The sequence below is a fragment of the Mitsuaria sp. 7 genome, assembly GCF_001653795.1.
In the GTDB taxonomy this organism is placed as follows: domain Bacteria; phylum Pseudomonadota; class Gammaproteobacteria; order Burkholderiales; family Burkholderiaceae_C; genus Roseateles.
In genome coordinates, this window is the sequence record NZ_CP011514.1 from 3,863,470 (window position 1) to 3,920,558 (window position 57,089).

Annotated in this window: 47 protein-coding genes (2 of these 47 only partly in view); 29 read left to right on the forward strand and 18 right to left on the reverse strand. The window is 68.6% G+C overall.

The genetic code is table 11. From position 1 onward, the window contains the following. A protein-coding gene (gene cyoB, locus ABE85_RS16935; protein ID WP_067277120.1) for a cytochrome o ubiquinol oxidase subunit I crosses the window boundary here: on the reverse strand, window positions 1-1,372 show its 5' portion. It extends 623 nt beyond the left edge of the window; the window shows 1,372 of its 1,995 coding nt (coding positions 1-1,372); its start codon is at window positions 1,370-1,372; its stop codon lies beyond the left edge, outside the window. A gap of 76 nt (window positions 1,373-1,448) precedes the next feature. Then, a complete protein-coding gene (gene cyoA, locus ABE85_RS16940) occupies window positions 1,449-2,534 on the reverse strand; it encodes a ubiquinol oxidase subunit II (protein WP_067277121.1) in 1,086 nt (361 codons plus the stop codon). A 219-nt stretch (window positions 2,535-2,753) separates the two neighbouring features. Between cyoA and ABE85_RS16945 the strand changes: the two genes are divergently transcribed. The 6 genes from ABE85_RS16945 to ABE85_RS16970 all read left to right on the forward strand — a co-directional run bounded on the left by ABE85_RS16945 (window position 2,754) and on the right by ABE85_RS16970 (window position 9,781). After that, window positions 2,754-4,112 carry an MFS transporter gene (locus tag ABE85_RS16945; protein WP_082938692.1) on the forward strand — a complete coding sequence of 453 codons (1,359 nt, stop codon included), beginning with the start codon at window positions 2,754-2,756 and terminating at the stop codon, window positions 4,110-4,112. Between the two features lie 151 nt (window positions 4,113-4,263). Then, window positions 4,264-4,770, forward strand: coding sequence for a MarR family winged helix-turn-helix transcriptional regulator (locus tag ABE85_RS16950; protein WP_067277122.1), 507 nt, complete (start codon window positions 4,264-4,266; stop codon window positions 4,768-4,770). A gap of 27 nt (window positions 4,771-4,797) precedes the next feature. After that, window positions 4,798-7,110, forward strand: coding sequence for an FUSC family protein (locus ABE85_RS16955; RefSeq protein WP_067277124.1), 2,313 nt, complete (start codon window positions 4,798-4,800; stop codon window positions 7,108-7,110). Then, window positions 7,107-7,325 (forward strand): DUF1656 domain-containing protein, encoded by a 219-nt coding sequence (locus tag ABE85_RS16960; protein WP_067277126.1) that lies wholly within the window; start codon window positions 7,107-7,109, stop codon window positions 7,323-7,325. The genes ABE85_RS16955 and ABE85_RS16960 overlap by 4 nt, the downstream gene beginning before the upstream one ends. A 69-nt stretch (window positions 7,326-7,394) precedes the next feature. Further along, on the forward strand, window positions 7,395-8,279 hold the full coding sequence (locus ABE85_RS16965; protein ID WP_067277139.1) for an HlyD family secretion protein: 885 nt from the start codon (window positions 7,395-7,397) through the stop codon (window positions 8,277-8,279). Further along, on the forward strand, window positions 8,276-9,781 hold the full coding sequence (locus ABE85_RS16970) for an efflux transporter outer membrane subunit (RefSeq protein WP_067277141.1): 1,506 nt from the start codon (window positions 8,276-8,278) through the stop codon (window positions 9,779-9,781). Before ABE85_RS16965 ends, ABE85_RS16970 begins: the two co-directional genes overlap by 4 nt. Window positions 9,782-9,933: 152 nt before the next feature. Here the strand turns inward: ABE85_RS16970 and ABE85_RS28030 are convergent, their stop codons facing one another. Then, window positions 9,934-12,402 carry a CehA/McbA family metallohydrolase gene (locus tag ABE85_RS28030; RefSeq protein WP_067277145.1) on the reverse strand — a complete coding sequence of 823 codons (2,469 nt, stop codon included), beginning with the start codon at window positions 12,400-12,402 and terminating at the stop codon, window positions 9,934-9,936. Between the two features lie 23 nt (window positions 12,403-12,425). Then, the gene (locus ABE85_RS28035; RefSeq protein ID WP_067277146.1) at window positions 12,426-13,151 is read right to left on the reverse strand and encodes a PEP-CTERM sorting domain-containing protein; all 726 of its coding nucleotides are present in this window, start codon (window positions 13,149-13,151) and stop codon (window positions 12,426-12,428) included. A 390-nt stretch (window positions 13,152-13,541) separates the two neighbouring features. Here ABE85_RS28035 and ABE85_RS16985 point away from each other — a divergent pair, with 390 nt between their 5' ends. Then, the gene (locus ABE85_RS16985) at window positions 13,542-14,606 is read left to right on the forward strand and encodes a flavodoxin family protein (RefSeq protein ID WP_067277149.1); all 1,065 of its coding nucleotides are present in this window, start codon (window positions 13,542-13,544) and stop codon (window positions 14,604-14,606) included. A gap of 58 nt (window positions 14,607-14,664) precedes the next feature. Further along, on the forward strand, window positions 14,665-14,919 hold the full coding sequence (locus ABE85_RS16990; protein WP_067277151.1) for a hypothetical protein: 255 nt from the start codon (window positions 14,665-14,667) through the stop codon (window positions 14,917-14,919). Window positions 14,920-15,008: 89 nt separating this feature from the next. On the opposite strand, the gene ubiE is transcribed toward ABE85_RS16990, so the two are convergent. From ubiE to ABE85_RS17005, 3 genes are all read right to left on the reverse strand, one after another. Then, window positions 15,009-15,740, reverse strand: a complete 732-nt coding sequence (gene ubiE / locus ABE85_RS16995) for a bifunctional demethylmenaquinone methyltransferase/2-methoxy-6-polyprenyl-1,4-benzoquinol methylase UbiE (protein ID WP_067277154.1) — start codon at window positions 15,738-15,740, stop codon at window positions 15,009-15,011. 55 nt (window positions 15,741-15,795) lie between these two features. Beyond that, window positions 15,796-16,230, reverse strand: coding sequence for a gamma-butyrobetaine hydroxylase-like domain-containing protein (locus ABE85_RS17000; RefSeq protein WP_067277157.1), 435 nt, complete (start codon window positions 16,228-16,230; stop codon window positions 15,796-15,798). Window positions 16,231-16,430: 200 nt separating this feature from the next. After that, on the reverse strand, window positions 16,431-18,236 hold the full coding sequence (locus tag ABE85_RS17005) for a S8 family peptidase (protein ID WP_067277160.1): 1,806 nt from the start codon (window positions 18,234-18,236) through the stop codon (window positions 16,431-16,433). 414 nt (window positions 18,237-18,650) lie between these two features. On the opposite strand from ABE85_RS17005, the gene ABE85_RS17010 reads away from it, so the two are divergent. From ABE85_RS17010 to ABE85_RS28785, 4 genes are all read left to right on the forward strand, one after another. Then, window positions 18,651-20,687 carry a M13 family metallopeptidase gene (locus ABE85_RS17010; RefSeq protein WP_067277163.1) on the forward strand — a complete coding sequence of 679 codons (2,037 nt, stop codon included), beginning with the start codon at window positions 18,651-18,653 and terminating at the stop codon, window positions 20,685-20,687. Window positions 20,688-21,108: 421 nt separating this feature from the next. Continuing rightward, entirely contained in the window at window positions 21,109-21,642 is a 534-nt protein-coding gene (locus tag ABE85_RS17015) for a hypothetical protein (RefSeq protein WP_067277167.1), read from the forward strand. A gap of 74 nt (window positions 21,643-21,716) precedes the next feature. Further along, window positions 21,717-22,721 (forward strand): tripartite tricarboxylate transporter substrate binding protein, encoded by a 1,005-nt coding sequence (locus tag ABE85_RS17020; RefSeq protein WP_067277170.1) that lies wholly within the window; start codon window positions 21,717-21,719, stop codon window positions 22,719-22,721. Between the two features lie 292 nt (window positions 22,722-23,013). After that, window positions 23,014-24,948 (forward strand): methyl-accepting chemotaxis protein, encoded by a 1,935-nt coding sequence (locus ABE85_RS28785; protein ID WP_067277173.1) that lies wholly within the window; start codon window positions 23,014-23,016, stop codon window positions 24,946-24,948. 122 nt (window positions 24,949-25,070) lie between these two features. Here ABE85_RS28785 and ABE85_RS17030 read toward each other — a convergent pair whose 3' ends face one another. Both ABE85_RS17030 and ABE85_RS17035 read right to left on the reverse strand, forming a co-directional pair. Beyond that, window positions 25,071-26,183, reverse strand: a complete 1,113-nt coding sequence (locus tag ABE85_RS17030; protein WP_067270535.1) for an IS481 family transposase — start codon at window positions 26,181-26,183, stop codon at window positions 25,071-25,073. A gap of 215 nt (window positions 26,184-26,398) precedes the next feature. Continuing rightward, window positions 26,399-30,322, reverse strand: coding sequence for an FAD/FMN-binding oxidoreductase (locus tag ABE85_RS17035; protein WP_157522550.1), 3,924 nt, complete (start codon window positions 30,320-30,322; stop codon window positions 26,399-26,401). Between the two features lie 369 nt (window positions 30,323-30,691). Here ABE85_RS17035 and ugpB point away from each other — a divergent pair, with 369 nt between their 5' ends. The 5 genes from ugpB (at window position 30,692) to ugpQ (ending at window position 35,812) form a co-directional block, all read left to right on the forward strand. Beyond that, window positions 30,692-32,017, forward strand: coding sequence for a sn-glycerol-3-phosphate ABC transporter substrate-binding protein UgpB (ugpB, locus tag ABE85_RS17040; protein ID WP_067277176.1), 1,326 nt, complete (start codon window positions 30,692-30,694; stop codon window positions 32,015-32,017). Window positions 32,018-32,120: 103 nt separating this feature from the next. Beyond that, entirely contained in the window at window positions 32,121-33,008 is an 888-nt protein-coding gene (gene ugpA / locus ABE85_RS17045) for a sn-glycerol-3-phosphate ABC transporter permease UgpA (RefSeq protein ID WP_067277179.1), read from the forward strand. Next, window positions 33,009-33,857 (forward strand): sn-glycerol-3-phosphate ABC transporter permease UgpE, encoded by an 849-nt coding sequence (gene ugpE / locus ABE85_RS17050; RefSeq protein WP_067277182.1) that lies wholly within the window; start codon window positions 33,009-33,011, stop codon window positions 33,855-33,857. It abuts the gene before it with no gap. 31 nt (window positions 33,858-33,888) lie between these two features. After that, window positions 33,889-34,974 carry a sn-glycerol-3-phosphate import ATP-binding protein UgpC gene (locus ABE85_RS17055; protein WP_067277186.1) on the forward strand — a complete coding sequence of 362 codons (1,086 nt, stop codon included), beginning with the start codon at window positions 33,889-33,891 and terminating at the stop codon, window positions 34,972-34,974. Between the two features lie 58 nt (window positions 34,975-35,032). Next, window positions 35,033-35,812 (forward strand): glycerophosphodiester phosphodiesterase, encoded by a 780-nt coding sequence (gene ugpQ / locus ABE85_RS17060; RefSeq protein ID WP_067277188.1) that lies wholly within the window; start codon window positions 35,033-35,035, stop codon window positions 35,810-35,812. An 83-nt stretch (window positions 35,813-35,895) separates the two neighbouring features. Here the strand turns inward: ugpQ and ABE85_RS17065 are convergent, their stop codons facing one another. The 3 genes from ABE85_RS17065 to ABE85_RS17075 all read right to left on the reverse strand — a co-directional run bounded on the left by ABE85_RS17065 (window position 35,896) and on the right by ABE85_RS17075 (window position 39,900). Beyond that, window positions 35,896-36,501, reverse strand: a complete 606-nt coding sequence (locus tag ABE85_RS17065) for a GNAT family N-acetyltransferase (RefSeq protein ID WP_067282943.1) — start codon at window positions 36,499-36,501, stop codon at window positions 35,896-35,898. A 26-nt stretch (window positions 36,502-36,527) separates the two neighbouring features. Further along, a complete protein-coding gene (locus tag ABE85_RS17070) occupies window positions 36,528-37,922 on the reverse strand; it encodes an MFS transporter (RefSeq protein WP_082938694.1) in 1,395 nt (464 codons plus the stop codon). A 346-nt stretch (window positions 37,923-38,268) separates the two neighbouring features. Beyond that, window positions 38,269-39,900, reverse strand: a complete 1,632-nt coding sequence (locus tag ABE85_RS17075; RefSeq protein ID WP_067277190.1) for a gamma-glutamyltransferase family protein — start codon at window positions 39,898-39,900, stop codon at window positions 38,269-38,271. Window positions 39,901-40,086: 186 nt separating this feature from the next. On the opposite strand from ABE85_RS17075, the gene ABE85_RS17080 reads away from it, so the two are divergent. Continuing rightward, window positions 40,087-40,359, forward strand: a complete 273-nt coding sequence (locus ABE85_RS17080) for a hypothetical protein (RefSeq protein ID WP_067277192.1) — start codon at window positions 40,087-40,089, stop codon at window positions 40,357-40,359. Window positions 40,360-40,492: 133 nt separating this feature from the next. On the opposite strand, the gene ABE85_RS17085 is transcribed toward ABE85_RS17080, so the two are convergent. Both ABE85_RS17085 and bfr read right to left on the reverse strand, forming a co-directional pair. Further along, window positions 40,493-40,729, reverse strand: coding sequence for a bacterioferritin-associated ferredoxin (locus ABE85_RS17085; RefSeq protein WP_067277194.1), 237 nt, complete (start codon window positions 40,727-40,729; stop codon window positions 40,493-40,495). Window positions 40,730-40,970: 241 nt separating this feature from the next. Then, entirely contained in the window at window positions 40,971-41,447 is a 477-nt protein-coding gene (gene bfr, locus ABE85_RS17090; RefSeq protein WP_067277196.1) for a bacterioferritin, read from the reverse strand. A gap of 234 nt (window positions 41,448-41,681) precedes the next feature. Between bfr and hemP the strand changes: the two genes are divergently transcribed. The 8 genes from hemP (at window position 41,682) to ABE85_RS17130 (ending at window position 50,537) form a co-directional block, all read left to right on the forward strand. Further along, window positions 41,682-41,906, forward strand: a complete 225-nt coding sequence (gene hemP, locus ABE85_RS17095) for a hemin uptake protein HemP (RefSeq protein ID WP_067277199.1) — start codon at window positions 41,682-41,684, stop codon at window positions 41,904-41,906. Window positions 41,907-42,126: 220 nt separating this feature from the next. Further along, window positions 42,127-44,334 carry a TonB-dependent hemoglobin/transferrin/lactoferrin family receptor gene (locus ABE85_RS17100; RefSeq protein WP_067282948.1) on the forward strand — a complete coding sequence of 736 codons (2,208 nt, stop codon included), beginning with the start codon at window positions 42,127-42,129 and terminating at the stop codon, window positions 44,332-44,334. Window positions 44,335-44,350: 16 nt separating this feature from the next. Next, window positions 44,351-45,448, forward strand: coding sequence for a hemin-degrading factor (locus ABE85_RS17105; protein ID WP_067277202.1), 1,098 nt, complete (start codon window positions 44,351-44,353; stop codon window positions 45,446-45,448). Then, window positions 45,442-46,323 (forward strand): hemin ABC transporter substrate-binding protein, encoded by an 882-nt coding sequence (locus tag ABE85_RS17110; protein WP_067277205.1) that lies wholly within the window; start codon window positions 45,442-45,444, stop codon window positions 46,321-46,323. The genes ABE85_RS17105 and ABE85_RS17110 overlap by 7 nt, the downstream gene beginning before the upstream one ends. A gap of 70 nt (window positions 46,324-46,393) precedes the next feature. Then, complete coding sequence (locus tag ABE85_RS17115; protein WP_082938695.1) at window positions 46,394-47,467, forward strand: iron ABC transporter permease; 1,074 nt, start codon at window positions 46,394-46,396, stop codon at window positions 47,465-47,467. Continuing rightward, window positions 47,467-48,255 (forward strand): ATP-binding cassette domain-containing protein, encoded by a 789-nt coding sequence (locus tag ABE85_RS17120; RefSeq protein WP_067277209.1) that lies wholly within the window; start codon window positions 47,467-47,469, stop codon window positions 48,253-48,255. The genes ABE85_RS17115 and ABE85_RS17120 overlap by 1 nt, the downstream gene beginning before the upstream one ends. Next, window positions 48,252-49,040: an energy transducer TonB gene (locus tag ABE85_RS17125; RefSeq protein ID WP_067277213.1), complete on the forward strand. Its 789-nt coding sequence runs from the start codon at window positions 48,252-48,254 to the stop codon at window positions 49,038-49,040. Before ABE85_RS17120 ends, ABE85_RS17125 begins: the two co-directional genes overlap by 4 nt. Window positions 49,041-49,052: 12 nt before the next feature. Continuing rightward, a complete protein-coding gene (locus ABE85_RS17130) occupies window positions 49,053-50,537 on the forward strand; it encodes a DUF2325 domain-containing protein (RefSeq protein ID WP_231993111.1) in 1,485 nt (494 codons plus the stop codon). A gap of 39 nt (window positions 50,538-50,576) precedes the next feature. Here the strand turns inward: ABE85_RS17130 and ABE85_RS17135 are convergent, their stop codons facing one another. Further along, on the reverse strand, window positions 50,577-52,238 hold the full coding sequence (locus ABE85_RS17135; RefSeq protein WP_082938696.1) for a PQQ-binding-like beta-propeller repeat protein: 1,662 nt from the start codon (window positions 52,236-52,238) through the stop codon (window positions 50,577-50,579). Between the two features lie 162 nt (window positions 52,239-52,400). After that, entirely contained in the window at window positions 52,401-53,513 is a 1,113-nt protein-coding gene (locus tag ABE85_RS17140) for a serine hydrolase (protein WP_231993320.1), read from the reverse strand. Between the two features lie 244 nt (window positions 53,514-53,757). Between ABE85_RS17140 and ABE85_RS28040 the strand changes: the two genes are divergently transcribed. Further along, window positions 53,758-54,150: a DUF1090 domain-containing protein gene (locus ABE85_RS28040; protein WP_067277217.1), complete on the forward strand. Its 393-nt coding sequence runs from the start codon at window positions 53,758-53,760 to the stop codon at window positions 54,148-54,150. A 175-nt stretch (window positions 54,151-54,325) separates the two neighbouring features. After that, the gene (locus ABE85_RS17150) at window positions 54,326-55,444 is read left to right on the forward strand and encodes an ABC transporter substrate-binding protein (protein ID WP_067277220.1); all 1,119 of its coding nucleotides are present in this window, start codon (window positions 54,326-54,328) and stop codon (window positions 55,442-55,444) included. Window positions 55,445-55,498: 54 nt separating this feature from the next. Here ABE85_RS17150 and ABE85_RS17155 read toward each other — a convergent pair whose 3' ends face one another. Next, on the reverse strand, window positions 55,499-55,894 hold the full coding sequence (locus tag ABE85_RS17155; protein WP_067277223.1) for a GFA family protein: 396 nt from the start codon (window positions 55,892-55,894) through the stop codon (window positions 55,499-55,501). Window positions 55,895-55,958: 64 nt separating this feature from the next. After that, the gene (locus ABE85_RS17160) at window positions 55,959-56,915 is read right to left on the reverse strand and encodes an alpha/beta fold hydrolase (RefSeq protein WP_067277226.1); all 957 of its coding nucleotides are present in this window, start codon (window positions 56,913-56,915) and stop codon (window positions 55,959-55,961) included. An 81-nt stretch (window positions 56,916-56,996) separates the two neighbouring features. On the opposite strand from ABE85_RS17160, the gene ABE85_RS17165 reads away from it, so the two are divergent. Next, window positions 56,997-57,089, forward strand: the start of a protein-coding gene (locus ABE85_RS17165) for a MerR family DNA-binding transcriptional regulator (protein ID WP_067277234.1). 393 nt of this gene lie beyond the right edge of the window; 93 of the gene's 486 nt are visible here — the first part of the coding sequence; its start codon is at window positions 56,997-56,999; its stop codon lies beyond the right edge, outside the window.

Below are 57,089 nucleotides of genomic sequence, written 5' to 3' on the forward strand. Positions count from 1 at the left end.
ACGGATCCAGCTTGTAGCCGAAGGCCTTGGGGAACCAGAACGAGATGCCCGCCAGCAGGCCGAACAGCACGCCGCCGATGATCACGTTGTGGAAGTGGGCGATCAGGAACAGCGAGTTGTGCAGCACGAAGTCGGCCGGAGGCACCGCCAGCAGCACGCCCGTCATGCCGCCGATCACGAAGGTGACCATGAAGCCGACGGTCCAGTACATCGGGACCTCGAACTTGATGCGGCCACGGTACATCGTGAACAGCCAGTTGAAGATCTTCGCGCCCGTCGGGATCGAGATGATCATCGTCGTGATGCCGAAGAACGAGTTGACGCTGGCCCCCGATCCCATCGTGAAGAAGTGGTGCAGCCACACGAGGTAGGACAGGATGGTGATCACGACGGTCGCGTACACCATCGACGCGTAGCCGAACAGCTTCTTCTGGCTGAAGGTGGACACCACTTCAGAGAAGATGCCGAAGGCCGGCAGCACCAGGATGTAGACCTCGGGGTGGCCCCAGATCCAGATCAGGTTGATGTACATCATGGCGTTGCCGCCAAGATCGGTGGTGAAGAAGTTGGTGCCGGCGTAACGGTCCAGCGACAGCAGCGCCAGGGCCGCGGTCAGGATCGGGAACGAGGCCACGATCAGGATGTTGGAGCACAGCGAGGTCCAGGTGAAGACCGGCATCTTCATCATGGTCATGCCCGGCGCGCGCATCTTGATGATGGTCGCGATCAGGTTGATGCCCGAGAGCGTGGTGCCCACCCCCGCGACCTGCAGCGACCAGATGTAGTAGTCCACCCCCACCCCCGGACTGGCGAGCAGCCCCGACAGCGGCGGGTAGGCCAGCCAGCCGGTGCGGGCGAATTCGCCGACGAACAGCGAGGCCATGCACAGCACGGCGCCGCCGGTGGTCATCCAGAAGCTGAAGTTGTTCAGGAAGGGGAAGGCCACGTCGCGCGCGCCGATCTGCAGCGGCACGACGTAGTTCATGAAGCCCGTGATCAGCGGCATCGCCACGAAGAAGATCATGATCACGCCGTGGGCGGTGAAGACCTGGTCGTAGTGGTGCGGGGGCAGGAAGCCCAGCTGGTCGCCGAAGGCGATGGCCTGCTGCGCGCGCATCATGAGCGCGTCGGCGAAGCCGCGCAGCAGCATGACCAGGCCCAGCACGATGTACATGATGCCGATCTTCTTGTGGTCGATGCTGGTCACCCAGTCGCGCCAGAAGGGGCCCCACAGGCGGAACTTCGTCATCAGCGCGAGGACGACCAGGCCGCCCAGCGCCACCATGGCGAAGGTGCCGATCAGGATCGGCTCGTGCAACGGGAGTGCCTCTAGGCTGAGGCGCCCGAAGATGAGCTTTTGAAGGTCAATCATCTTGGATCTCGGTAGTGCTTGCGATCCCGGCGCCGCTGGTCACGGCAGTTCGCAGTCGATGCGCCGGGGACGCCGATCAGTTACGGGTGGCCGAGGCCTGCCATTGCGAGGCGTACTGCCCCGCGTTGTCAGGCGTGCACAGCGCGGCCACGAAGATCCGCTTCTGCTCGTTGCTCCAGGACTTGCTGGCCAGGCCGTCGATGGCGCCCTTGCCCCCGCCGCCGGCCTTGTCGATGGCCATCATCTGGCCCATGCACATCTTGGCGCCGTCGACGCAGCGGTTGACGACCGCGTCGAACAGGCCGGGGGCGACGCTGGAGAAGCGACGCACCGGCTGACGCTCGGTGGGTTTCTCGAGGTCGAGGTACAGGTCCTTGGTCAGCGCGACGCCGTCGGCCTTGTTGCGCTCGACCCAGGCGGCGAACTCGTCGTTCGAAAGGCCGTGGAACTTGAAGCGCATGTGCGAGAAGCCGTCGCCGCTGAAGTTCGACGAGAAGCCGTCATACACGCCGGGCTTGTTGATCACGGCGTGGAGCTGGCTCTGCATGCCGGGCATCGCGTAGATCATGCCGGCCATGGCGGGCACGTAGAACGCGTTCATCACGGTCGACGAGCTGATCTTGAAGTGGATCGGGCGATCCACCGGCGCGACCAGTTCGTTCACGGTCGCCACGCCCTGGTCCGGATAGATGAACAGCCACTTCCAGTCCAGCGCCACGACCTCGACGTTCAGCGGCTCGACACCGGCGGGGATCGCGCGCTGCGCGTCCAGCCGCTCGAGCGGGCGGAAGGGGTCCAGCTTGTGGGTGCTGATCCAGGTCATCGCGCCCAGCGCGATGATGATCAGCAGCGGCGCGCCCCAGATGATCAGTTCCAGACGCGTCGAGTGGTCCCACTCCGGCGAGTAGGTCGCCTGGGTGTTGGACGCGCGGTAGCGGAAGGCGAAGACCAGCGTGAGGATGATCACCGGGACGATGATCAGCAGCATCAGCAGCGTCGATGCGACGATGAGCTGCGCCTGCTGGTTCGCGATGTCGCCCGAAGGTTTCATCACGACCATGTTGCAGGCGGTGAGGGGCAGCGCCAGGGCCAGCAGCCCGAGACGGGCCAGTGACCGGATGGGGCCGGCGGGACTTGTTTTTGCAGATGCTTTGAGGTACATGGGACTCAGCAGACCATCAGGCGTAGTTCACGCGGAACCCCCTTCCTCGCGCTCCCTTGGGGGGGGAGGCTCCCGACGTCCAAAACCTGGTGGGGGTTTCTTCCGAAGGGAAAGCGATAAAGGGGAAAACGACACTTGTCGACCGTTGCACGCCGGGCGCAGATTTTGCCCGATTGACCAAAGCTAACTATTGGACATTTTGTCCCAGGTAGGAGACGTATGAACAGCAGCACCCTTCCAACAGCCGGGCAACACCTGGCGACCGTGGGCCAGCCGCTGCCGCGAGGCAACGGGGTGGCGACCAAGGAGGAGCAGGACGCGGTCGCCCCGGGCGACATCGCGGTGGGCGTGGTCATCGGGCGGGCGTCGGAGTACTTCGATTTCTTCGTCTACGGCATCGCCTCGGTCCTGGTATTCCCCTCGATCTTCTTCCCGCACATGGAGCGGCTGGAGGGGACGCTGTACGCTTTCGCGCTGCTGGCGCTGGCCTTCGTCGTCCGCCCGATCGGCACGCTGGTGGGGATGGAGATCCAGCGGCGCTTCGGCCGCAGCGTGAAGCTGACGGTGGCGCTGTTCCTGCTGGGCATCTCGACCTGCACGATCGCCGTGCTGCCCGGCTTCAACACCTGGGGCGGCGCGGCCATCGGGCTGCTGGCGCTGTGCCGGATCGGTCAAGGCCTGGCCCTGGGCGGATCCTGGGACGGCCTGCCCTCGCTGCTGGCGCTGAATGCCCCCCCGGGCCGCCGCGGCTGGTACGCGATGCTGGGGCAGCTCGGCGCGCCGATCGGCTTCCTGATCGCCGCGGCGCTCTACGCCTACCTGTGGAGCAGCCTGGCCACCATCGACTTCCTGAGCTGGGGCTGGCGCTTCCCGTTCTTCGCCGCGTTCGCGATCAACGTGGTGGCGCTGTTCGCACGACTGCGCCTGGTCGTGACGCACGAGTACGAGAAGAACCTCGAGGAGCATGAGCTGGACCCCTGCGACGTCGACGAGCTGTTCGAGAAGCAGGGCACCACCCTGTTCATCGGCGCGTTCGCGGCGCTGGCCAGCTATGCGCTGTTCCACATCGTCACGGTGTTCCCGCTGTCGTGGGTGATGCTGTACGGCGACCAGAACGTCACCCAGTTCCTGATCGTGCAGATCATCGGCGCCTTGCTGGCGGCGGGCGCGATGCCCATCTCCGGGCTGATTGCCGACCGCATCGGCCGGCGCAGCACGCTGGGCATGCTGGCCACGACGATCGGTATCTTCAGCCTGTTCGCCCCCATCCTGCTGGACAGCGGCGCCATGGGCCAGAACATCTTCATCCTGGTCGGCTTCGTGCTGCTGGGGCTGTCGTACGGCCAGTCCTCGGGTGCGGTGACATCCAACTTCCTGCCCCACTTCCGCTACACGGGCGCGGCGCTGACCTCCGACCTGGCCTGGATCATCGGCGCGGCCTTCGCCCCGCTGGTGGCCCTGGGGCTGTCGGCCAAGTTCGGGCTGTGGGCGGTCACCGCCTACCTGCTGTCGGGCGCCATCGTGACCCTGGTGGCGCTGCGGACCAACCGCATGCTGACCATGAAGGACAAGGACTGACACCCGAACTCGCTACACGGGCTTGACAGCCCGCGACGCGAAAAAGCAACGGCCGATCGAAAGATCGGCCGTTTTTCTTTGGGTGCGGCCACTAACGATTGGAAAGACCCTACCGCATTAGATAGCAAGCTAACTAATTAGAATTGCGGTCATGACGTCCTCCAACCCCAAGCCCCCTCGCACCTTGACGCGGACCGCGCGCGAGACCGCGCTGATGTCCATCGGCATGACGCTGCCCGTGCTGGAGCGGGCGTACCGCGCGAAGGCGAACCTCGCCATGGCCCACGTGGGCCTGTCGCAGGCGCTGGCCTGGCCGCTGGTGATGATCGGCCGCAGCGGTGACGGTCTTCGCCAGGGCGAGCTGGCGACGCTGCTGAGCATCGAAGGGCCGTCGCTCACGCGATCGGTGGAGCAGTTGATCAGCGGTGGTTTCATCGAGCGCCACGAGGATCCCGACGACCGTCGCGCCAAGACGCTGCACCTGACCGCGCTGGGCGCCGACGCCTGCGAGCAGATCGAGGACACGCTGCGCGACCTGCGCAACGCGCTCTATGAGGGCATCACGGACGCCGACGTCGAAGCCGCGCTGCGCGTCTTCGCCACGCTGTCCGAACGCGTCGGCGCGCCGAAGGCGATCGTGCCGCCGCGGCGTAAGTAAGGCGGCCCGTCCAGCAGTACCACGGCCATGAAGCGCCCCTCCCTCTCCTTCCCTTCGCTGCGCATCCCGGCGCTGCGTCTGCCACGGCTGCCGCAACTGCCGGCCATGCTGCGGCCCGGCTTCACCCTCGCCGAATGGCTGTTCTCGTTCAAGGCCTTCGCCGCCGCGATGCTGGCGGTGTTCCTCGCGAGCTGGGCCGGCCAGCCGCGGCCGTTCTGGGCGCTGATGACGGCCTATGTCGTGGCGAACCCGCTGGCGGGCGCGGTGCGCTCGAAGGGGCTGTTCCGATTCATCGGCACGCTCATCGGCGGCACCGCCGCGGTGCTGCTGGTGCCGCGCTTCGCCAACGCGCCGGAGTTGCTGAGCCTGGCGCTCGCGCTGTGGGTGGCGGGCTGCCTGTGCCTGTCGCTGCGGGACCGCACGCCGCGCGCGTATGCGTTCATGCTGGCCGGCTACACGGCCGCGCTGATCGGGTTCCCGTCGGTGGACACGCCGCTGGCGATCTTCGACACCGCCGTCGCGCGCCTCGAGGAGATCGGCCTGGGCGTGCTGGCCGCGACGCTGGTGCACAGCGTCGTGCTGCCCAAGAGCCTGTCGAGCTCGGTGCTGGGACTGCTGGATCGCACGCTCGGCGACACGCGCGCCTGGCTGGGCGACATCGCCGCGCGACGAGACGGCGGCGCGGACCGTCGCCGTGTCGCCGGCGACATCACGCAGCTGCGGCTGCTGTCGATCCACATCCCGTTCGACACCAGCCATCTGCGCTGGACCGCCGACGCCGTGCACGGGATGCAGGACGGCGTGGCCGCGCTGACGCCGTTGCTGGCGGGCGTGGAGGACCGGTTGCAGGCCTTGGAGGCGCATGCCGCCACCGCGATCGAGCGCGACGCTCGCGACGAGCGCGGAGATCGCGGAGATCGCGGCAATCCCGACGCCCTTCCCGAGGATGTGCGCGCGCTGCTCGGCGCCATCGGCCCGTGGCTCTCGCTGCCGGCCGCCGCGGCAGAAGCGCAACTGCCCGCCCTGCGCGCGCAACTCGCCGCGCTGACCGGCGACGCGTCGCGCAGCCGACTCGCCGACGACCCCTGGGCGCGCCTGCTGCGCGTCGCGCTGGCGGAGCGGCTGGGCGAACTGCTGGCCGGCTGGCTGCATTGCATGCACCTGCGCGCCGACATCGACCGCGGCCTCGCGGGCGAGGCCATGCCGGCGCGGCGCGGTCCGGCGCTGAGCGGACCCAAGCTCCACCGCGACATGGGCATGGCGCTGTGGTCCGGCGCGGCCGCGCTGATCGCGATCCTCGTCTGCTGCGCGTTCTGGATCCTCACCGGCTGGCCGATGGGCTCGGCCGCCGCGATGATGGCGGCGATCTTCTGCTGCTTCTTCGCGGCGATGGACGACCCGGTGCCGGCCATCAACGGCTTCCTCCACTGGACCGTGCTGTCCATGCCCTTCGGCGCGCTGTACGTGCTGGTGCTGCTGCCGCTGGTGCAGGACATGTGGACGCTGATGGCCGTGTGCGCGCCCATGTTCCTGATCGTCGGCGCGTATGTCGGCCGGCCCTCGACCTTCGGCGCCGCGCTGCCCTTCCTGTTCGGCGTCATCGGCACGCTGGCGATGCACGACACCGCGCAGGCCGACCTGACCAGCTTCCTCAATTCGATGTCGGGCCAGCTGGCCGGCGTCTTCGTCGCGGCGCGGGTCACGCGGCTGATGCGCTCGGTCGGCGCGGACTGGAGCGCCCGCCGCATCCAGCGCACGACTTGGCGCGAGCTCGACGACCTCGCCCGCCTGCCGCGTTCCGCGGGCCGCGCGCAGGCCTACCTGCTGCGCATGCTGGACCGCATCTCGCTGCTGGCGCCGCGCGTCGCGCAGTCGGGCGGATCGGTGCCGGGCGTGCCCACCGACGACGCGCTGCACGACCTGCGCGTGGGCGCCGACCTCGTCGCGCTCCAGGCCGCGCGTGGCCGCTTGCCCAGCGAGTCCACGCTGCCGCTGCAGCCCTTGCTCACGGCGATCGGCGACTGGCAACGCGCACGCATCGCCGGCGACGCCGACGCGATCGCGTCGCCACCCGCGCTGCTGCTGGAGCGGCTGGACACGGCGCTCGCGCGGCTCGTCGAGGTCTACCCCGCTTCGCAGCCGCTGCCCGCTGCGGCGATCCCCGCGGCCAGCGCGCTGATGGGCCTGCGCCGCAACCTGTTCCCGGAGGCCCCCGTGCCTCGCCTGCCCGTCGACCTCACCGATTCCGCCGAGGACGTCGATGGGTCCGAGGGGATGAACTCGACCGATACGACCGATACGACCGATACGACCGATCTGAACAAGGAGAACCCGGCATGACCGGCGCTGTGGACTTCTTCGGGCTCTATCTGCCCTGGCTGATGCCGCTCGCGGCGTTGGCGCTGCTGGCGCTCTCCGCGGTGCGGCGTCTGCTGGCTGCGGTCGGCGCCTACCGCTGGATCTGGCATCCGGCGCTGTTCGACCTCGCGGTCTACGTGTTGCTGCTGTGGGGCTTGAGCGTCGTGTCGTTGCACCTGCTGCACGGACCAGGATGACGACATCGCCTTCAAACGACCATCAAACGATCAACGAATGACTCTCTCCCGAAGTCCGGACCCGACGACATGAACACCTCCTCCTTCCCCCTGCGCCGCGTGATCTCCATCGCGGTCACCCTGGCCGTCGTCGGCGGCGCCCTGTGGGCCGCCGGCAAGCTCTGGGACCGCTACGAACTCCAGCCCTGGACCCGCGACGGCCGCGTGCGCGCCAACGTCGTGCAGATCGCGCCCGACGTCTCCGGCCTGGTCACCGCCGTGCCGGTGCAGGACAACCAGCAGGTCGCCGCGGGTGCGCTGCTGTTCGAGGTCGACCGCGCGCGCTACGAGCTTGCGCTGCGGCAGTCGCAGGCGCAGCTGTCGGCGCAGAAGGTCGCGCTGGCGCAAGCGCTGCGCGAGGCCGATCGCAACAAGGGACTCGGCACGCTGGTCTCGCAGGAAGCCAGCGAGCAGACCCGCAGCCGCGCCGAGCAGGCGCGCGCCGCCGTCGCGCAGGCCGAGGTGGCGGTCGACGGCGCCAGGCTCAACCTGGCGCGCGCCGAGATCCGCGCGCCGTCCGCCGGCACGATCACCAACTTCGACCTGCGCCAGGGCGCGTATGCGACCGCCGGGCATGCGGTGCTCGCGCTCGTCGACGCCGGCTCGCTCTACGTCGAGGGCTACTTCGAGGAAACGAAGCTGCCGCGCATCCACGTCGGCGATGTCGTCGAGGTCAAGCCGATGGGCGCGAGCCGCGCGCTGACGGGCCGCGTGGAAAGCCTGTCCGCCGGCATCGCCGACCGAGACCGCAGCACCAGCGCCAACCTGCTGCCCAGCGTGAACCCGACCTTCAACTGGGTGCGGCTGCCGCAGCGCGTGCCGGTGCGGGTGAAGCTCGATCCGCTGCCGGCGGGCGAGCGGCTCGTCGCGGGGCAGACGGTGACCGTGCAGGTCCTTGCCGGAGTGAAATCTTGAGCCGCGCGATCAGACCCGTCCTGGCGCTGCTCGCGGCGGCGGCGCTCGCGGCCTGCTCGACAGCGCCGAAGGGCCCCGACTATCAGATGCCGGCCGAGGCCACCGCGCTGAAGCCGCGCGCGTCCGCGCCGTTGCTTGAGCAGCAGCGCGCCGCGGAGACCGCGCAAGTCGACGGCACGACAGCGCCCTTCGACGCCGCGCCACTGCCAGCGCACTGGTGGCGGCTGTTCCAGGATCCCAGGCTGGATGCCTTGGTGGAGCGGGCGCTCGCGCGCAACACCGACCTGCGTCAGGCGGTCGCGAACCTCGAGCGCGTCCAGGCCCTCGAATCCGAAGTCGCGGGCGGCGGGAAGCCGACCGTCAGCGTCAATGGCGGCCCGAGCTACGGCCACCCGTCGGGCCTCTCGATGCTGAAGAAGGACTACGTGCCGCCCGACACCTACCGCTACAGCGCCGGTGTGGGTCTGTCGTACCAGCTCGACCTGTTCGGCCAGATCCGCCGCGCGATCGAGTCCTCGCATGCGAGCACGGAAGCGGCCGCGGCCGCGCTCGACCTCGTCAAGGTGAACGTCGCGGCGGGCACGGCACGCGCGTATGCGGAAGCCTGCGCGACGGGCCAGCGACTCACGTCCGCGCAGCATTCGGTCGACCTGCAGCGCGAGGCGATCGACGTCACCGAGCGGCTGCAACACGCCGGCCGCGTCGGCGAGATCGACGCGGCGCGCGCCCGCAGCCAGCTTCAGCAGCTGCGGGCGGCGTTGCCGCCGCTGCTGGCGCAGCGGCAATCGGCGCTGTATCGACTCGCGACCTTGACCGGCGAACTGCCGGAGGACTTCCCGCGCGAATTGGCCGACTGCCATGTCGCGCCGCAGGTGGCCGGCACGATCCCGGTCGGCGACGGTGCCGCGCTGCTGCGCCGTCGGCCCGACATCCGCCAGGCCGAGCGCGAACTGCACGCGGCGACGGCGCGCATCGGCGTCGCGATCGCGGACCGTTATCCGAAGATCAGCCTGGGGCTGTCGGCCGGCTCGGCGGGCACGCTCGCGGGCTTCGGCAAGAGCGACACGCTGAGCTGGAGCCTCGGTCCGCTGATCTCCTGGACGCTGCCCGACAACGGCATCGCCGACGCGCGGATCGCGCAGGCCGAGGCCGGCACGCGGCAGGCCGCGGCGCGTTTCGACGGCACGGTGCTGAACGCGCTGCGCGAGACCGAGACCGCCCTCAACCAGTACGCCCGCGAACTGGATCGCCGCGCGGCGCTGCAGGCCTCGCGCGATGAGGCCGCGATCGTGGCCGGGCAGGCGCGGAGGCTGTATCAGGGCGGCAAGGTCGGTTATCTCGATGCGCTCGATGCCGATCGCGCGCTCGCGGCGAGTGATGCAGCGTTGGCCGCTTCCGAAGCCACGCTGATCGACGAGCAGGTCCAGCTCTTCCTCGCGCTGGGCGGCGGTTGGGAATCGACTGCGGAACAGGCCGGAGCCGCGACGCACGCCGCGCGCTGATGAAAAAAGGCGGCCCCTCGCGGGACCGCCTTCCTCTGACTTCACCGGCTGCCGGCCCTCACCCCCACCCTCTCCCGCAAGCGGGAGAGGGAGCAAGAGCGGGAGCGCTCGCCCCTCCTCCTCGGCCGCCCCTCAGCGGCCGTGTTCCTTCATCAGGGATAGCTGATCGTCAGCTTGTAGGGCGAGGTCGTGCTCGATCCCGTGTACGACATCACCTTGATGTAGACCGTCTGCGCGGTCGCGCCGTTCTGGTACGTCAGCGACTCCGTGCTGCCGACCGCTTCCGAGCGCGCCAGGCCCGTGCCGGTGGACTTCACCACGTACAGGTCGTAGTCGATGCTCGACGAGGTCGGGCCGGTCATGTCCACGCGCAGGCGCTGGTTGGCGGCCAGCGTGACCTTGAAGAAGTCGATGTCGCTGGCGCTGCCGATGAAGCCGGTCAGCTGGTTGCGGCTGCCCAGCGCGTTCGCCGCGGCGATCGTGTTGTTGGGCTCGACTTCGTCCGCCGCATCGACGACGTTGTTGACGGTGAAGCTCACCGGCGCCGAGGTCGTCGTGTTGCCGGCCGCGTCATAGGCCTTGGCCACGAGGCTGTGCGTGCCGTTGGTCAGTTGCGTCGAGTTGACCGCGATCGAGTACGGCGAGGTGGTGTCGATCTCGCGCAGCGCGCCGTCCAGCCAGAACTCGACCTGCGTCACGCCGATGTTGTCGCTGGCGGTGGCGGAGAACGTGATCGTGCCGGTCGTGCCGTTCACCGCGGCCGTCACCGACGGCGGCGTCGTGTCGCCGCCGCTCGCCCCCTGGTTGACCCAGATCGGCGAGGACCACAGCACCTTGCCGTCGTCCTGCGTGACCTTGGCGTAGTAGAAGTGCTTGCCGTTGGCCGGCGTGATCGTCGCCGTCGGGCTGTTGCCCAGCAGCGTGACCGTGCCGTTGCGGCCGGGGACGCCTTCCCAGATCTCGGTCTGCACCACCGTGCGGCCGTTCGGGTTGTAGAACCCGACGTTCAGCGCCAGCGCGCCGGCGTTGTCGAAGCGCTCGCCCATGATCTTGCCGTTGGCGCTGAAGATCAGTTGCGAGTTCTTGTCCAGCGTCGCGAAGACGCGGCGCGCCTTCAGCGCGTCGACCAGCGAGGCCTTGCTCAGCGCCGTCCCCGTCGGGATCAGCACCGCGGTGCGGTTCGTGTAGGACTTGCCCCAGTTGGCGCAGTGGTTGTCCTGGTTGGTCGCCGGCGCGACGTGGAAGCCGCGCTCCAGCAGCTTCTTCCACGAGCCTTCATACGAACTGCGCGAGGTCTCGCTCTCGGTCGTGTTGGACGAGAACGCGGAGGTGTTCATCACCTCGGACATCACCATCACCTCGTCGCCGTCGGCGCTGTAGGCCATGTCGGTGCCGTTGATGATGAACTGGCCGCTGGAGTCCGGATGGTTGAACTGGCCGATCAGGCCTTGCGCGCGCATCACCGAGTACAGCGTCGCGTAGTCGTTCTTGGCGATGTAGCGGTCGCCGAAGAGCTCGTTCTGCGCGTTGTATTCCCAGGAGAACAGCTCGTTGCTGTTGAAGATGTTCAGGTGGCCGCCGTTGTTGATGACGCCCCACTCCATGCCGTACATCGCCAGGAATCCGGCGTTGGCCGCGGTGTAGTCGGTCGCAATCTGCAGGCCGCGCTGGTAGCGCGCCTTGGCCGCGGTGGCGCTGCCGCTGGTGTTGGTGCTCGACGAGCCGTCGAAGTAGTGGTTGTGGTCGGTGTTGGCGAAGATGTCCAGGCCCGCGTCCTTGGCGTACGGGAAGGCCGCGTCGGGACCGAAGGCCCCCGTCTGCGCCGGCTGCGAGGAGCTGCAGCTGCCGATGGCGCCGCCGCCGTCGGAGTCGTTGGTCTGGCCGTGGAAGCTGCCGTAGTAGATGGTGTAGGGCCAGGAGCCCGCACCGATCACCGCCGACTGCGCGCGCACGCGCTGGTCGGCCTCGCCCGAGGCGCCCGCGGCCAGCGGACGCAGCGTGCCCATCGCGATCTTGGCCGGCTTGCCGAGGGCGAAGGTCCAGCTCTGCTCGACCGCATGGCCGTCCGCACCGGCCTGCTGCGCGGCGAGGATCTCGGCGAATTGCGCGTCGCCGCCGGTGCTCTTGAGCTCGGCGTCGGCCTTGGCGCTCAGCGCCGTCAGCGTCGCGGTGTAGAGGCCGTCCGGCAGGCTCGCGTCGCCGCGGCCAGCCCAGTTCAGCGCGACGGTCTTGACGTCGCCGGCGTACTTCTCGACGCCGCTCCAGCGCTTGACCACCACGCCCTTGGGCGAGCGCAGCTCGACGCGGTAGGCCAGCAGCGTGCCGGCGGGCGCGCCGACGTAGTCGAGGTGGACGGCGAACTCGCGCGCGCCGGTGGCTTCGGCGCCGGTGAACGGCACGTCGAGCGCGGCATCGAACTCGTGGTGGTCGGGGTACTTGGCCGAGGGATCAGCGGTCAGCGCGGTCGCGCGGTCATCAGGCGTGGCCGCCTGCTGCTGCGTCTGCGACTTCTCGCCGTTGAGGCCGCCGCCGCAGGCGGTCAGCACGACGGCCATGGCGCTCAGCGTGGTGACGCGCAGCACGGCGCGTCCGGACAGGGGGAACAGGGTGCGGAAGTTCATGGGGGTGTGCTCCTCGACGTTGTTCAGGCTTGCTTGCGGCGGCGGATGCTCACGCCCATCGCGCCGAGCGCGACCAGGGTCAGCGCGATCGAGGCGGGCTCGGGCACTTCCGGCACGTCGACCTCGGGGATCAGCGCGCCGACGAACTGCACCATGTCGTAGCGGATGGTGCCGGCGGTGCCGTAGTTGCTCGTGGCGCCGGTGGCGCTGTAGGCCTGCGTGCCGGGCGCGAACATGCTGACCAGTTGCACCGCGAAGTTGGCGTTGTTGTCGACGCCGGCGATGTCGGAGAAGTCGAAGCCCAGGCCCTTCACGAAGACGCTGTCGCGCAGCATGCGGAAGGTGGTGGCCTCGATCCAGTTCTCACCGTCGAGGGTGTACTGCAGGGCGGTCCAGGACGAGGCCGTGGCGCTGTTGCGCTGGTCGAAGGTCAGGACGATGTCCTGGAAGCCGGTGGTGTCGATGGAGAAGCGCACGCCGGTCGTGCGGTCGCCGGTGCCTTGCGCGGCGTAGCCGGCGGTGTTCAGCGCCTGGGAGCCGGCGGTGGTGTCCGACGAGCCGGACTGGCTGACGAAGGTGGTGCTGACGCCCAGCGCGTCGAAGGACGCGTTGCCGTTGTCGGTGTAGGTGGGCTTCGTGGAGAACACGCCGTTGCGGTCGGCGGAGTAGCTCCAGAGCGCGACGGTGTCGGCCTGGGCGAGGCCGGTGAGCAGGAGACCTGCGGCGAGCAGGAAGGATTTGAGTTTCATGGCGACCCCTCGGACTGTCTATCGTTGAACCAAAAGTTTGCGCAAACGTTTACGGCAAAACTTTGGCGGCAAATGCGTGATGTTGTGCGCTTGACTTCACGCACGTAAAGGAACGGGCGGAGCGTAGGGTCGCTTCGTGACAAGCAGGTTGCGGGGAAGCCCGGAGGCGGGAATGCCGCACCCCGCGTTTGAGGGGGTGAGCCGCACGGTGGGGGTTCGGGATGGGGCGGAAACGGCGGTGTGGGTGCGCCCTGCACCACGCTGGATGTCCCTGCCGCGGTCTGGATAGTGAGGCGTAGGACCAGACCACCAACGAAACCCGTCTCCGTCTGACGGCCCTCCGCGACGGTCGCCCGAATACTGTGTCTACCGCCACCCGAGAGGCCGCCGATGACCGTGATCCGCAAGGGCCAGCAGCCCGCGGAGCTGACCCGCGAGCAATTCCACGAGCGCTACATGCGTCGCTTCCAGGACCCGGCCTACCGGGTCGAGCACGAGGCCATTGCGCGGCTGGAGACCATCGCCTTCGAGGCGATGAAGGAAGGCCGCAAGGCACCGGTCACGCGACCCGCCGGCAATGGCTTCAAGGATCCGTCGTATGAGGTCGCGGTCGAGTGGCTGGACACGCATCAGCGCCTCAAGATGGCCCAGCAGCGCTGGAGCGATCCCGCGACCCGCTCGCGCGTGCTGCTCGTCTGCGGCAGCGACCGCAACGACGGCACCTGCCCGGGCGAGATGTCCAAGACCTGGCGCATGACGCAGATCGCCAAGGAGCAGCTCAGCCGTCACGACGTGATCGTCGACGTGCTGGACCTGAGCCTCATCACCTCCGAGTACGGGCGCCAGATCCATCCCTGCAAGGGCTGCGTGTCGACCGCCATGCCGCTCTGCCACTGGCCCTGCAGCTGCTATCCGAATCACGCGCTCGACCAGTCCAGCGACTGGATGAACGAGATCTACGAGCGCTGGGTGTCCGCCCACGGCGTGATCCTGTTGACCCCGACCTACTGGTACCAGTCGCCCAGCGCCCTGAAGCTGATGATCGACCGCCTGGTCTGCGCCGACGGCGGCAATCCCGATCCGACCTCGACCCACGGCAAGAAGGTCGAGGAAGCCAAGGCGATCGAGGAGCAAGGCTGGGACTATCCCAAGCACCTCGAGGGCCGCACCTATGGCCTGGTGGTGCACGGCGACGTGGCCGGCGTGGAAGCGCAGCGGCGCAACCTCGGCGACTGGCTGGACTGGATGGGCCTGGTCGACGCCGGCAACCTCTCCCAACTCGACCGCTACATCGGCTACTTCGAGCCCTACTTCAACAGCCACGAGGCGCTGGACCGCGACGAGGCCCTCCAGAACGAGGTTCGCCTGGTGGCCGACCTCGTCGGCGACGCGGTCAAGCAGTTGCGGGAGGGAAAGCTGCCCCGTTCCAATCGCAAGGCCGTCCGCCCGAAGTGACGACGGCTTCGCCATTCCGTACGACCTCCCCTCGACTCATCCCTCAAGGAGCGCTCCGATGGCCCATTCCCCTTCCCACGCCAGTGCAACGCACCAACTCCGCCCGGAACTGCCGGCCGACACGCCGCCGTTCCCGACCTCCGATACCGACGTCGATTCCGACGATCTCGACAGCGTCTACGGCCAGCTCGTGAAGGGCGTGGGCCATGAGTTCGTCACCGACGGCAACGTCGACGAACTCGCCCGCCGCGCCGAGCAGGACGGTCATCCGATCCTCGCCACCGAACTCCGGGAGTGGAAGGCGCCCTGCTGACGCCGGTCCGCTGATGTCCGTTCCCCAATGAGCCAGGGCCCCTTTCGGGGCCCTGTTTCCTGGCGCGCGGGGTCAGGCCTTGCCGTCGCTCAGCACTTGATGCCCGCGTGCAGCGCCACGACGCCGCCGGTCAGGTTGTGCACGTCCACGTGGCCGAAGCCGGCCGTCTTCATCATGGCCTTGAGTTCGGCCTGCGGCGGATGCATGCGGATCGACTCGGCCAGGTAGCGGTAGCTCTCGGCGTCGCCCGCGATCAGCGAGCCGATGCGGGGCAGGATCTTGAAGGAGTACCAGTCGTAAGGCTTGCGCAGCGGCTCCGCGACCTGGGAAAACTCAAGCACCAGCAGGCGGCCGCCCGGGCGCAGCACGCGGTTCATCTCGGCCAGCGCCTGGTCCTTGTGCGTCATGTTGCGCAGGCCGAAGGCCACGCAAACGAGGTCGAACGAGCCGTCCTTGTAGGGCAGCGCCTCGGCGTCGCAGAGGTTGGTCGGCAGGACCAGGCCTTCGTCGATCAGGCGCTCGCGGCCGGTGCGCAGCATGGCCTCGTTGATGTCGGTGTGCACGACCATGCCGCGCTCGCCGACCTTCTTCGCGAACAGCCGCGCCATGTCGCCGGTCCCGCCGGCGATGTCCAGCACCCGGTCGCCCGGCTTGAGGTTGGCCACGGCCAGCGTGTACAGCTTCCAGGCGCGATGCATCCCCATCGACATCAGGTCGTTCATGACGTCGTAGCGCGAAGCGACCGAATCGAACACGCCGCGCACGCGCTTGGCCTTGGCGGTCTCGTCGACGGATTCGAAGCCGAAATGGGTGGAGCTCATGGTGGGGTCCTGCTGAAGAGGGGCGCGTCGGAAGGCGATCGCCGCGCGGGATCGATCAATGGCTGCTGCAGCTGCCGCCGCCGTGCGAATGGCCGCCCGAGCCCTTCGCCGCCATCGGGGCGTCGCGGTCCAGGCCGGCCGCCGCCAGCTGCGCTTCGTACTCGCGCATCAGGCGGTCCTGGTCGCGGCCGAGCTCGTACAGATACGCCCAGGTGAACAGACCGCTCTCGTGACCGTCGGAGAAGGTCGGCTTCAGCGCGTAATGGCCGACCTGCTCGATCGCGACGATGGTCACCTCGCGCTTGCCGGTCTGCAGCGTTTCCTGCCCCGGGCCGTGGCCCTGCACTTCCGCCGACGGGCTGCGCACGCGCATCAGCTCGAACGGGATGCGGAAACGCGCGCCGTCGGTGAAGGCGAGCTCCAGCACCCTGGACTGCTGGTGCGCGACGATGTCGGTGGGGAGCGGTGAATTGGGGGCGAGACCGGCCATGAAAACGCGCGCGACGCGCGTGGGAAAGTGAGGGAGGCAGTGTAGCGGCCTGCTCCACCGGTGGACGCCAGCGCGGCTTTGACCGGCACGGGCAAAAAAAATCCCGCCAGCTTTCACTGGCGGGATTCAACGGGAGCCCCGTTCGGGCCCGAGGCACCCGGCTTACCAAACGAGGAGAGTGGCAAGTCCTTGCGGGGTCATTACCAGCCCAGGGTCAGCGAGTACGTCCCGCTGGTGCCCGAGTAGTAATAAGCCCGGACGTACACGACGATCGAGGACGATCCGCTGTTCGTGTACGTGAAGCTGTCGACGGCGCCGGCGCCGTTCTCGCTGATCTTCAGCTGCCCGCCGCTGCTGTTCTGCAGTTGCAGGTCGAAGTCCTTGCCGCTGGCCGGTGCCAGGCTGGCGCTGAGCGTCTTGCCCGCGGGCAGCGTGATCTTGAAGTAGTCGTTGGTGTCGGACGTCGACAGGCTGCCCGTCACCTTGATCGGCGCGTTGATCACCTGCGCCGTGGCGCGGGTGTTGTTGGACTCGACCTCGGGGATCGTGCCGCCACCGCCGCCGCCCTTGATCGCGGTGATCGCCGCGTTCGCGTCCAGCAGGCCGGAACCGCACTGGCTGCAGGTGCCGGGGAAGGCACGGGCGCTGTTCTTCAGCGCGGCCGTGATCTCGTCCGGCGTGGCCGTGGGCTTGGCGCTGTACAGCAGCGCCGCGACGCCCGCCACGTGCGGCGTGGCCATCGAGGTGCCCTGGTAGTAGGCGTAGCTGTCGGCGCCCGGCGTGCTGGTGCCGTTGTTCAAGGTCGACAGGATGCCGTTGCTGGCGCTGGAGCGGACGTCGCCGCCCGGTGCGGCCAGCGTCACGATGGCGCCGTAGTTCGAGTAGTACGCGCGGGCGCCGTAGCGGTCCGTCGCCGCGACCACCACCACGCCCGAGCAGTTCGCCGGGCTGGAGTTGGAGGCGTTCTGGTTCTCGTTGCCGGCCGCGACGATGATGCTGGCGCCGCGCGAGCGGGCGCCGTTGATCGCCGTCTGCGTCGTGGTGTCGCAGGCGCCGCCGCCGCCCAGCGACAGGTTCAGGACCTTGGCCGGCGTCGCGTTGGCCGGCAGGCCGGAGACGCTGCCGCCCGAGGCCCAGGTCATGCCGTCGGCGATGTCGGAGGTGTAGCCGCCGCACTTGCCCAGCACGCGGATGGGCTGGACCTTGGCGTTGAAGGCGATGCCCGCCACGCCCAGGTTGTTGTTGGTCTTGGCCGCGATCGTGCCGGCCACGTGCGTGCCGTGCCAGCTCGAGGTGGCGGCCGGATCGCCGGCCTGGCATTCGTTGGCGGCGTTGAAGTCGCCGGGATCGCTCGGGTCGCTGTCACGGCCGTTGCCGTCCACCGAGACGGTGGTGTCCACGATCATGTCGTAGCCCGCGACGATCTGGCCGGACAGGTCCGCGTGCGGCCGGTAGCCGGTGTCGATGACCGCCACCACGACGCCGGTGCCGGTCGCCTGGTCCCAGGCGGCCGGCGCGCGGATGCCGCCGACGCTGTCGGACAGGTCCCATTGCGAGCCGTAGCTGCTGTCGTTCGGCACGAACAGCGCGTGCATCTTGCGGTCGGGCTCGACGTACTCGACGTTGGCGTCCTGCGACTTGATCCGGTCGCCCAGCTCGCGCAGTTCCTGCAGGTTCAGCCGGCGGTCCAGCTTGAACACGTGGGCGCCGGTGCCCATCTGGCGCACCAGCGACAGGCGGGTGCCCAGCGGGGCGGCCAGTTGCTGCAGGCGCTCGGTACGGGCGCCGATGGCGTCGCTCGCCACCGTTTGCGCCTGGATCGCGGCGCCCAGGCGCCCTTGCACGACGGTGCTGCCGTCCTTGTATTTCACGATCAGACGATCGGTCTGTTCGCTCAGTTGCCGCGGGGCCTTGTCGATGTCCACCGACGACACGCCAGCCTGGGCGGCGCCCATCGTGACGAGACCCACAGCCAGCGCGAGGCTGAGCTTGTTCAATCGCAACATGCTTGTCATCTCCAGAGTTTCTCGATAGCCGCCGGGTTCACCGGCGCCTGCAAAGCCCCGACACCCTGGCGCGTTGGCACCTCCGGTGGGGCACGCCATCCGACCCAACTCGATTGGCGTGCGATGCAGTGTAGGAAGACAGTCGGGCGACAACCGACCCACCTGAAAGGGTTAACAGGAAGGAATACCCCTATAACCTTTTTGTGTCAAAACGCAGACTTTGATCTGTCAATCGCCCATTTCTTACGCCTAACGCGCTGATTCGTAAGGTTTGCGCGCCGTTTGCGAGCCCGCGCGAACGGCGTGCCCGGGGTGCCGGAAGCCATGCGCGGGACGCCTCGGATGGCGGGGGCGCAGGGGCTGGATTAGCCTGTGCGCCTTGTCGTTTTCACCACACATTGGTGACAAATAACCATGTTCCCACTACGCCTGATTGCCGCCGCAGCGGCCTCCACCCTGGCCCTGGCCGCCATGCCGGCCCGCGCGCTGGACGTCGCGAGCTTCTCGCCCGACGTGCAGCCTTGTGCTGACTTCTATGACTATGTGAACGGCCCGTGGGTCGCTCGCACGGAGCTGCCGGCCGACCGCACCCGCATCGGCAGCTTCGACGCGCTGCGCGTGGCCAACGACCGGCTGCTGAGCGACGCGCTGGCGGAGTTGCTGGCCAAGCCGGCGCTGCAGAAGTCGCCGGGGCTGAAGCAGGTCGCCGCCTACTACGCCAGCGGCATGGACCGGGCCGCCGTCGAGGCCCAGGGTCTCAAGCCGGTCAAGCCGCTGCTGGACCGCGTCGCCTCGATGAAGTCGGCGGAGGATCTGCCCTTCGCGCTGGCACAGCTCGGCCGCGTGGGCATCGCCGCGCCGGTGGGCGCCTCCGTGCGCGCCGACGTCAAGAACACCCGCGTGAACGTGCTGACGCTGGGCCAGTCGGGCCTGGGCCTGCCGGACCGCGACGACTACTTCAAGGACACCGACATCGCCAAGAAGTTGCGCGCCGCCTACCGGCTGTATGCGCAGCGGCTGCTGTCGTCGGCCGGCTTCGACGCCACACCGGCAACGATCGACGCGCTGATCGCCTTCGAGTCGCAGCTCGCCGATGCGACGACGCCGCGCGCGCAGCTGCGCGATCCGCTCAAGGTCTACAACCCGATGACCACGCCCGAACTCAATGGCAAGGCGCCGGGGCTGGCCTGGGACGGTTACCTGAAGGCGCTGACGCGCAGCGACACGCGCGCCGGCGGCGTCGAACGGCTGATCGTCGCGCAACCCGAGTTCCTGGCGCGCGTCGGGCAGATGGCGGAGAAGGTCCCGCTCGCCACGTGGCAGACCTACCTGCGGGTGCGGGTGCTGGAGAACAGCGCCGCCCGCCTGCCGAAGGCCTTCGCCGAGGCCGACTTCGACTATCGCGGCGTGGCCATCACCGGCCTGGAGCAGCCGATGCCGCGCAACGAAGAGGTCATCCAGCTGATCGGCGGCCGCACCGGCGGCAGCCCGCTGGGACTGGCGCTGGGCGAGCTGTTCGTGTCCAAGGCCTTCTCGCCGGAAGCGCAGCGCCGCGCGACGCTGCTCATCGGCGACGTCAAGGCCGCGATGAAGACGCGCATCCAGAACCTGGCGTGGATGAGCCCCGAGACCAAGGTGAAGGCGCTGGAGAAGTTGGAGGCGATGCAGCCCAAGATCGGCGCACCCGAGACCTGGCCGAAGTACGAGGGCATGACGCTGGACCCGAAGGACTTCGCCGGCAACCAGCTGCGCGCCGCGGCCTGGTTCCACGGCGAGCAGATCAAGGACCTGGACCGCCCGAGCGACCGCACGCGCTGGACCATGTCGCCCTACATCGTGAACGCGCAGGCGGGCGGCCTCAACGAGATCACCTTCCCGGCCGGCATCCTGCAGCCGCCCTTCTTCGACGCGAAGGCCGACGACGCCGTCAACTACGGCGGCATCGGCATGGTGATCGGGCACGAGATCGTCCACCACTTCGACGACCGCGGCCGGCAGTTCGACAGCATCGGCAGCCTCAACGACTGGTGGACCGCCTCCGACGCCGAGAACTACAAGGCGCGCGCGGACCGCGTCGTGGCGCTCTACGAGAGCTACGAGCCGGTCAAGGGCACGCACATCAACGGCCGGCTGACGCTGGGCGAGAACATCTCCGACATGGCCGGCATGCCGATCGCCTTCGACGCCCTGCAGAACGCGCTGCGCCGCACCGGGAAGACCGACAAGATCGACGGCTTCACCCCCGAGCAGCGCTTCTTCCTCTCCAACGCCATGGTGTGGCGCAACAAGGCGCGCGAAGCGGCGCTGCTGAACCAGCTGCGCACCGATCCGCATTCGCCGGGCAAGTACCGCGTGCTGGCGCCGATGTCCAACATGCCGGAGTTCGCCAAGGCCTTCAGCTGCAAGGGCGGCGATGCGATGGTCGCGGCGGATCCGATCAAGGTCTGGTGACGCGCCGAACCCGCCGCGGCGAGACCCCGCCGCGGCCTTTGGGGCACTTCGGGGCCTGCCCGCCGTGAGGCGCGGCAGGCCCCGTGCCATTCAGGACCCGTGCCTTTCGGGACGGTCGCGCGGAAGTCATGGGCCAGCCGCCTCACACCCGGGGTCAGGTCTTGTCATCGCATCGTCATGCGCCGCTCCGACGGGAGTCATGCATGACTTTCGACCCGATGGATACTGGGGAAAGTCGATTCACGGCCCGTCGCGACGACGTGCGTTTCGTCGCGCTTTTCCGGCGCTCCGCCCCCCGGCTTCGACGCTTGGTCGCGCGCCGCTTGGGCGATGCCCTCGTCCTGCCTACGCTGAAAAAAGACCGAGCGTTCCGCCACCGTGATGCGGGTCGCGACGGTTCCTCAGCCCACAGGAGCACGACATGCACGCCACCACCCGCCCCTCCCGCCTCGTTCGCACGGACTTCCTCCGCGCGGCCTCCCGCATCACCGTCGGCGCCGTCTTCGCCGTCATGACCGCCGGCGCCGCTCAAGCCGCGCCGGACGACCTGCAGCGCGTCGAGATCTCCGGCCGCCGTCCCGGCGAGATCCCGCGCACCGACGTGCGCGCCACCTGCCCCGGCGTCGACAAGGCGCTCGACGATCGCCTGAGCCGCGTCCAGTTCTTCGAAGGCAAGGAAGGCCTCTCCACGGTCAGCTTCCGTCTGAACGGCAACGTCATCAGCGAGGTGCAGGACCGCGGTCCCCTCGCCTACCGCACCGCGCTGCGCCGCGCCGTGCGCGCGCTGCAGTGCCAGGGCGCGGCGCGCGACACGCTCTACGTGATGCAGGTGTCGTTCCGCAATGAAGACGCTCGCGACGACATGGGCGGCCGCATCGCGCTGCTCGAGATGGCGCCGCCGGCGGCGGGCTCGGCGGTCGGCGCAGCCAGCGCGGCGATGGTCGACGGGCGCTGATCGGGTTGTTCCGGGAGGGGACTCCGCGGAGTGCTGGCTACGATGGCCGGCACGACAACCCGGAGACCCCATCCATGCCCGTCCGCTCCACCGATGCCGCACGCCGTTCCCTGCTGATCACGGGCGCCCTGGGCGCCACGGCCGGTGCGCTCGGCTGGCCCGCCGCGGCGCGCGCGGACACCTGGCCGTCCAAGCCGGTCCGATGGGTGGTCGCCTACCCGGCGGGCGGCGGGTCCGATTTCCTCGCACGTCAGCTGGCGCCGGTGCTCGGCAAGGCGCTGGGGCAGACGCTGATCATCGACAACAAGCCCGGCGCGGCGGGCATCATCGGTACCGACAACGCCGCCAAGTCGCCGCCGGACGGCTACACGATCCTCACCGGCGACAACGGCGCGATGGTCTTCAACAGCGCGCTCTACAAGAAGCTGCCCTACTCGCCGGCGGACTTCGCGCCGGTCGGCTTCATGGCCCGCTTCCCGCTGCTGCTGCTGGTGGTCAATCCCAACGCCGGCTTCAGTTCCGCCAAGCAATGGCTGGAGACCATCAAGGCCAGGCCCGGCAAGTACAGCTACGCCTCGCCCGGCGTGGGCAGCCCGCACCACCTGGCGATGGAGCTGCTGAAGGACCGCACCAACAGCTACATCGTCCATGTGCCCTATCGCGGCACGTCGTTCGCGACGCAGGATCTGATCGCGGGCGTCGTGCCCATGGGCATCCTCGACACCGCCGCCGCCCTGCCCCATCTGCGCGCCGGCAAGCTGAAGGCGCTGGCGGTGCTCGCGCCCAGACGCATCGCCGCGCTGCCCGACGTGCCCAGCTTCGACGAGACCGGCGTGACCGGCGTGGAGGTCAGCGCCTGGCAAGGCCTGTTCGTCCCGAAGGGCACGCCCGATGCGATCGTCACGCGCCTGAGCGCGGAGTTGGGAAAGGCGCTCACGCAGCCGGAGCTGAAAGCGAAGCTGGAGGACTTCGGCCTCGAGGTCGCGCCCGGAGACGCCCCCTCGCTGGCTCGTTTCATCCAGGCCGAGACGCAGAAGTGGCATGCCCTCATCCGCAGCCGCGGGATCTCGGCCGAATGAGCCTGCTGGGGGCTGCGCCGTATTCCCGTGGATATATCGCAGATCCCGACCGCCCGGTCGGTCGCCCGATCGTCCACTGATAGCGCTGTCCTCCTCCGGAGGACGCCCCACCGATTACTTCCGGTGAGCGTGAAATAGCCCCGGGTTATCCCTTGAAGGGCGGTAGGCGAAACGAACCGATGGACTGTCATACGCAATACAGTTTGATCAGGCGCAAAGACAAAACGACAACGACGCGCTAGGAGACCTCCCCCATCACTCCCGTTCCGCCTCATCGCGGAGCCGTCCGGTCATGAACAACAACAATGCCGTGCGCGCGACGGTGGCCCGTCGCGTCTCCATCTGGTCCAGTGCCGCGATTGCGGTGCTCCTGATCGTCATCTGCGGCGCCCTGTCCTGGGTGCTCACCAATCAGGCGCAGCAACGCACGCTGGACTACATGTCGGCGGAAGCGGCGTCGGTGGCGCGCGTCGCGGACGCCCTGGACCGCACGGCGCGGGATTCGGCCAACCGGCTGTACGACGTGCTCGCCGGCGACTTCGAAGGCGGCGCCTTCACGCTGGATGGGGACGGCGAACTGGCCTTCAACGGCCAGAAGCTCAACGGCAACTTCGACGCGGTCGACCGCTTCACCCGCCGCACCGGCGGCGTGGCGACGATCTTCGCGCGCAAGGGCACGGACGACTTCATCCGCATCACCACCTCGCTGAAGAAGGAAGACGGCTCGCGCGCCGTCGGCACGACGCTGGACCGCGCCGGCGCCGCCTACGGCAAGCTCTCGGCGGGCGATACCTACGTGGGTCCGGCGACGCTGTTCAAGGTGCCCTACATGACGCGCTACTCGCCGATCAAGGACGCCGGCGGCAAGGTCGTGGGCATCCTGTTCATCGGCTTCGACATGCGCGGTCTGCAGCAGGAACTGGTGAAGATGGCCGACGCGGTCAAGCTCTACGAGACCGGCGGGCTGTACCTGCTCGATCCGGGCAAGACGCCGGCCGACGCGCTGCTGCGCGCGCATCCGCGCTCGCAGGGCAAGAAGCTGTCGGAAGTGATGCCGGCCGACCAGGCCGAGCAGTACGTCAAGACGCTCACCGAAGATCAGGACGGCGTGCTGGAAAAGGTCCAGGCCGTCTACGGCGACAACTACAAGGATGCGTTCGCCGTGGCGCGCAAGTCGCAGGCCACAGGCTGGTGGGTCGTCGCCGAGGCCTCGCGCGCGCAGGCGCTGGCGGCGCACAACACCACGCTGTGGGTGCTGTGGGGCCTGATCCTCGCGTCCGTCGTGCTGCTGGGACTGGGCGTGACCTGGATGCTGGGACGCTGGGTCGGGCAACCGCTGGCGGACCTGAACGAAGCCGTCGCCGCCGTCGCGGCCGGCGATCTGACCCGGCCGGTGGTCGTGCGTCAGCAGGACGACCTCGGGGCCCTGGCCGCGGGCGTCGAGCGCATGCGGCTGCAGCTCTCGCGCACCATCAACGAGGTGCGCCAGGCCAGCGATTCCATCGGCACCGCGTCGGCGGAAGTCGCCGCCGGCAGCCGCGACCTGTCGGCACGGACCGAGCAATCGGCCAGCCACCTGCAGGAGACCGCTTCCGCGCTGGAGGAACTGGCCAGCTCCATGAGCCAGACCGCGGCGTCGGCCGCGCAGGCCCATCAGCTCGTGGGCGAGTCCGATCGCGCCGCGCAGCGTGGCGGCAATGTCGTCGCCCAGGTCGTCACCACGATGGATGCGATCTCCGCGGCCAGCCGCCAGATCGGGGACATCATCGGCACGATCGACTCCATCGCGTTCCAGACGAACATCCTGGCGCTGAACGCCGCGGTCGAGGCCGCGCGTGCCGGTGAGCAGGGACGCGGCTTTGCCGTCGTCGCCGCCGAGGTCCGTCACCTCGCCCAGCGCAGCGCGGAAGCCGCCAAGCAGATCAAGGGCCTGATCACCGCCAGCGGCGAGCGCGTGGAGTCCGGCGCCAAGCTCGTCGGCGATACCGGCGACGCCATGCGCGACATCGTCACCAGCGTGAAGCGCGTGACCGACATCATCGGAGAGATCTCCACCGCCTCGCGCGAGCAGTCGCAGGGCGTCACCCGCATCAACGGCGCCGTCGCGCAGCTCGACCAGGGCACGCAGCAGAACGCCGCGCTGGTCGAGGAAAGCACCGCCGCCGCGGAGAGCCTGCGGGAGCAGGCGCATCGGCTGGTGGCGCAGGTCGGGCAGTTCAGGGTCTGATCCGCGAGGCGGAGGTACTTCCACCGCCGCTGGCCCTCACCCCTGCCCTCTCCCGCAAGCTGTATGGACCGAGGACATGGGTGACAGGTGTGCCAGGACATGGGTAACAGGTCAGGTCCAGGTTAGTCAGCCTGGCACAGGTCAATCATGCGTACTTTTTGATGGCAGAAGAAGACATCGAAGCTGCCATCAAGATCCAGGTGAGGTCGTAGGGCTACAGGCTGGCCGATGAGGCCTCTGCCGACGCGGTAGGTGTTGCCTTTGAAGGCGATCCGTCCACCGTATCCGACCCGGCGCACGATGGCGCCATCGCCATATTCGACGGGCCGCAAAGAGCTTGGCATCGAGCGCGGGCTGGCCGCGTAGCGGCTGGCTGGCGTGTCCATGCCCAGCGCTTGATGCGGGCGCTTGGCGTTGTACAGATGCCGCCACTGGATGAAGTGGTGCTGGGCATCGTCCAGGTCCTTGAAGTGCCGACTGGCCAGCAACTCGGCTTTCAGGGTGCGATGGAATCGCTCGTCCTTGCCGTTGGTCTGAGGATGCATCGGTCGGCTGTGGCTCAACCGCACTCCCAAGCGAATCAGCCAGACGCCCAGCTCGGTGAGTGCTCCGCGCGTCGGCGAGCCCCAGGGCGGACCGTTGTCGGCGTTGATGCGCTCAGGCAGCCCATAGCGCTCAAAGGCGCGCTGCAGCACCGGCTGCACGGACTCTAGCCGCTCGTTACTCAGCGCTTGCAGCACGATGTTGAAGCGCGAGTGATCGTCCAGCACGGTCAGCGGATGGCAGCGCTCAGTGTCGGTGGCGAAGTGGCCCTTGAAGTCCATCTGCCACAGTGCATTGGGCGTCTCGTGCTCGAAGCGCTGCCATGCCGTCGCGGCCTGGCTTGCTGCCGGGTCGATCAGGCCGTTTCGGCGCAGCACCCAGTTGGCTGTGCTGGCTGCTACGTGCACACCATGATCGCGCGCCAGCACCTTCGCGATCTTGCGACCGCCCCAAGCAGAACATTCGGCCCGCACTGCAAGCACCTGCGCCTGCAGCTGTTCGGGCGTACGAGTCGGCGAGGTGTGTGGTCGCCGAGATCGATCCTCGAGATCGTCTCGGCTGAGCCACTTGTAGCCTGTCTTGCGGCTGATCCCGCTGCGTCGACATAGCTCGCTGATATTGGCGCCAGGCTGTCGGGCCAGTCGAACAAATTCCTCTCGTTGATCCTTCACGGTGTCTTGGCTCCAGGGCAACTTCGTCCTCCCGCTGACTAGGCGGGAAAAGTGTCACCCATGTCCTGGCACGCCTGTTACCTATGTCCTCGGTCCATACAGCAAGCGGGAGAGGGAGCCACCCCGGCGCCCTGCCTACCTCTTCGCGCCAGCGAGAGGCCGCCCTTCTTACTCCCTCTCCCGCTTGCGGGAGAGGGTTGGGGTGAGGGCCAGCGGCGGTGGCAGTACTGAAGCCCTTAGACCAGCACGCGCTCGATGCCCCCGTTGTTGGCCTTGGCCACGTACTCGGGCATCCAGTTCTCCCCGAGGATCTTGCGGGCCATCTCGACGACGATGTAGTCCGCCTCGAGCAGGCCGTTCTGCATGTCGTCGCCGTAGCGGCTGAGACCTTGCAGGCAAGACGGGCAGCTGGTGAGGATCTTGAGGTTCTCGTCGGCGCCGACCTTGCCGGTGTCGCGCAGCTGCGTCTCCGCCTTGCGCAGTTCCTCTTCCTTGCGGAAGCGGACCTGCGTCGACACATCCGGCCGCGTGACGCCCAGCGTGCCGCTCTCGCCGCAGCAGCGTTCGCTCTTCATGACCTCGGGCCCGACCAGCGCCTTCACCGTCTTCATCGGCTCCTGGAGCTTCATCGGCGAGTGGCAGGGGTCGTGATAGAGGTAGGCCTGCTTGGTGTCGAGCTTGATCCCCTTCTCGAGCAGGTACTCGTGGATGTCGATGATGCGGCAGCCGGGGAAGATGTCCTCGAACTTGTAGCCCTGCAGCTGGTCGTAGCAGGTGCCGCAGCTGACCACCACCGTCTTGATGTCGAGGTAGTTCAGCGTGTTGGCCACGCGATGGAACAGCACCCGGTTGTCGGTGATGATCTTCTCGGCCTTGTCGAACTGGCCCGACCCGCGCTGCGGGTAGCCGCAGCACAGGTAGCCCGGCGGCAGCACGGTCTGCACGCCGGCATGCCAGAGCATGGCCTGCGTCGCCAGGCCGACCTGGCTGAACAGCCGCTCCGAACCGCAGCCCGGGAAGTAGAAGACCGCCTCCGCTTCCGCCGAGGTCTTCTGCGGATTGCGGATGATGGGGACGTAGTCCTTGTCCTCGATGTCGAGCAGCGCGCGCGCCGTCTTCTTCGGCAAGCCACCCGGCAACTTCTTGTTGATGAAGTGGATGACCTGTTCCTTGATCGGCGCGGTCCCCACCGTCGCCCGCGGCGCCGCGGTCTGCTTGCGCGCGACGCGCTTGAGCAGGCTGTTGGCGATGCGCTGGGCCTTGAAGCCGACGCCGACCATCGCCGCGCGGGCGATCTTGATCGTCTCCGGATTGGTCGCGTTGAGCATCAGCATCGCCGCCGCGTTGCCGGGACGGAAGCTCTTCTTGCCCATCTTGCGCAACAGGTTGCGCATGTTCATCGTGACGTCGCCGAAGTCGATCTTCACCGGGCACGGATTCAGGCACTTGTGGCAGACCGTGCAGTGGTCGGCGACGTCCTCGAACTCTTCCCAGTGCTTGATCGACACGCCGCGGCGCGTCTGCTCTTCGTAGAGGAAGGCCTCCACCAGCAGCGAGGTCGCGAGGATCTTGTTGCGCGGGCTGTAGAGCAGGTTGGCGCGCGGCACATGCGTCGCGCACACCGGCTTGCACTTGCCGCAGCGCAGGCAGTCCTTGATGGACTCGCTGATCGCGCCGATGTCGCTCTGCTGCATGATCAGCGACTCGTGCCCCATCAGCCCGAAGCTGGGCGTGTAGGCGTTGGTCAGGTCGGCGAAGGTGGTCTGGCCGCCCAGGCCGCCGGTCCCGGGCCGCAGCAGCTTGCCCTTGTTGAAGCGACCTTCCGGATCGATGCGCGCCTTGTAGCCGGCGAAACCCGCCAGTTCCTCATCGGTGAGGAACTCGAGCTTGGTGATGCCGATGCCGTGCTCGCCCGAGATCACGCCGTCCAGCGAGCGGGCCAGCGTCATGATGCGTGCGACGGCCTCGTGCGCGGTCTGCAGCATCTCGTAGTTGTCCGAGTTCACCGGGATGTTGGTGTGCACGTTGCCGTCGCCGGCATGCATGTGCAGCGCCACCCAGACGCGGCCGCGCAGCACCTCCTTGTGGATGCGCTTGCACTCCGCCAGGATGGGCGCGAAGGCCCCGCCCGCGAACACGTCCTGCAGCGGCTTCAGGATCTGGCGCTTCCAGCTGGCGCGCAGGGTGTAGTCCTGCAGTTGCTCGAAGTAGGAACGATCGCCCTCACGAGGAAGGTCCAGTTCCTGCATCCACGTGCGCCATTGCAGGCCGGTCTCGTCCAGCAGCGCCAGTGCCTGCGCCACGCGATCCTCGAGCAGCTCGGCGCTCGGGATCTCGCCGGCGTCGTCGCCCTTGCCCAGCGGCAGGTGGCCGTCGGCGAAGAAGGTGCGCAACGCGTCGATCAGCGCCAGCTTGTTGCGCAGCGACAGCTCGATGTTGATGCGCTCGATGCCCAGCGTGTACTCGCCCATGCGGGGCAGCGGGATCACGACGTCCTCGTTCACCTTGAACGCGTTCGTGTGCTTGGAGATCGCCGCCGTGCGCTTGCGGTCCAGCCAGAACTTCTTGCGCGCATCGGCGCTGACCGCGACGAAACCTTCGCCCGAACGGCCGTTGGCCAGGCGCACCACCTCGCTGGTGGCGCGCGCGACTTCATCGGCGTCGTCACCGACGATGTCGCCGATCAGCACCATCTTCGGCAGCCCGCCGCGCTTGCTCTTGGTCGCGTAGCCGACGGCCTTCAGGTAGCGGTCGTCCAGATGTTCGAGGCCGGCCAGGATCGCTCCATTCGGCTTCTTCATCTCGCCGAACATGAAGTCCTTGATGTCGACGATCGACGGCACGCAGTCCTTCGGATTGCCGAAGAACTCCAGGCAGACCGTGCGCACGTGCGCCGGCATGCGGTGCACGATCCAGCGCGCGCTGGTGATCAGGCCGTCGCAACCTTCCTTCTGGATGCCCGGCAGTCCCGCGAGGAACTTGTCCGTCACGTCCTTGCCCAGGCCCTCCTTGCGGAAGGTGCGGCCGGGGATGTCCAACCGTTCGGTGCGCTCCAGCGTCTTGCCGGTCGCGTCGTAGTAGTGGAGGTCGAAGCTCGCGACCTCGACGTCATGGATCTTGCCGAGGTTGTGATTGACGCGGACGACTTCGAGCCACTTCGCGTCCGGCGTCACCATCCGCCAGGAGGCGAGGTTGTCCAGCGCCGTGCCCCAGAGCACCGCCTTCTTGCCGCCGGCGTTCATCGCGACGTTGCCGCCGACGCACGAGGCTTCGGCGGAGGTCGGATCGACCGCGAACACGAAGCCGTGCAGCTCGGCCAGGTCCGACACGCGCTGCGTGACGACGCCGGCTTCGGTCCAGATGGTCGGGACCTCCCGGTCCAGGCCCGGCAGGCGCTGCATCTCGACGCCGCGCATGGCTTCGAGCTTCTCGGTGTTGATCACCGCGCTGTTCCACACCAGCGGCACCGCGCCGCCGGTGTAGCCGGTGCCGCCGCCGCGCGGGATCACCGTCAGACCCAGTTCGAAGCAGCCCGCGACCAGCGCGGCCATCTCGGCCTCGGTGTCGGGGGTCAGCACGACGAAGGGGTACTCGACGCGCCAGTCGGTCGCGTCGGTCACGTGCGAGACGCGCGACAGGCCGTCGAACTTGACGTTGTCCTTGGCGGTGATCTTCGCGAAGACCTTGACCGCGCGCTTGCGCAGCTCGGCCACCTGCTCGAACTGGTGGGAGAACGCGGCGACCGCCGCCTCGGCCGCGGTCAGCAGCTCGCCGACCCAGGCGTCGCGCTTGGCGTCGTCCTCCGGATGTCGACGGCGCTGCACTTCGCCCAGGCGATGGCGCAACGCGCCGATCAGCGCCTCGCGGCGCTTGGGGTTGTCCAGCAGGTCGTCCTGCAGATAGGGGTTGCGCTGCACCACCCAGATGTCGCCGAGGACCTCGTACAGCATGCGCGCGGATCGGCCGGTCTGGCGCTCGGTGCGCAACTGGTCCAGCAACTCCCACGCGCGGGCGCCGAGCAGGCGAAGGACGATTTCGCGATCGGAGAAGGACGTGTAGTTGTACGGAATCTCGCGCAGCCGGGCGGCGGGCGCGTGCGGCTGGCTCAGGTCGCCGGCCATCGCGGGGTCGGCGGGCATCAGCAGATGCGGTGCATTCATGGCGGCCAGGTGCTCGCGCACCGGGGTTGCGGCAGGCCGGCGTCCAGGGGAGCGGACACCGATGCCAGGCTGGAAAGACAAGCGGAGAGAGCATGCGCCCCGAGACCTGGCAGCGCCCCGGACTTGTGGTCCCCGCGCGCTTGGACAAGGGCACGGAAGCGGCGTTCGCGAATGGCCGCGATCGGCAGCCGGCCCGGTCTGGGCAATGGTGGGAATCCTAACCCACCACCAGAGGGCAATCCCGGGCGAGGGACTCTAAGTTCGCCAGTGTCACAATCGCCGAATAAGCTCGCCGGCCCTCGGCGGACCGTCCACCCGACGACGTCCGCCGCGGACCGCAGAACCACCCTCCCCGAGCATCGGAGACCCATGAAGCACCTCCCGACTTCCCTGTTGGCCACATCGGCCGTCGCGCTCGCCGCACTCCTCTCGCCCGCCGCTGCGTCGGCGCAGACCGAGATCCAGTGGTGGCACTCGATGGGCGGCGCCCTCGGCGACTGGGTCAACGACCTGGCCAAGGACTTCAACGCCAGCCAGAAGGACTACAAGATCGTCCCGACCTACAAGGGCAGCTACGACGAGTCCATGGCCGGCGCCATCGCCGCCTTCCGCGCCGGCAACGCGCCGCACATCCTGCAGGTCTTCGAGGTCGGCACCGCCACCATGATGGCCAGCAAGGGCGCGATCGTGCCGGTGGGCCAGGTCATGCAGCAGGCCGGCGTCAAGTTCGACAACGCCGCCTACGTGCCTGCCGTCGCCGGCTACTACACCGCGCCGAACGGCCAGATGCTGAGCTTCCCGTTCAACAGCTCGACCACCGTCTTCCACTACAACAAGGACGCGTTCAAGGCCGCCGGCCTCGATCCCGAGAAGCCGCCCACGTCCTGGCCGGAAGTCGCCGCCGCCGCGGCCAAGCTGAAGGCCTCCGGCTCCAAGTGCCCGTTCACCACGAGCTGGGTCAGCTGGACGCAGCTGGAGAGCTTCTCCGCCTGGCACAACGTCGAGTACGCGACCAAGAACAACGGCTTCGGCGGCCTCGACACGCGCCTGGCGTTCAACACGCCGCTGCACGTGCGCCACATCGAGAACCTGGCCAACATGGCCAGGCAGGGCCTGTTCGTCTACAAGGGCCGCGGCAACAGCGCCGACTCCAGCTACTTCTCCGGCGAGTGCGCCATGATGACCGGCTCCTCCGGCCTCTACGCCAACGTCAAGAAGAGCGCCAAGTTCAACTTCGGCATCTCGACCCTGCCCTACTACCCCGACGTGCCCGGCGCGCCGCAGAACACCGTCATCGGCGGCGCCAGCCTGTGGGTGATGTCCGGCAAGAAGCCCGCGGAGTACAAGGGCGTGGCCGAGTTCTTCCAGTACCTGGCGCAAGCCCAGGTCGCTTCCGAGAGCCACAAGCGCACCGGCTACCTGCCGGTGACGAAGGCGGCCTACGAGCTGACCGAGAAGAGCGGCTTCTACAAGCAGAATCCCGGCACCGACGTCGCCGTGCAGCAGATGATCCGCAAGACGACGGAGAAGTCGCGCGGCGTGCGCCTGGGCAACTTCGCGCAGATCCGCACCGTCATCGACGAGGAACTGGAACAAGTCTGGGCCGGCAAGAAGCAGCCCAAGGAAGGCCTGGACGCCGCGGTGAAGCGCGGCAACGAGCTGCTGGAACGCTTCCAGAAAGCCAACAAGTCCTGACCCCCGGCTGAGCGCTGACACACCGGAGCGGCCGCGCCGCTCCGGGTCCGCCTTCCCCGGTCTTTCCCGGTCCTCCCCTTCCCTCTTTCGGCGCCGCTCCCGGATGTCCCAACAGAAACGCGTGGTGTTCCGATCGCGCTGGCTGCCCTGGCTGCTGCTGGCGCCGCAGGCGCTGGTGATCGGCGTGTTCTTCTTCTGGCCCGCGGCGCAGGCACTGCTGCAGAGCCTGCAGCAGCAGGACGCCTTCGGCCTGTCGACCGAGTGGGTCGGCCTGGCCAACTTCCAGACCCTGTTCAACGACGACAGCTACCTCGCCTCGTTCAAGACGACGGCGGTGTTCTCGCTGCTCGTGGCCGTGCTCGGGCTGGCGCTGTCGTTGCTGCTGGCCACGATGGCCAACCGCGTGGTGCGCGGCGCGCCGGTCTACAAGACGCTGCTGATCTGGCCCTACGCGGTCGCGCCGGCGATCGCGGGCGTGCTGTGGCTGTTCATGTTCGCGCCGTCCATCGGCGTCGTCTCCTACGGTCTGCAGCGCCTGGGCGTGGACTGGAATCACCTGCTCAACGCCGACCACGCGATGACGCTGGTCGTCATGGCCGCCGTGTGGAAGCAGGTCTCCTACAACTTCCTGTTCTTCCTGGCCGGGCTGCAGTCCATCCCCAAGTCGCTGCTGGAGGCCGCCGCCATCGACGGCGCCGGCCCGTGGCGCCGCTTCTGGACGATCACCTTCCCGCTGCTGTCGCCGACCTCGTTCTTCCTGCTGGTGATCAACGTGGTCTACGCGTTCTTCGACACCTTCGGCATCATCGACGCGGCCACCCACGGCGGCCCCGGCAAGGACACGGCGATCCTGGTCTACAAGGTCTACTACGACGGCTTCAAGGCGCTGGACCTGGGCGGCTCGGCCGCGCAGAGCGTCGTGCTGATGGCCATCGTCATCACGCTGACCGTCCTGCAGTTCCGCTTCGTCGAAAAGAAAGTGCAGTACTGAATGGTCGAGCGCCGCCCCGCCCTGACGATGCTGTCGCACCTGATCCTGGTGCTCGGCGTGCTGATCGTCGCCTTCCCGCTGTACATCGCGTTCGTCGCCTCGACGCACACCGCGACCGAGATCGTCCAGGCCCCCATGCCGATGCTCCCGGGCTCGCACTTCCTGGACAACTACGCCGCCGCGCTGTTCGGCAACAGCGGCGGCGGCTCCAAGGCCCCGGTCGGCCAGATGATGTGGGTCAGCTTCGTCTCCGCGATGGTCATCGCGGTGGGCAAGATCGCGATTTCGCTGCTGTCGGCCTTCGCGATCGTCTACTTCCGCTTCCCGGCCCGGAACTTCTTCTTCTGGGCCATCTTCGTCACGCTGATGCTGCCGGTGGAAGTGCGCATCGGGCCGACCTACCAGGTCGTCTCCGACCTGAAGATGCTCAACTCCTACGCCGGGCTCACGGTGCCGCTGATCGCCTCGGCGACCGCGACCTTCCTGTTCCGGCAGTTCTTCCTGACGATTCCCGACGAGCTCGTCGAAGCCTCGCGCATCGACGGCGCCGGCCCGCTGCGCTTCTTCCGCGACGTGCTGCTGCCCTTGTCGAAGACCAGCATCGCGGCGCTCTTCGTCATCCAGTTCATCTACGGCTGGAACCAGTACCTGTGGCCGCTGCTGGTCACGACCGACGAGCAGATGTACCCCGTCGTCATCGGCATCAAGCGCATGATCAGCGGCGGCGACGCGGCCAACGACTGGAACATCATCATGGCCACGGCGATGCTGGCCATGATCCCGCCGGCGCTGGTCGTCGTGCTGATGCAGCGCTGGTTCGTCAAGGGCCTGGTGGACGCCGAGAAGTAGGCGCTGAAAAGTAAAACGAGAGAAGACTCCGATGGCAAGCATTTCCCTGCGCAACGTCGTCAAGCAGTACGGCACCGGCGCCAAGGCCAACCCGGTGATCCACGGCGTCAACGCCGAGATCCGGGACGGCGAGTTCGTCGTCATCGTCGGTCCGTCGGGCTGCGGCAAGTCCACGCTGCTGCGCATGGTCGCGGGCCTGGAGGAGATCAGCGGCGGCGAGATCGCCATCGGCGAGCGCGTCGTCAACGAGGTCGAGCCCGCCGACCGCGACATCGCGATGGTGTTCCAGAACTACGCGCTCTACCCGCACATGAGCGTGTACGAGAACATGGCCTACGGCCTGAAGATCCGCAAGCTGGCGGAAGGCCAGATCCGCGAGCGCGTCGACAAGGCCGCGCGCATCCTGGAGCTCGCCCACCTGCTGCAGCGCAAGCCGCGCGAGCTCTCCGGCGGCCAGCGCCAGCGCGTCGCGATGGGCCGCGCGATCGTGCGCGATCCGCAGGTCTTCCTGTTCGACGAACCGCTGTCCAACCTCGACGCCAAGCTGCGCGTGCAGACGCGGCTGGAGATCCAGAAGCTGCACCGCGAGCTGGGCGTGACCTCGCTGTTCGTCACGCACGACCAGGTCGAGGCGATGACGCTGGCGCAGCGCATCGTCGTCATGAACGGCGGCCGCATGGAGCAGTTCGGAACACCCGACGAGGTCTACGGCCGCCCGGCGACGACCTTCGTCGCGAGCTTCATCGGCTCGCCGGCGATGAACCTGCTGAAGGGTCGTGTCGACGGTCGGCGCTTCATCCTCGGCAATACCGCCCTGCCGCTGCCGCAGCCGGCACCGCGCGAGGGCGAGCTCATCCTCGGCCTGCGGCCCGAGCACGCGCTGCCGCACGACGGACAGATCGTCGCCGGAGAAACCACGGCCTGGCCGCTGAAGGTGGACATGGTTGAGATGCTGGGCGCGGAGCGGCTGGTCTACGGCCGGCTCGGCGACGCGGCCTTCACGCTGCGCATCGATGGCACCGACACACCGCCGCAACCCGGCGACGAGGTGCTGCTGAAGGCGCCCGCCGAGCGGCTGCACTGGTTCGATCCGGCGACTGGCCAGCGCGTCGACTGAGCGCGGCGCGGCGCGACGCGACGCTCGCCTTCGAGGATCCACGATCAGGGAGAACGACATGACGATCCGGACACCCATCCTTGATGACGAGACCAACTGGCCCTGGTCGCTGCCCTTCTGGGTCGCGCATCGCGGCGCCGGCAAGCTGGCGCCGGAGAACACGCTGGCAGCGTTCCGTGAAGGTGCGCGCCACGGCTACCGCGCCTTCGAATGCGACGTGAAGCTGAGCGCCGACGGCGTTCCCTTCCTGCTTCATGACGCGACGCTGGACCGCACGACGACTGCGCGCGGCCGCGCCGCGGACCGGACCTGGAGCGAGCTCTCCCGCCTGGACGCGGGCCGCTGGCACAGCCGCGCCTACGCGGGCGAACCGCCGCCCAGCCTGGAGGCCATCGCCGCCTTCGTGCGCCGCAACCAGCATGCGCTGAACATCGAGATCAAACCCACGCCGGGCGATGAGTTCCGCACCGGCGAGGTCGTCGGCGGCGAGGTGCTTCGCCTGTGGGAAGGCTCCGCGCCGGATACGGTGCTGTTCAGCAGCTTCCAGCCGGAGGCGCTGCGCGGCGCGCGTGAATCCGCGCCGCAGGTGCCGCGCGGGCTGCTGCTCGACAAGCTCGAGGGCGACGGCTGGCTGCGGCTGGCGCAATCGCTGGGCTGCCGTGCCGTCATCACGCATTACGCGCTGATGGATCAGGCACTGGTCACGCGCCTGCACGAGGCCGAGATGAAGGCCCTGGTCTACACGGTGAACGATGCCGCCGCTGCGCAGTGGCTGATCGCCAACGGCGTGGACGGGATCATCACCGACGCCGTCGACCGCTTCAGCCCGACGGCCTGAACCGCCGGAACTCGATCAACGCACGAGCCCCATCAACGCGTGGGATCGATCAACGCGTGGGATCGATCAACGCGTGGGATCGATCAACGCGTGGGATCGATCAACTCGTTGATCGAGATCATCCCGTAGATGCAGGTGTCGCTGAGCTGGCCACTGACGTTCAGCGCGTCATCGCGCAACAGCCCTTCCAGCGAGAAGCCGCAGCGCTCGGCCACGGCGCGGCTGGCCGCGTTGCGCGAATCGGTGCGGATCTCCAGACGCCGCGCGCGCAACGCGCCGAAGGCCAACTGCGCCAGCGCGATCACGGCCTCCGACACCAGCCCGCGCCCCGTGTGCGTCGGGCTGATCCAGTAGCCGAGCTCGTAGCGGCGCACCTTCCACTCCAGCGTGTGCAGCCCCGCGCCGCCGATCAGCCGGCCGACTTGCCCGTCCGGCCCGCGTTCATGCAGGTAGTACGCGAGGTGCTGCCGCTGCAGGAACTGCGCCTGCATGCGGCGCGCGATCGCCTCGGACTGCTCGACGCTGGGCGTCTCGTGCGCCCAGGGCATCCAGGGCTTGAGGTACTCCTGGGCGTCCAGGACCGCCCGGTTGAGGACGGGCCCGAGGCCCGCGCGTGGCGCCAGAAGCACGAGACGCGAGGTCTCCAGGCGTTCGGGGACCTCGATGAGGATGGGATCTTCGGCGGGCATGACTCGCATGGTGGACGGCGGTTCCATCAGTTGCCGTTGACCGGCTGCAAGTTCGTGCCGCTCGCCTGACTCGCAGGAGGGATGCCCGGCATGGCTTCGGCGCCCAGCGGCGGATCCTCATCCTCGACCCGGGGCAGCACCTTCACCGAGCGGATGGCCTGGACCTGCCATGCCAGCACCGCCAGCAGCAACGCGCCCACACCCGCGAAGGCCAGGGCGGCGCGCAGGCTGACGTGTTCGCCGAGCCAGCCGCCGATCAACGCGCCGGGGCCGGCGGGGATCAGGATCAGCCAGCGCATGGTGCTGGTCATGCGGCCCAGCAGCGGGCCCGGCGTCACCGCCTGCCGCAGCGACAGGAAGTTGATGAAGATGAACACCGCGCCGATGCCGAACATGAACAGCGTGAAAGCGAAGGCCGCGACGCCCCACGCATTGGCCGGCGCGACGCACAGCGCCGCCCAGCCCACACCGCACAGCGCGAAGCCGCTGACCAGGCAGGGCCCGGGTCCGAGGCGCGCGCTGACGCGGTGGCCGATGGCGCTCGCCAACACCGTGCCGGCGCCCAGCGCGATGTAGGACAGGCCGACGCTCTGCGCCGACAGCCCGAGCACGCGCGTCGCGAACAGGATCTGCACCACCTGCGCCGCCTGGTTGAACATCTGCCAGCCGCCGACCGCGCAGGCCAGCGCCACCAGCATCGGCTTGCCGCGCACGAACGCGACGCCGGCCTTCAGGTCGCGCCAGAAATGGGCACCGTCCAGGCGATGCAGGGTCTCGTTGACCTTCACGCCGCGCAGGATCGCCGCGGAGGCGACCAGCAGCAGCGCGTCGACCGCCAGCGCCAGCGGCGCGCCGACGAGCTTGATCAGCGCACCCGCGACGCCGGGGCCGGCGACTTCAGCCCCTGAAGAAGCCAGCGCATTCTTCGCATGCGCCTCGACCAGCCGGTCGCGACTCACCACCTGCGTCAGCACGATCTGCGAGGCGCTGCCGGCGATCGTGTACACGGTGCCGAGCAGGAAGCCCACGAAGTAGAGCCAGGGCATGCCCAGCCAGCCCAGCCAGTGGGCGATCGGCACGCTGGCCACGGCGACGGCCAGCGTGAGCTCGCCGACGATGTAGACCGGCAGCTTGCGCACGCGGTCCAGCCACACCCCGGCGGGCAGCGAGAACAGCACGAAGGGCGCGAGCTCCATGGCCGTCAGCAGGCCCATCTGCGTCGGCGACGCGTGCAGCAGCACCGCCGCGGTCAGCGGCAGCGCCAGCAGCGTGATCTGCCCGCCGAGGGAGCTGATCAGGATGGACGTCCACAGACGCCGGTAGACGAGGTTGCGCAGCAGATCGCCGGCGGGGAGCTGGATGAGATCCAGCAGGCGGTCGAGCAGACGGTCGACCCACGTGGTTGTCCTCTTGGGCAACATGATGAAACTCCGGATGCGGTCCGCGCGGGGCGTCGTGCGCCGGGTACGGACCGGGCGAGCGGGACGCCGTCAGCGTCGCGGTCGCGGAAAGCCAAGGACCTGGGGGCCGGCCCACTGGGGGCAGTTCGGGGCCGGCGGGCGCCGTGAAGGCGCTACGGTCGTCGCGCCCAGCCGGCCTGGCCAAGCGCGCGCACCGACGCCAGGGCGTCGTTCTTGGTGCGGTCCAGCAGCTTGGTCATGAGTCGGCTCCGATCGTGGATCGTGGCGTGAGAGCTTCCGGGGAGGAAGAAGGCGTCGATGCTATCAGCGCGCCTGCGTCATCGACAAGTGTGGAAAGGCAGGGGACTCACCAGCCCGCGGCCGCGCCGTCGCGCCGCGGATCGCTCGCGGCGACGTAGCCCTCCACCGCGGGATCGCCGAGGCGCCAGATGAACTGGCCCGCGCCGAAGTCCTGATAGCTGTCGCTGATCTCGGCGATCTCGTGGCCCAGGGCGCGCAGTCCCGCGACGGCTTCCGGGTTCATCGTCGACTCGACGTTGATCGACAGTCCCGCGTTGTAGCGCCAGCGCGGCGCATCGCAGGCGGCCTGCGGATGCTGGCGGTGGTCGAGCATGCGGACCAGCGTCTGCATGTGGCCCTGCGGCTGCATGTTGGCGCCCATGACGCCGTAGCTCATCTGCGGCTGGCCGTCCTTCATGAGGAAGGCCGGGATGATGGTGTGGAACGGCCGCTTGCCCGGCGCGACGACGTTGGCATGGCCCGCCTCGCGCGTGAAGCCGTGACCGCGGTTCTGCAGCGAGAGCCCGTAATCCGGCACGACGACGCCCGAACCGAAGCCGTGGTAATTGCTCTGGATGAAGCTGACCATCATCCCGCTCTCGTCCGCGGCGGTCAGATAGATGGTGCCGCCCTTGACCGGATTGCCGGCCTGGAAGTCCTGCGCCTTGTTCCGGTCGATGAGCTTCGCCCGCTCGGCGAGATAACCGGCGTCCAGCAGCTCAGCGGCCTGCACCTTCATCGTCCGCGCGTCGCTCACGTAGCGGCAGGTGTCGGCGAAGGCGAGCTTCATCGCCTCGATCTGCAGGTGATGCGACGCGGCGCTGTCCACCGGCAGCGACGCGACGTCGAACTGCTTGAGGATGCCCAGCGCGATCAGCGCCGCGATGCCCTGCCCGTTGGGCGGGATCTCGTGCAGCGCGTGGCCGGCGTAGTCCATGGAGATCGTGTCCACCCACTCCGGCGCGTAGGCGGCGAAGTCCGCAGCGGTGATCGCGCCGCCGGTCTCGCGCGCGAAGGCGGCCGTGGCTTCGGCGATCTCGCCGCGGTAGAAGGCTTCGCCCTTCGTTTCAGCAATGAGGCGCAGCGTGCGCGCGGCCGCGGCGAACCGGAACACTTCGCCCACCTCGGGCGCGCGGCCCTTGGGCAGGAAGGCCTCGGCGAAGCCCGGCTGGGACACGAGGTCCTCGACCTTCGACGCCAGTTGCCACTTGCCCTGCACGACCACCGGCACGGCGTAGCCGCGCTCGGCGATCTCGATCGCTGGCGCCATGAGGTCGGCGAACGGCAGCTTGCCGTAGCGTTCGCTCAAGGCGACCCAGCCGCCCACCGCGCCGGGCACCGTCACGGCATCCCAGCCGCGCAACGGCAGCGAAGCGCCGACGCCGTGCTTGCGGTCGAAGTAATCCGGCGTCCAGGCCTGTGGCGCGATGCCGGAGGCATTCAGGCCCTGCAAGCTCTTGCCGTCCCACACGATCGCGAAGGCGTCCGAACCGAGTCCGTTGCTGCAGGGCTCGAGGAGCGTCATGCAGGCCGCGGTCGCGATCGCGGCATCCACCGCGTTGCCGCCGTGCCCGAGGATGCGCAGGCCCGCCTGCGCGGCCTGCGGATGCGAGGTCGACACGACATTGCGCGCGAAGACCGGGCTGCGTTGGCTCGCGTAGCCGCGGGTCCAGTCGAAGGCGTGGTGGGGGGCGGTCATCGATGTCTCCTGGATGCGTGCGCGGCATCTTGCCCGATGCCTCCCGCGTCCGACAGCGCGCAAGACCTGACCCGTGAAGGACCCGTGCGGATTGCGTAACCCAATGCAAAGCTGCAAGGCGCTGTCAACACATCGTGTCGCCGCGTCGTTGTCTGCTCACCTTGTTCAACCCGCTGGAGAAACCAGATGCAAGCCTTCAAGACCATCAAGACCCTGGCCCTGATCCCCGCCCTGCTGATTGCCGGCGCCGCGATGGCCCAAGGCACCGCCACCCCGGCAGCGCCCGCGACCCAAGCCGCTCCGGCAGCGATGGCCGCCCCCGCGTCCGACGCCAAGGCTGAGCACAAGGGCGCCAAGCATCACAAGGCCGCCGGCGACAAGACCGCCGCGCACAAGGCCGGCCACAAGAAGGCCGACAAGGCTGAGAAGCCGGCCGAAGGCGCCTCCGCCGCCAAGTAATCGGCGCCGAGGTCGGCAGGACGCGGCGACCGCGTCCTGGACGCCCCAAAAAAGAAACCGCAGCACCGGGTGACCGGTCTGCGGTTTTTCTTTGTCCAGGGCTCGTCTGTTAGCCGCCAAGCGGCTGAGGGAATCAGGCAGCCAGTTGGGCGATCGGGATGACGCGCGAGGGAGTAACGCAGGTCACGCCGTGGGCGGCGGCGCAGTGGCGCAACGCTTCATTGAACACATCGCGCGCGCAGTCGTGGCAGCTGCCGCAGGCGGAGGCCACCTGCGTCTCGTCCTGGAGCACGTCGAAGTTGTGAACGCCGTCGGCCACGTTGCGGCGGATGTCGCGGTCGGAAACTCGATGACAGAGGCAGACGATCATGGCGGCGGCGAGTCAGGATGAACCTGGGATGCCGGAATACTAACGCAAACGCGAATCCCTCTCAATTGAGTTGAAGAGTCCCCTCGACGCGTCGGACAACTGTCGGTGAACAACGACACGGAAGACGTCCGGTCGACGCCCGGGCATCGCCTTCCCGCCCAGCGGACGTAAAAAGGCCCCGGCGAGCGGGGCTTCGGGGTTCCTGGCGGCGGCTGGGGCCCCGGGATGGACGGGCTGGCGATCAGCTGGCTTCGCCCATCTGGCTCTGCAGCCAATTCTGTTCGCCGATCTGCGCGATCAGCTCGATCTGGGTTTCCAGATGATCGATGTGCTCTTCGGTGTCGGCGAGGATCTCCTCGAGCACTTCGCGCGAGATGTAGTCGCGCACGCTCTCGCAGTAGGCGATGGCTTCCTTGAGCAACGGATGGCTGCCCATCTCGATCTTCAGGTCGCAGTGCTGGGCCTCGACGGCGTTCTCGCCGATGTAGAGCTTGCCCAGGTCCTGCAGGTTGGGCAGGCCTTCCAGCAGCAGGATGCGATCCATCAGCTTGTCGGCGTGCTTCATCTCCTCGATGGACTCGGCGTACTCGTGCTTGGCCAGACGCTCCAGGCCCCAGCTCTTGTACATCTTGTAGTGCAGGAAGTACTGGTTGATCGCGGTCAGCTCGTTCTTCAGCTGCGCGTTCAGATACTCGATGACCTTGGCGTCGCCCTTCATGTTCTTCTCCTGGGAATTCGGTGGGATGGAGCGCATTGTCCTCATCCCTACGGCGAATGGGGACAAGACCCGGCACCCCCGCTCTGCATGCGAAGTATTCGCAGCCCGTTTCCGTCCGCGCCCCTCTGAAAAAGACCCGATCCAGACCCCGGTCCAGCAGCGTTCGATCAAGAAAAATTCAATCGTCGCGATTCTTGGTTGCTATTGCGAATCGTTCTCATTAAGATGCTTCGCATGAATGCCCACCACCACCCCCATCTTGAAGCCCTGCAAGCCGTTGCGCTGGACAGCGCACGGGTCGCCGCAGGTTCGCCGCGCGAAGCGGTTCCGCTGGTCCAGCGCCGCCGCATCAGCAGCCAGGCGCTGATGGGCAACGACCGCGAGGTCGAGATCGAACACGCCGGATCGCTCTACCGGCTGCGTGTGACGTCGCTGGGCAAGCTCATCCTGACCAAGTGATCCGCTGAGCGGCGCGGCCGGCCGAGGACCGGTCCGCGCGCTCGCGATCCGCGTCTGCGGTTACCGCTTTCTTCGCTTGCGCTTTTTCGCTTGCGCTTTCGCGCTGCGTTTTCTGCTTCCCCTTTTGAACCGCCGGCCGTCCGCGAGGACCGCCCGCCCGCACCAGCCCGCGTCGTGCCAGCCCGTGCGAGATCCCAAGAACTACAAGGATTTCGTCACCATGCAACTGCGCCCGACGCCCGTCGCGCTCGCCCTGTCGTTGGCTTTCCCGCTGGCTTTCGCCCAGACCTCGCCAGCCGCTTCGACCGCCGCCTCCGAAACTCCCCAGCAACTCGGTGAACTGACCGTCTCCGCGACCCGCACCGAACGCTCGGTGGACGCGGTGCCCAACACGGTCACGGTCAAGAACCGCAGGCAGCTGGACCGCCGCGATGCGCGCGACCTGAAGGACCTGCTGTCCGACGAGGTCGACCTCGACGTGAAGGCGATGACACCGCGCTTCACGGCGGCGGGTGCGTCCACGGGCCGCTCGGGCAATGAAGGCATCAACATCCGCGGCCTCGAAGGCAACCGGGTGCTGATGATGGTGGACGGCATCCGCCTGCCGCAGAGCTTCGCGTTCGGTGCGTTCGCGAGCGGCCGGGCCGACTTCGTCGACCTCAACAGCCTGGCGAGCGTCGAGGTCCTGCGCGGCCCGACGTCCACGTCCTACGGCAGCGACGGCCTGGCCGGCGCGCTGAGCCTGCGCACGCTGTCGCCCGAGGACCTGCTGGTGGACGGCAAGACCTTCGCCGGCTTCGCGCGCCTGGGCGCCCTGAGCGTGGACGACTCCAAGCGCGCGAGCGCCGCGGTCGCCTTCGGCGCCGGCGACTGGAGCAGCCTGGTGCAGGCGTCGGTCCAGCGCGGCCACGAGACGAAGAACGAGGGCGACAACAACGCGCCCAACGCCGCGCGCACCAAGCCCAACCCGACCGACGTCGACACCAGCAGCGTGATGGCCAAGCTCGGTTATCGCGTCAACGCGAACCACCGCCTGATGGGCACGCTGGAGTACCGCCAGCGCAAGATCGACACCGATGTGCTGACGGCGGTGACCGCGCCGCCGGCGACCGGCACGCTGCCCGCGACGGCCGTGCTGGCGCTGGACGCGCACGACAAGATGGACCGCACGCGGTTCTCTCTGGAGCATCGCTACGAGGACCTCAACGCGACCTGGCTGCAGCAGGCCACGACGCACGTCTACGTGCAGGACAGCGAGACGCGCCAGTTCTCCTACGAGGACCGCAACACCGCCGCCGACCGCGCGCGGCTGGGCACGTACAAGGAACGCGTGATCGGCCTGAGCTCGCAGGCACAGACGCAGCTCGCCAACCAGCGCCTGAGCTACGGCATCGACGTGAGCCGCAACACGATCGAAGGCGTGCGCGACGGCACCGTGCCGCCGGTCGGCGAGACCTTCCCGAGCAAGCCCTTCCCCGACACCAGGTACACCCTCGCGGGCGCCTTCATGCAGGACGAGATCGAGGCCGGCGACTTCACGATCATTCCCGCGCTGCGCTTCGAGCACTACAAGCTGTCGCCGAAGTCGGACGGCTACGCCGGCCAGATCGTCTCGCTGTCGGACCAGGCGGTGACGCCGCGGATCGGCCTGATCTGGCGCGCGACGCCGTTCGTACAGCCTTACGTGAACTGGGCGCAGGGCTTCCGCGCGCCGACCCCGGACCAGGTGAACAACGGCTTCGCCAATCCGGTCCAGGGCTACCAGAGCATCGGCAATCCGGACCTGAAGGCGGAACACGCCAACAGCTGGGAACTGGGCCTGCGCGGCAAGCTGATCGACACGTTGCGCTGGCAGCTGAGCGCCTACGACAACCGCTATCGCGACTTCATCTCGCAGGAGATGGTGCGCGGCTCCTTCACGCCCGCGGACCCGGCGATCTTCCAGTACGTCAACCTCAGCCAGGCCCGCATCAAGGGCGTCGAGGCGCGCTTCGTCTGGGACCTCTCGTCGACCTTCAACGTCAACGCGTCGGTGGCGAAGTCGCGTGGCCACAGCATCGAGAACGGCGTCGAGACGCCGCTCGACAGCGTGCAGCCCTTGCGCGCAAAGATCGGCGCGCACTACGAGTCCGGGCCGTGGGCCGTGGATGCCAGCTGGCTGCACAGCGCCGGAAAGAAGCCCTCGGACGTCAGCACGGCGACGCAGTACACGCCGAAGAAGTACGACGTCGTCGACCTCGGCGGCGCGTACCGCTTCGACAAGACCTTCTCGATCTCCGCCTACGTCACCAACGTCTTCGACAAGAAGTACTGGCGCTGGGGCGACGTGACCGGCATCAGCGCCGCGACGCCCGCGGCCCTGGCCGTGATCGACAGCTACACCGCCCCCGGCCGCGCGCTTCAGGTGACGCTGCGCGCCGATTTCTGAACAGGAGTCCGTTCCCATGCAAGCCAGCTTCACCGCCCTGCGACAGGCCTTCGCCACCGCCCGCCAGGAGCGCAAGGCCCGCCACCGCGACATCGCCAGCGACCTGCGCATCTCCGAAGGCGAGCTGCTCGCGGCCCACGCCGGTCCGTTCGCCGATGACGAGTCCCCGCTGCGCGCGCGCCGTCTGCGCGCGGAGTGGCAGGACCTGATCGCCGCGCTCGAGCCGCTGGGCCCGGTCATGGCGCTGACCCGCAACGAGTCCTGCGTGCACGAGAAGGTCGGCGTCTACAACACCATCAGCGCGATGGGGCCGCAACGGCAGATGGGCCTGGTGCTGGGCGGCGCGATCGACCTGCGCCTCTTCTACAGCCACTGGCAACACGGCTTCGCCGTCGCCGAGCGGCTGTCCGACGGCGCGCTGCAGCGCAGCCTGCAGTTCTTCGACGCCGCCGGCCAGGCGATCCACAAGGTCTTCGTGAAGCCGGAGAGCGACCTCGCCGCATATGAGGCGCTGGTGCAGCGCTTCCTGGCGGAAGACCAGAAGCCGGGCTTCGAGCCCGGCGACGCGTGGCAGGACCCGGCGGAGGTGCCGGACGCGCGCATCGACGTCGCGAGCTTCCGCAGCGAGTGGGCCTCGCTGCGCGACACGCACGACTTCTTCGGTCTGCTCAAGCGTCACGGCCTGAGCCGCACGCAGGCCCTGCGCCTGGCCGAGCCGCGCTTCGCGCAGCCGCTGGCGCTGTCCAGCGCGCAGGAGCTGCTGAGCCGCGCCGCGCAGGAGAACGTGTCCATCATGGTCTTCGTCGGCAACCCCGGAATGATCCAGATCCACAGCGGTCCGGTGAACAAGGTCGCGATGATGGGCCCGTGGATCAACGTGCTGGATCCGGGCTTCAACCTGCATCTGCGGGAGGACCACATCGCCTCCGCGTGGCTGGTGCGCAAGCCCACGGTGGACGGACTGGTGTGCTCGCTGGAGCTCTTCGACGCGCAGGGCCGCACGATCGCGATGATGTTCGGCGAACGCAAGCCCGGCCAGGCCGAGCGCTGCGACTGGCGCAACCTGCTGGAGAGCCTCGTTGAAGGCGCGCCGGCGGAGACCGTGCCGTGCTGAGCCGCCGCCACGTCCTGTCGCTGGCGCCGGCCGCGGCGCTGCTGACGATAGTCGGCCGCGCGGGGGCCGCGCCGCAGCGCGTCATCGCCGTCGGCGGCGCGCTGACCGAGCTGATCTACGAGCTGGGCGCGCAAGGCGAGCTGGTCGGCGTGGACAGCACCTCGCTGTACCCGACGGCCGCGACGAAGCTGCCCAACGTCGGCTACGCGCGCACGCTGGCCGCCGAAGGCCTGCTCTCGCTGGCGCCGACGATGGTCGTCGCCACCGAGGAAGCCGGCCCGCCCGCGGTGCTGCGCCAGCTCGAAGCGGCCAAGGTGCCGCTGCACGTGCTGCGCGCGGAGCACCGCTTCGAAGGCGTGCTTGAACGGACCAAGGCCCTGGGCGATCTCCTCGGTCGCCAGCAGCAGGCCGCGGCCCTGTCGCAGAAGCTGCAGTCCGAATGGACCGCAAGCCGCGCGCAGGTGACGAAGCTCGCCGCCGGCCATCGTGCGCCGCGCGTGCTCTTCGTGCTGTCGAACGCGGCGAACCAGGCGCGCATCGCCGGCTCCGCCACGGCGGCGGACGCGATGATCGGCTACGCCGCCGCGACCAACGCGCTGGTCGATGCCCAGGGCTACAAGATGCTCTCGCCGGAAGCGGCGATCGCCGCGGCCCCGGACGTGATCCTGGCGACGACGCAAGGCCTCGAGGCCAGCGGCGGCATCGACGGTCTGCTGAAGCTGCCCGGCCTGGCGCAGACGCCGGCCGGCCAGCACAGGCGCGTGGTCGTGATGGAAACGATGGAGCTGCTCGGCTTCGGGCCGCGCACGCCGAAGGCGTTGACGACGCTGGCGCAGGCCCTGCATGCGCCGGCGGGCACGGGCAAGACGGCGTGAGCGTCGGGCAACACCCGGCGCGACACCCGACCCGACGATCTGCACGACGAACCGCACGACTGACCCAGCGATGAGCACCGTCGGATCCGCCCTGCCCTCGCCGATCACCGCGGTGCCGACGCGGCGCGCGTGGTCGCGGCCGATGCTGCTGACGGTGGCGCTGCTGCTCACGGTCATCGTGGCGGTGCAGTTCGGCGCAGTGCCGATCGCGGCGGCGGACTGGCTCAACGGCCCGTGGAGCGACGCGCCCAAGACCGGCGGCGCGCATGTGCTGTGGCAACTCCGCCTGCCCCGCCTCGGACTGACGCTCGCGGTGGGCGCGGCGCTCGGCCTGGCCGGCGCGCTGAGCCAGGCGCTCTTCCGCAATCCGATGGCCGAGCCCAGCCTGCTCGGCGTCACCAGCGGCGCCGCGGCGGCGGTGGCGCTCACCCTCACCGTCTTCGCCGGCATGCACGCCGTGCTGCCCGCCGAAGCACGCCTGTGGCTGCTGCCGCTGGTCGGCTTCGGCGGCGCGCTGGCGGTGTGTTTCTCGCTGGACCGGCTGTCGCGCTGGCTCGCGCCGGGATCGATCGCTGCGCTGCTGCTGTGCGGGCTGGCCTTGCAGGCGATGACCTTCGCGATCGTCGGCCTGTGCAGCTTCCTCGCCAACGACGAACAGCTGCGCGCGATCAATTTCTGGACCCTCGGCTCGCTGGCCGGCGCCAACTGGATCATGGCCGCGGTGATGGGCGGCGCGCTGCTCGTGCTGGCCGCGGTGGCGCTGCGCGTCGCGCCGCGCATGAACGCGCTGGCGCTCGGCGAGGCGGCGGCCGCGCACGTCGGCATCGACGTCGACCGGCTGCGCTGGCAGTGCATCACCATGGTGGCGCTGCTGTCGGCGCTGGCGGTGGCATGGTGCGGGAACATCGGCTTCATCGGCCTGATGGCGCCTCACCTCGCCCGGCAACTGGTCGGCGCGGACCAGCGCCGGGTGCTGCCCAACGCGATGCTCGCGGGCGCGCTGCTGCTGGTCGTGGCGGACACCTTCGCGCGGACGCTGGCGGTGCCGGCGGAGATCCCCGTCGGCGTCTTCAGCGCGCTGATCGGCGCGCCGTGGTTCCTCTTCCTGCTGCGCGGCGCGGTGCGCCGCATGGGGAGCGCGTGATGGGCTCGCTGCTGAACTTGCAGGACGCGCGCGTGACGCTCGGCAACGCGACGATCGGGCCGGTGACGCTGCGCGTCGATCCGGGCGAGCGCATCGCGATCCTCGGCCCGAGCGGTGCGGGCAAGTCGACATTGCTGCGGCTCATCGCGCGCGAGCTGCGTCCGGCTTCCGGCGCGCTGCATTTCGATGGGAAGCCGCTGAGCGTCTGGTCGCCGGCGGAACTCGCGCAGCGTCGCGCGGTCCTTCCTCAACAACACGGCGTCGCGTTCGGCCTGCCCGTCGAACTGGTCGTCGCCTTGGGCCGCGTGGCGCGGCAAGGCGATGGCCGACAGGACGCGATCGTGCGTGAGGCACTGACGCAGGCACAGGCCGATCACCTCCACGGCCGCCGCTTCGACACGCTGTCCGGCGGCGAGCAGGCGCGCGTCCAGTTGGCCCGCGTGTTCGCGCAGGCCTGGGACGCGCGCGACGGGCTGCTGCTGGTCGACGAGCCGGTCGCGGCGCTCGACCCGGGGCTGAGCGTGTCGCTGATGGCGGCGATGTCGGACTTCGCGGCGGAGCGCGGCCATGCGCTGGTCGCGGTGCTGCACGACCTCAATCTCGCGATGAATCATTTCGACCGGCTGTGGCTCCTGAAGTCCGGCCGGCTGCTGGCCGACTGCGACGCGCTGCCGGCGACGCTGCCCTTGCTGGAGCAGCTCTACGACACGCGGCTGCGCCTGCTGCGGGACGAGCACGGTCTGGCGATCCTGCCGATGCTCAGCGCCGCCGTGGGAGTGCGCGCATGAGCGCAACCGCACTGCCACGGCAACTGCAACTGCAGTTGCAGCTCCAGCTGCACGGCCGGATGCCGCGCTGGACCGGCTGGGCCGTGACGGGTGTGGTCCACGCGGCGATGCTGCTGGCGCTGATGAGCGCATTCGCGACCAAGCGCCCACCCACGCCTGCGCTCTTGACGATCAACGCGCGCCTGGTGCCGTCGGCGACGACGCCGAGCCCGACGCTCACGCCATCGGTTTCCGTCCAGCTGCCGCGCTCCGCGTTGACCGTGCCACCGATCCCGGACATCCCGCCGCCGCCCGTGCAGATCGAGGCGGCGCCGACTATGGCCGCCGCGACGACGCCGCTGCGATTCGATCCGCCGGCGGCTGCGGCGATCGATCAGAACGCGGCCACGGCCCGCCCGGTGGCGGTCGCCGCAGTCACCGCCGTGGCAGCGGCAGCCCCACCGCCGCCCGCCACTATCCCCACGCCGGCGAGCGCCGACTCCCCGGCACAGTTGCCCGCCGATCACCGCGCCTGCAGTGCGCAACAGACCGCACGCCACTATCCCGCGATGCTGCGCGACCGAGGCATCCAGGGTCAGGTCGTGCTGCGCGTGAAGGTCGATGCCGACGGTCACGCGGCCGAGGTCGTCGTGTCCGGCGGCAGCGGCTGGCGCCTGCTGGACGAGGCCGCGCGACGCGTCGCCGAGTCCTGCCCCTTCATCCCGGCCCGGCGCGGCGACCAGCGACTGGTCAGTTGGGTCGAGTACCCGGTGCGCTTCGCGCTCCAGGCGTCCCCCTTGCAGTAAGGAGTCCACCGCATGTGCGACAAACCCACCCCCGTTTCACTCCTGAGCCTGCTGGCCCGCTCCGACGCCGGCGCCTCCGGCTTGCCGGGCGATTCCCCCTTGCTGGCCTCCGCCGCGAGCGCGGTGACCGGCGGCGGCGTCTTCATGCAGGAGGGCGACGCGGTGCCCGCCGCGGTCGCGGGACTGCCGCTGGCGCAGGCCTTGGCGCGGGGGGATGCCTCGCCGTCGTCGTTCTCCTCGTCTTCGTCCTCGTCCTCCGACGACACGCCGGTGCCGCGCGGCTCGCGCCGCCGCCGCTTGTGGGAACTGCCGGCGCAAGCGCTCTGCCCCGTGATCGGCGTGTGCCTGCCGATGCCGGTGCTGCGCCGCAAGCTGGGCAAGATGCTAGGCGGCGAGGCGCTGGCCAACGACTACGAGATGCACTGCGGCGCGATCAACGAATGCGCGCGTCGCGGGCCGATCTCCGAGATGCTGCAGAAGGAGCTGGACCAGCGCTTCTCGATCGCGCTGCGGCAGTCCTCGCAGCACAAGACGGCGGAGTCGCTGACGCGCTGGTGGAACGCCGCGCAGCAGGGCAACGACGTCGGCGGCGCGTTGTGGGGTGCGCTCACGCACGCGCGTTGCGACGCGGCGCTGCAGGAGCAGGTCCTGCGCGACATCCACATGCTGCAGCACCAGGTCGGCGCGGCGAACCGCGCGGACCTGCAGCGGCTCGACGAGCTGCAGGACGAGCACGCGATCCTGACGCGCGAGCTGGCGCAGGCGCAATCGCGCAGCACGCGCCTGCTGGCGGAGCGGGCCCGCGAGCTCGAACTCTCACAAGCCGAATGCCTGCGCCTGCGCGGTGAGCTTCTGGCGCGCGACACGCTGGCGGCGGGACTGCGCGACGAGCTGCAGCAGCTCGAAGAGAGCATCCCCGGCCTGCGCCATCGTCACGAGCAGGCCAGGCACCTGCAGACGCAGCAGGACCGCATCCATCAACTGGAGCGCGCGCTGCTGACCTCGCGCCAGCAGGCCGAACGCGAGCAGCGCCGTGCGGACGAACTGCAGCAGGCGCTGGTGCAATCGGAACGGCAGTTGACGCAGCAACAGACGCAGACGGCGCAGCAGGCCGAATCACAGGCCGGCGCTGAAGGCGCGCTGCCCTCACTCGACGAGCGCTCGGTGCTGTGCGTCGGCGGCCGGCCCGCGGTGGTGCCGATCTACCGCCAGTTGATCGAGCGCACCGGCGGCCGGTTCCTCCACCACGACGGCGGCGAGGAAGACGCGGTCTCCAAGCTCGACGCCAGTCTGGCGGCGGCGGACCTCGTGATCTGCCAGACCGGGTGCATCAGCCACGACGCCTACTGGCGCGTGAAGGACCACTGCAAGCGCCACAACAAGAAGTGCGTCTACATCGAGTCGCCGAGCGCGAGCGGCATGCGGCGGGCGCTGGGATCACTGGGTGTCGAGGAACATGCGGAGGTCGAGGGGCCGCAGCCCGGCCTGCCAGGCTGATTCACTTGGCCGGGCACCCCTCGTCGCCTTCGGATTCGCTCAATGCAGATTGACGGCGCGGAGACCCGTCCCGAAATAGCCGCCGATGTAGAGCACGCCTTGACCCGAGAGCGCCAGGGAGCCGCCCAACGGGTCACTCCACGCCGAGGCGTGCGTGCTCAGGTCGATCGCGTGAGTGGCCCAGCGACTGGCGACGAAAGCATGACCATTGCTGACCACCAGCCCGCTGTCCAGTCCATCAAGTCCGGAGCTGTCGCTGACCCAGGACCACAGCAAGCGGCCGTCACTGCTCGCCCTGGCATCCAGTGATCGGTCGTTGGACACATAGACCGCATCGCCCACGGGCACCGGATTGCTGTCGAAATGCCCGCTCAGTTGCCAGGCCACGGTGCGCGTGTTGAGGTCAAAGGCGATGAGGCTCGAGTCGTTGGTGAAGGAGCCGGTGGTGTATGCCGCCACATAAGCCCGCCCGCGGCCGTCCAGGACCGGCGGCGGCGTGAGATAGCTGCCCGGTGTCTGCGCGGCGATGCTGTAGTTCACGGCGCCAGTGGACGCGTCGATGGCCGTCAACTTGTTGTCGCCAAAGACATAGATGCTCGTGCCATCGCTGGAGGGCGTGCAGGTGTCGATGCTCAAGGGCACGGTCCAGTCCGGCTGGAGCGTCGTGGCATCGAAACGCGTCAGGCCGCGACTGCCGGATGCCGACCTCAAGCAGAAGTACAGCTTTCCGTTCACATGCAAAGGCGCGGTCTGGCTGGTGCTGGAGAACGAATAGCTCTGACGAAGCAGGATCTGACCAGTGGCCTGACTGATGCGCCAGAGCTCTGTTTCCGAGCCGCTGGCCACGAGGCCAGAGGTCACGACGAACACCTCACCGTTGGCGAGCGTGGGGCTGCTGGCCTTGGCGCCGGGCGACCCCAGGGCCTGGGTCCAGGCGATCGAGCCGTCGCTTTCACGCTGAGCGACGAGTACCGGCGGGCGGCCCGTCAGATCCAGGGCCACATAGAAAAGCAGACCGTCGTCGACTGCGAAGGCCGAGGCTCGCATCGCCGAGGCCTGCATCGCCGTCGCCGGTATCTGCGTGGTCCAGCGGCGATTGAAGTCCGCCGCTTTCAGCGACACGGCCTGGAATCCGGACTGTGCGGCGTCTCCCAGATAGGTCGACCAGCCCCGACCGCCAGGAACCGCGCTCAGGGTCGAGAGATTCGTCGCCGGGCGAACCGTGAACTTGTAGGGTAGCCGCCAGGGCGAGGCCCCCACGGGCTTGGCACAGACCGTCGGCGCGTCTTCACAGACGCGCACTTCCAGGCTTCCGCTATGGGTACCGGCCGGGAGGCTGTTCGAAAGCCGCAGCCCGACGCGGTAGACCAGCTGGCTCGTGGCCGTCAACTCGGCCTGGCCGCTCAGCACACCCACGCTGTCGATCACGGCCACCTGCACGGGAGCCGCATGCGTGCGGCTGGCAGTGGCGGTCACCGTCAACAACGGCGCTTCTCCGGCATAGAAGGTTGCTTCCAGAGAGGTCGGCTGGAAGCTCAACTGGAATGCATCGGCGTTACCGCCTCCGCTGCCACCTCCGATGCCAGCTTCGATGACACCTCCGCCCCCTCCACCGCAAGCGGCGAGCATCAAGAGCGGTAGACCGATCAGTGCGAGTGCTGCCCCGCTTCGCTTGAAAGCCACTGCCAAAATCCCCTGCATGCCCGATTCCCTCTTGATGAATGACTGTTCCGGCGGGTTTGGACCCGCTCAAGAAATGGACGCAGATTATGGTCGAGCGCATCCCCGCCGAGCGGCGCCGAGGCTGAGGGACCTGCGGTGCCTCAAGCCGCTCGAAAGAATCGAGACCGCAGTGTGGGTCGTTCAGCCGTACACCGCGCGCCGCACCTCCCGATGCAGCGCCTCATCGAACGGCAACTTCTGGGCGAAGAACACCACCGCGAGCCGGTTCGCCGGGTCGACCCAGAACAGCGTCGACGCCGCGCCGCCCCACGAGAACTCACCCACCGCGCTGGCCGGCTCGTCGGCCGTGGTCGGCGCGATGCGCACCGAGCCTCCGAACCCGAACCCGAGGCCTGGACTCTTCAGGAAGTGACGCGGCGAGGTGGCCGGGTCCAGGTGATCGACGAGCATCACCTTCACGGTCGCCGGACGCAGCACGCGCACGCCGTCGAGCTCGCCTTCGCCCAGCAGCATGCGGGCGAAGCGCAGGTAATCGTCGATGGGGCCGATCAGACCCGCGCCGCCGCTGGCGAAGGTGAAGGGCACATCCGGCTCTCGCTGAGGCGGCGCGCCCTCGGGGAGTCGATACGTCGCGGCCAAGCGGTCCTTCCGCGCCTCGGGCTGCGTCCAGTCCGTCTCCTTCATGCCCAGCGGCTGCAGGATGTGGCGGCGGACGTGTGCATTGAAGGGCTCGTCGCCGAGCACCTCCACCAGGCGGGCCACGATGTCCGTGGACGTCCCGTAGTGCCAGGCCGTGCCCGGCTCGTGACGCAGCGGCAGCGCGGCCACCGCGCGGCTGAACGCGGCCAGGTCCCGCGAGGTCTCGAGCGGATTCGCGGCGCGGAAGGCGCGATCGGCCGGGCCGTCTTCCATCGCGTAGGTGAGGCCCGACGTGTGCCGCAGCACGTCGCTCACCAGGATCGGTCGCTCGGCGGGGCGTTCCCCGCGACCATCGTCGGCGTGGACCCGCATGGACTTGAACTCCGGGAGGTAGAGCGCGATCGGATCGTCCAGCCGGAAGCGCCCCGCGTCCCACAGGCGCATGAGCGCCACCGACGCCACCGGCTTGGTCATCGACCAGATACGCGCCAGCGTGTTGCGGGCCATGGGCCGCTTCGCCTCCACATCGGCCAGTCCGAATGCGCCGAAGTAGCGCTCCGCCCCGCCCTGCCAGACCACCGCCGACACGCCGGCAGCACGTCCATCGGCCACCGCGCTCCTGAGCATCCGCTCGATGCGCCGCGGCGAGAGCACCAAGGACGTGCCGCCTGATCGGGGCGTTGCCCCCGACGCGGCTGTTGCAGCCGGTGCGGCCGGTGCGGCCGTTGCTGCTGTCGCAGCGATGGCTGCAGCGGGCGCGGCCAATGCGGCAGCGAGGAGATCGCGACGGGTCGATGTTTGCGTCATGCCCGATGCTAGAGCTGTACCCACGTGTAATCGGTCCGTTCGTCGCCCGGCTTGGTCTAGACTTTCCCCATCACGGCTTCGAGGGAAGGTCATGAAGGCACTGGTCGCATCGCTCCTCGCCATCGCCTGTTCAACGATGGTCTCCGCGGCGGCCCCTGCCGCCGACCCGCCCTCCCCCGCCTGCGCGGCGAAACGGGCCAGCATCGAATCCCAGATCGCCGAAGCCCAGGCCAAGGGCAACCGCCGCCAGCTCTCGGGCCTGCAATCGGCGTTGGCCGCCAACAAGCGCCATTGCACGGACGCCTCGCTGGCAGCCGCACGGCAACGCGACATCACCGCCGCGACGAAGAAGGTGAGCCGTCGCGAGGCCGACCTCGCCGCCGCGCAGGCCAAGGGCGACGCGAAGAAGATCGCCAAGGAACAGAAGCAGCTCGACGCCGCGCGCGAGGCCTTGTCCGAGGCGCAGAAGCCTGTTCCCCAGTGATGCGGTATGGGCACAGGGGAGCGCCGCATAGCGCCCAACGCGGACCTTCTTTCGGTCCGAAGCTGCCGCTTGTCGCCAAGCCCGGCCGCGGCTCTCCCAGTCGCCCAACTGTTACCGCAACCATCATCGTATTGATCACAATGGCCGGTCCTGCACGCCAGCTGCCGCACCCAACATGACCCTTGCTTTCGCCCGCCGCGCCCGCCGCCTGATCACCCTCCTGTGCCTCGCGGCCGCAACGACGGCGCATGCCGACATCGTCATCGGCCAGGTCGCGCCGTTCACCGGCCCGCAGGCCGTCACCGGCAAGGCGATCCGCGCCGGCGCCAAGCTGTGGATCGACGACGTCAACGCCCGCGGCGGCATCCGCGGCCAGAAGATCAAGTTCGTCACCCGCGACGACGCGAACAAGCCCGAGGACACCGTCCGGCTGGTCAAGGAACTCATCAGCGCGGACGCGCCCACCGCCCTGATCGGCACCGTCGGCACCTCCAACCTCGAGGCCCTCAAGCAGGACGGCGTGCTCGAGAAGTCCCACGTCTCCATGGTCGGCGCGGTCTCCGGCGCCAACAGCGTGATCACCGCGCGCGGCATGTACCCGGTCAAGGCCAGCTACCGCGAGGAGGTCGACCGCCTCTTCAAGCAGCTCAGCGAGATGGGTCGCACCAAGGTCGCCATCGTCTACCAGGACGACGGCCTGGGACGCGACGCGCTCGCCGGGGCGCAGGCGTCGGCGAAGACCTACGGCCTCTCGCTGGTCGCGCAGTCCGGATACGCCCGCAACACCATCGAGGTGGGCAAGGCGGTGGCCGACATGATCAAGCAGGCGCCCGACGTGATCTTCCTCGCCGCGACCACCGCGGCCGCCATCGAGTTCACCGACAAGTACCAGTCCGCGGGCGGCCGCGCCGGCCTGTACGGCATGTCCATCATCGACGTGCAGGCGCTGCTGGCCAAGCTCGGCCCGGACCGCGCCCGCGGCTTCGCGTTCTCGCTGGTGCTGCCCACGGACGACCGCGCGGATCGGGAAGTCGTCCGCGACTACCAGCGCCTGCGCGGCAACGCCAAGGACGCGGACCTGTCCTCGCGCTCGCTCGAAGGCTTCATCGCCGCGCGCGCGCTCGTGAAGGCGCTGGAACGCACGCCGGCCGCCGGACCCGCGGCACTGAGCGATGCCCTGGAACGCGGCTTCGAGACCGACGTCGGCGGCCATCGCCTGACCTTCGGCAAGGGCCCGACCTCGCGCTATGTCGACTTCGCCGTGCTGGGCGCGGGCGGCAAGCTGGTGCGTTGAGCGAAACGCAGCAAGACCCGGAGAGAACGCCCGGCTGAGACGGGGCGCGCCCCGTCAGCGGTAGTGTTCCGCGTCCGCCGGCGGGACCACCCAGCCGTGCTTCCGGTCTTCGTAGACGGACACGGTCGGCGCCGGGAAGCCCGGCTCCGCGAACGCCCCGACGGGAATCGCGATGAACTCCGGCATCGCCTCCATCTCGTAATAGACCGTCGCGCCGCAGGTGGCACAGAAGTGGAAGATCGCGCGCGTGCCTTCGTCACCGGTGATCGCGTAGGTCGACGACGTGCCCGACGGGGTCACGTCTTGACGACGGAACCTGGCCTGCTGGGCGAAGGGTCCGCCGGTCCTGCGCTGGCAGTTCAGGCAGTGGCAGATGGAGATGCGGACGGGCTCGCCGACGACCCGGGCCGTGAGCTGACCGCAACTGCAGGAGGCGAGACGTGTCGTCATGGGAGCAGCCTTCATGGACAGGAGGGTTCATCTTGCCATGCACGCGACAGGCAGGACCGCCGCTTCAGCGCACCACCTCGCCACTCGCCGCCTCGACGAATCCAACGAGCTCCGCATTGAATCGATCCGCAGCCTCCACGAACGGCGCGTGTCCGGCGTCCTCATAGAACGTCGTCCGTATCGCGGGATTGAGCGCCCTCGCCCGATCGGCGGAAGGCTTGGCGCGCACGAGCGCATCCTGCTCACCGTAGATCTGCAGCATGGGCTTGCCCGCACGCCGCAATCCCTGCTCCGCCGCCACGCTCATCCGGTGCACGACGCGCTGCATGTCGAACGACGCCAGCGAGGCATTCGCGAGCAGGCGCTGGAAGACCTCGTCTCCGGGCTGCCGGTGGAAGCACAGGACGATGAATGCGCGTTCGGCGTCGAGTCGCGTGCGCAGGTCTGCGGAGTTCATGTCGCGGTAGACGTCCGGATGCGGCACGATCTGCGCGGGGTCCAGTTCGATGACGCCACCGACGTACACCACACCGGCGACCGCCGCATCGCCTTGCGCCGCCAGGTAGTTCGAGATCACGGCCGCCCCGAGCGACCATCCGACCAGCACCGGCCGCTGCGCGCCCGAGGCGCTGATGACCGACGCCAGGTCTTGCCCCCAACGTCTGCCTTCGACATAGCGCTCGGGCTCCGAGGGCTTGCCGGACTGGCCATGCCCGCGCAGGTCGAAGGTGATCAGCCGATGGCGCTGCAAGGCCGGGCTCCCGACCTGGGCTTGCCAGCTCAGATGGCTGCCGAGCAGCCCATGGACGAAGATCACGGGCGTTCCGGACGGATCGCCGTACTCCTGGACCGACAGGGGCACGCCGTCCGGCGAGACGACCGTGTATTGCCGTGTGGGCGTGGCATCGGCCCGGGCGACGCCGCTCCAGGCGCTCGCGAGGGCCAGCAGCCAGAAGACCAGGAAACGGGCCAGGAGACGGGCCGAGAGACGGCCCGGAAGGCCGCGTGGGACAACAGTCATGAAGGACTCCAGATGAATGGGGAGCCGGACTGTCGAGCCTCACACCCGTGTCAGGGTCAAGCCGCGATGGAAGAATCCCCTATGCCCATTGAGCCCTCTCCTGCCGACGTCCCCGCAGACCTCCGCGCCGACCCGCCCGAGTTCCTCGCCATCGGCGAGTTGTCCCGCGTCAGC

Coding starts and splice junctions, on each gene's coding strand:
- hemP (WP_067277199.1), top strand. CDS start 41,682: ATGAATGCCCACCACCACCCCCATCTTGAAGCCCTGCAAGCCGTTGCG.
- ABE85_RS17150 (WP_067277220.1), top strand. CDS start 54,326: ATGACCCTTGCTTTCGCCCGCCGCGCCCGCCGCCTGATCACCCTCCTG.
- ABE85_RS16955 (WP_067277124.1), top strand. CDS start 4,798: ATGAAGCGCCCCTCCCTCTCCTTCCCTTCGCTGCGCATCCCGGCGCTG.
- ABE85_RS17035 (WP_157522550.1), bottom strand. CDS start 30,322: ATGAATGCACCGCATCTGCTGATGCCCGCCGACCCCGCGATGGCCGGC.
- ABE85_RS16960 (WP_067277126.1), top strand. CDS start 7,107: ATGACCGGCGCTGTGGACTTCTTCGGGCTCTATCTGCCCTGGCTGATG.
- ABE85_RS16985 (WP_067277149.1), top strand. CDS start 13,542: ATGACCGTGATCCGCAAGGGCCAGCAGCCCGCGGAGCTGACCCGCGAG.
- bfr (WP_067277196.1), bottom strand. CDS start 41,447: ATGAAGGGCGACGCCAAGGTCATCGAGTATCTGAACGCGCAGCTGAAG.
- ABE85_RS28785 (WP_067277173.1), top strand. CDS start 23,014: ATGAACAACAACAATGCCGTGCGCGCGACGGTGGCCCGTCGCGTCTCC.
- ABE85_RS16945 (WP_082938692.1), top strand. CDS start 2,754: ATGAACAGCAGCACCCTTCCAACAGCCGGGCAACACCTGGCGACCGTG.
- ABE85_RS17000 (WP_067277157.1), bottom strand. CDS start 16,230: ATGGCCGGTCTCGCCCCCAATTCACCGCTCCCCACCGACATCGTCGCG.
- ugpB (WP_067277176.1), top strand. CDS start 30,692: ATGAAGCACCTCCCGACTTCCCTGTTGGCCACATCGGCCGTCGCGCTC.
- ugpA (WP_067277179.1), top strand. CDS start 32,121: ATGTCCCAACAGAAACGCGTGGTGTTCCGATCGCGCTGGCTGCCCTGG.
- cyoA (WP_067277121.1), bottom strand. CDS start 2,534: ATGTACCTCAAAGCATCTGCAAAAACAAGTCCCGCCGGCCCCATCCGG.
- ABE85_RS17155 (WP_067277223.1), bottom strand. CDS start 55,894: ATGACGACACGTCTCGCCTCCTGCAGTTGCGGTCAGCTCACGGCCCGG.
- ABE85_RS17100 (WP_067282948.1), top strand. CDS start 42,127: ATGCAACTGCGCCCGACGCCCGTCGCGCTCGCCCTGTCGTTGGCTTTC.
- ABE85_RS17105 (WP_067277202.1), top strand. CDS start 44,351: ATGCAAGCCAGCTTCACCGCCCTGCGACAGGCCTTCGCCACCGCCCGC.
- ABE85_RS17085 (WP_067277194.1), bottom strand. CDS start 40,729: ATGATCGTCTGCCTCTGTCATCGAGTTTCCGACCGCGACATCCGCCGC.
- ubiE (WP_067277154.1), bottom strand. CDS start 15,740: ATGAGCTCCACCCATTTCGGCTTCGAATCCGTCGACGAGACCGCCAAG.
- ABE85_RS16965 (WP_067277139.1), top strand. CDS start 7,395: ATGAACACCTCCTCCTTCCCCCTGCGCCGCGTGATCTCCATCGCGGTC.
- ABE85_RS17115 (WP_082938695.1), top strand. CDS start 46,394: ATGAGCACCGTCGGATCCGCCCTGCCCTCGCCGATCACCGCGGTGCCG.
- ABE85_RS17125 (WP_067277213.1), top strand. CDS start 48,252: ATGAGCGCAACCGCACTGCCACGGCAACTGCAACTGCAGTTGCAGCTC.
- ABE85_RS17120 (WP_067277209.1), top strand. CDS start 47,467: ATGGGCTCGCTGCTGAACTTGCAGGACGCGCGCGTGACGCTCGGCAAC.
- ABE85_RS17135 (WP_082938696.1), bottom strand. CDS start 52,238: ATGCAGGGGATTTTGGCAGTGGCTTTCAAGCGAAGCGGGGCAGCACTC.
- ABE85_RS17065 (WP_067282943.1), bottom strand. CDS start 36,501: ATGCCCGCCGAAGATCCCATCCTCATCGAGGTCCCCGAACGCCTGGAG.
- ABE85_RS17070 (WP_082938694.1), bottom strand. CDS start 37,922: ATGTTGCCCAAGAGGACAACCACGTGGGTCGACCGTCTGCTCGACCGC.
- ABE85_RS17005 (WP_067277160.1), bottom strand. CDS start 18,236: ATGTTGCGATTGAACAAGCTCAGCCTCGCGCTGGCTGTGGGTCTCGTC.
- ABE85_RS17130 (WP_231993111.1), top strand. CDS start 49,053: ATGTGCGACAAACCCACCCCCGTTTCACTCCTGAGCCTGCTGGCCCGC.
- ugpQ (WP_067277188.1), top strand. CDS start 35,033: ATGACGATCCGGACACCCATCCTTGATGACGAGACCAACTGGCCCTGG.
- ABE85_RS17160 (WP_067277226.1), bottom strand. CDS start 56,915: ATGACTGTTGTCCCACGCGGCCTTCCGGGCCGTCTCTCGGCCCGTCTC.
- ABE85_RS17020 (WP_067277170.1), top strand. CDS start 21,717: ATGCCCGTCCGCTCCACCGATGCCGCACGCCGTTCCCTGCTGATCACG.
- ABE85_RS28030 (WP_067277145.1), bottom strand. CDS start 12,402: ATGAACTTCCGCACCCTGTTCCCCCTGTCCGGACGCGCCGTGCTGCGC.
- ABE85_RS17075 (WP_067277190.1), bottom strand. CDS start 39,900: ATGACCGCCCCCCACCACGCCTTCGACTGGACCCGCGGCTACGCGAGC.
- ABE85_RS28035 (WP_067277146.1), bottom strand. CDS start 13,151: ATGAAACTCAAATCCTTCCTGCTCGCCGCAGGTCTCCTGCTCACCGGC.
- ugpE (WP_067277182.1), top strand. CDS start 33,009: ATGGTCGAGCGCCGCCCCGCCCTGACGATGCTGTCGCACCTGATCCTG.
- ABE85_RS17010 (WP_067277163.1), top strand. CDS start 18,651: ATGTTCCCACTACGCCTGATTGCCGCCGCAGCGGCCTCCACCCTGGCC.
- ABE85_RS17015 (WP_067277167.1), top strand. CDS start 21,109: ATGCACGCCACCACCCGCCCCTCCCGCCTCGTTCGCACGGACTTCCTC.
- ABE85_RS16990 (WP_067277151.1), top strand. CDS start 14,665: ATGGCCCATTCCCCTTCCCACGCCAGTGCAACGCACCAACTCCGCCCG.
- ABE85_RS16950 (WP_067277122.1), top strand. CDS start 4,264: ATGACGTCCTCCAACCCCAAGCCCCCTCGCACCTTGACGCGGACCGCG.
- ABE85_RS17055 (WP_067277186.1), top strand. CDS start 33,889: ATGGCAAGCATTTCCCTGCGCAACGTCGTCAAGCAGTACGGCACCGGC.
- ABE85_RS28040 (WP_067277217.1), top strand. CDS start 53,758: ATGAAGGCACTGGTCGCATCGCTCCTCGCCATCGCCTGTTCAACGATG.
- ABE85_RS17080 (WP_067277192.1), top strand. CDS start 40,087: ATGCAAGCCTTCAAGACCATCAAGACCCTGGCCCTGATCCCCGCCCTG.